Raw genomic sequence first — 55,059 nt, forward strand, 5'->3', positions numbered from 1 at the left:
TGAGGCGCCCGCCTCGTTCTCGGACCACTTCACCCAGCCGCGGCTGTTCTGGCTGAGCATGACCCCGCCCGAGCGCGAGCACATCATCGCCGCCTACACCTTCGAACTGAACAAGTGCTACGAGCAGGCCATCAAGGAACGCACCCTCCAGGTCCTTGCGAACATCGACGCGGAGCTGTGCGAACAGGTCGCCACGGGCCTCGGCCTACCGGCCCCCGCGGCCACCGAGCCGCTCGCCGAGCCCGACCCCAGCCCCGCCCTCTCCCAGATGGGAGGGACCTGGCCGACCGACGGCCGTGTCATCGGCATCATCGCCGACGCCGCCTCCGACCTGGACGGCGTACGGACCGCCCGCCAGGCCGTCCTGGACGCCGGCATGGTGCCCCTCGTCATCGCCCCGACCGGCGGCACCCTCGACTCCAAGGGTGGCCCGATCGCCGTTCAGCGGACCTTCGCCACCGCCCGCTCCGTCGAATTCGACGCCGTCCTGCTGGCCGGAGTACCCCAGGCCGGCGCGGACGCATACGGTGCGCGCGACGCCAAGGCCGGCACAGCCCAGCCCCCCGAAGCTCCCGACCCGCGCGTACTGCTGCTCCTCACCGAGGCATACCGTCACGGCAAGGGCATCGGCGGGTGGAACGGCGCCGAGCAGCTCCTCGAAACGTGCGGCATCGCAGCCAACGAGCCGGGCATCACCACCGGCGAAACCAGCACGGCGATCGTGGAGGAGCTGACGCAGGCGCTGGGCGAACATCGTGCATGGGACCGGTTCCCCGCCAACCTCTGAAGCCATCCGCCCCTCTCCCGCCCACCCGCGAGCCACGGGTGGGCGGGAGAGGTTGTCAGGCTGTCGAGAGGCTCGCGGCCCTGTTCCGGGTGGAGATCAGGCGAGGCCGCTCGTGTCACCGGCTCGTTCCCCAGGCTTTTCCGGGAGCTTGAAGAGGGCGAGGTGCTGGGCCAGCAGTCAGTGTTTGGCACTCGGGACGGCGAGGGGCTCGCCCGGGGCCTTCTTCTTCGCCGCCTCCATCTGCTCGCCCAGTTCAATGAGGCGGTTGCGCCCCATGGCCTTGCGGACGTCGGGGAACCACTCCTTCTCCTCCTCCTCGACGTGGTGCCGGACGTTCTCCATCAGCACGCTCATCTTGGCGTCGAACCGCTCATCGGCCGCGTCCAGGTCCTTCAGCTCGGACAGCATCCACAGCACGACGTGGTGCTCCTCGATGCTCTCCAGGACGTGGTCCTTGGTGTCGGGCGCCGCCTCACGCGCGGCCGGGTAGAAGATCTTCTCCTCGATCCAGGTATGCGTGGTCAGCTCGTCGATCACCTTGTCGGCGATCTTCCGCTTCTCCGCGTGAGCGTCGTCGCCTGCCTTCTCGAACTGCTTGAACAGCTTCTCGACCGTCTTGTGGTCTTCCTTGAGCAGCACGATCCCGTCCACCAACGCCTCCGAGGCCTTCGCAGTATCAGGCGGCGCGGCCGGCCACCCCACGCCCGTCTACCCGGCGCACACTCACGGTGCTCGTCCGAAACGAAGGATTGGCCCGGATGGGCGGCCCTCCTCCGTCCGATGGGGCCACTGAACCCACCTCGAATGCACATCAACCGATATAGACCCGTCCGACGTCTGGTATGCCCTTGGATCACGGGTAGGGGCCGCGCGTGACTGCAATCGAAACACTCGCGGCCGAAGGTCAGGCCTCGCTCTTCCTCATCTTCGCCGGAGTCGTCCTGGTCATCCTTCTGATCGGCGCCTTCTGGTACGGCAGCCGACGCAGGCGCCGGGAGGCGCCCCCCGCCGAGCTGAACCCTGTCGCACAGCGTCGCGAGTACTCCTGGCAGGCCCCGGAAGAGCATGCCCGTGACCAGAAAGACCAGGTCGCGACGAAAGGTCCAAGGCGGGGCCCTGTCGGCGAAGCCACTCTGGCCGGTCCCGCCACCGGCCGCGTCCACCCTGGCAGGACCTCTCCAGTGCCGCCTGTGGATGATCACGTACGGAACTCGTTGAGCCGTACCAGCCGCTCCGCCCGAGGCCAGGTGCGCTTCCGATACCGCGATCGAGGAGGGCGTACGTCTGGTGCAGCCCGCCCGGGGCGGGGCGGTGGGCTGAATGCTCCGCGCCACGTCACCTGCATTCTACTGGTCAGCCTTCGACTCCGGTGGCGGTGTGGGCGGCGCCCACCGGCTTCGATTCCGGTGACCCGCGCTGTCTGAGGTAGACGGAGAGGACGACCATGGCCGTCACGGCCAGCAGCTCCGACTGCCAGTTCTGCAGGGTGCGGTTCCAGAACTCGGCGGACATTACGTAAGTCGTCCAACTGACCGGTTCCTGCAGCTGCCGCAATTGTTCCTCGTTGAATGCGACGGCCCCGGTAGCCGACTGCGCCAGCCACGAAAGCAGGAAGATCAGGCTCATCACCAGGCCGAGCGACCGCGAGTACAGGGCCCGCCGCCAGCCACCGTATGTCGCCCATCGAGGAGAGTCGGCGCGCGCGTGCGCTCCGACCCTCTGCTCCTCATCCGTTTCCGTCCCTGCCTTATCCAACGGCTTGGACTCAGGCGATCCCCGCTGCACCAGCCACACCGTGCCGATGATGTAGAGCGAGAACTGGAGGAACTCCGACTGCCAGTTCTCGGTGACGTCGACCATGAAGTCCGAGGTGAAGAGGTAGTCGGCAAACGAGAGCGGGTGCAGGCTCTGCGCCTCCAGGATGCTGTTGAGCTCCGCGTGGCCGGCGATCGCCTGACCCAGCAGGCAGAGCAGGAAGCCGATGCCGAACGCCAGGGTCAGCCCGTTGTCACGGAAGAAGCGTCGGCTCGCGCTCATCGGTGCATCAGCCCCACCGCGAAGGCGTAGGCGAGGCCGCCGAACACCCCGACCAGGAACATCACGAACAGCACGCGCACCTGGGCCACTCAGTCCCCCTTCAACTCGCAGTGGTAGGGCCGCCCGGGCCGGGGGGTACATCCGGCGGCTGTGACACGCCACCCGTCGGGAAAGGAGGCCAGGAAGACGTTGTCCTGTGTGAAGACCACCAGGGCCTGGGAACCGTAGACGTCGACGCGCTCAGCCGGCCCGGCCGCGGCCGGCAGCTGCAACGCCGCCAGGGCTGGCCCGCACGGCGCCTCGGCCTCCAGCTCCTCCCGCGTGGCGGGCGCGAGAACGCCACACGCCCGCACGTCGTCGGCGGCCGTCAGCGCCCGCTCGAACCTCCGGGCTGCCGCCTCGGCCGCCTCTGCCCGTTGGCTGACCGTTGCGCATCCCGATGTGGCCAGGCACACCGCGCCTGCCAACAGCCAGCCAGTCATCGGACGCATGCACCAGAGGATGGCGCCCACGACGGCGCCGCTCCCCTGCCTTCCATCGCGACACGCGGTGTTTGGGCCGTTCGGAGAGCGCCGTGGCCGCACGGCACGCTCCTCGGACGAGGAGTAGCCGTTCAGCCGTGCGGCGAGAGAGCATCCCGCCTCGTCCTGCCTGTCGAACGTCAACAAGCGCCCAGCTCTCAGACCGCTTCGAGCGCCCTACGGGACGTGGCACGTGTGTCCAGGGCACTGAGACGGCCGGCCCCGGTAGACAGCGGTCTTCACCGGCCTCAGCCGGGATGGTTCCCGTAGGGAGGGAGATGAGCAGCGCCCATTCCGAGCCACCGTCACCGATGGGAGACGCGACACGGGACTCCGGGATGTCAGGCGTCGTACCCGTCTCACCGACGGCGGCGGTCGGACGCGCCAGCAGCATTCTGATGGCCCTTCTCCCCTGCAGTATGGCCCACCCGGCCAAGCCCGCGCTCCTGCCGGACCCCTACACCCTGCGCCATCACCTGGCCCGATTCCGCGACCTGCGTCGGCGTACTTTCGCGGTCCCCGATGATGCCGTCGTCCGCGCCCGCTACGAGGACGCCGGCTGCAGCTTGTGCGTCATGGTCGGACACCGGATGGTCCACCACGCCATGAGTGCGGCCGAGCAGCTGGTTGCCGTCCGCCGTCTGGACGGCGCTCCGGTCCGTTGACCGCAGGACTGAGACCGAGGCTCCCCCATCGGGGGCCTGTCGTTCGGGTGCAGTCGTTGCCGGGGCGGGATGGCAGCGTGACGGCGGGTAGGCGTCGGGTATGAACTCACACACCCTCGACACATCGCCCGCCGCCAGGCAGACAGCAGGGCTCGACACCGCCTCGACATGGTGGCTGACGACCCTGGACCGGCTCGAGCGGACCACGGGGGCCGATCCGGCCATCAGGGTGCTCCAGCGTGGCATCCGCTCGCTCCCCCTGGGCCGGATGCGCGATCTCTTGCGCGGCAGACCGCTGGGCCACCCCGTGCACCCCGTGCTCGTGCAGGTACCCATCGGGTGCTGGCTGTCAGCCTCGGTAGTCGACGTCGTACCCGGGGCAAAGCACGCGTCGACCACCCTGACCGCCGTCGGACTGGCAGGGGTCGCCCCCGCAGCGGTGGCCGGCTGGCTGGACTGGGCGGACCTGCCACCGGAGCAGGCCCGGGGCGGCCTGGCCCACGCGGTCTCCAACGTGGCTGCGGTGGCCTGCTACGCCGCGTCCCTGACGGCGCGGCTCCGCGGCCGCTCGACGAAGGGGCGACTGTGGTCCCTGGGCGGACTGGCTGCCGTGGCCGTCAGTGGTGCGCTGGGCGGACACGTGGCGTACCGGCAGGCCGTCGGAGCGCACGCCACAACATGAGGGACACCTCTGTGCCACCGCTGAGCCGGACCTTCGTATCAGGCGGTGGGGGGCGTTGCGGTGTGGTCCGGATGGTGGCGGGTGCGGCGAATCGTTTTGAGACGGGCCTCCAAGAGGTGAGCGCGCCCGCCGACCAACTCGTCGACGACGTCGCGTTCCATCCCGACGAAGGGCTCGTAGTAGGTGGAGTTGTAAGCCTCGATGATCTGGAACGTCCAATGCCCCGGGATCACGTTGCGGCCCACGAGGTCACGCTCGACCCGTGCGGCCTCCTCCTCGTGGCCCGCCTCCCGCAGGAGCCGGACCGCGTCGCCGAGCTCGAAGTCCGCGGTCCCGGTCAGCTGGTGGAACCCGTAGAGGTGCCCCCTGGCCCGTTCCGTGGTCTCCAGAGCCTTCGACAGCGCGCCCAGCGCGCGCACCGTCTTCTCCTCGACACCGTCCGGCACCTGGTGCGCCGGGTCCATCTCGCGATTGCTGTCCATGGAGGTTGTTCTGCCCGAAGAGAGCTTCACCGAGCGGCCGGTTGGGCCGGGCGGCCTAAAGCAGTCTCGTCAGACGGCCCGACCACCGGCACGTTTCCGTCGAAGCGCCCAGCCGGAGAACTGCGGAATGCAGGCGAGCTCTCCTGCCCGGCCACCAGGATAAGAAACAAGTAAAAATCGAATACATGCTTCGGGTGCGGTCGGGCAGACGACGCTTCGGAGGTTGATAACTATGGTTCCCCTGCTTCTTGTTCTTCTGCTGGTCCTGATTCTCTTCGGCGCTGGTTTCGCGGTGAAGATTCTCTGGTGGGTCGCGATCGCAGTCCTCATCCTGTGGCTGATTGGTTTCGTGGCCCGTCCGAAGGGCGGTAGCGGCCGCTGGTATCGCTGGTAGCCGTACGACGACAGTGCAGTCGTCGCCGAGCCCTCGTCAACCCGTAACTGCCAAAGGCGGATATCGGGGGCATTCGGAGAGCAGCCGAGACGGCCGCTGTGACGCAGCAAGGGCCCTGCTCACCTCCGAGGATCGACGGCCGCCCGGTTCCGCAGTCGATCAGGGTGTGTGAAGCCTGAAAGTAGGGGCAGGCGGAGTTAAGGCGGAACGCAGGACACCCGCCAGGCACGACGCACGGAACAAAAGCCGACGTCAGGCCACCTGGCCGGTACGGACCTGACCGGCTACAAGGTCGAGGCGACCGATGGAACCATCGGCAAGGTCGACAAGCACTCCGACGAGGTCGGTGACGCCTACCTGGTCGTGGACACCGGAGTCTGGATCTTCGGCAAGGAGGTCCTGCTGCCGGCGAGCACCGTCGTCAAGGTCGACCCGGAGGATCGGAAGATCTTCGTCGACCGCACCAAGGAACAGATCAAGGCCGCCCCCGAGTTCCACCGGGACAAGCACCTCGGCGACGCCGGCTACCGGGCGGAGCTGGGGACGTACTACGGCACCGGCGCGCCCTTCGGTGGTCGCCCCGCCTGATCGCCTTCCCGCCCACGACGCCGGTCCCGGCACCCAGGAGGGTGCCGGGACCGGCGTCGTGCCGGTCAGCCCTCGAATTCGAGGACCTCGGCCAAGGCGGCTTCCTGCTCCTCCACATCTCCAGCACTCCTGGCGATCACCGCGTACCGCCAGGAACGGCCGTCGGGCGGCGCGTCCGCGTATAGGACCACGCCCTCGCCGCGCTCGGGATCGAACGCGAGGCGGGAAGCGCGCAGCCGGGCGAGGGCTCCTTCGAAGTCCATGGGATCGCGTGTCCAGCCCTTCGACACCGACCATGCCGGGTGCGTGTTGTCTGATCCCGCTGTCAGCCGGGCGACCATGGCGTGCGGTGTGGTGGTGGCCGTACGACGGATGTTGCTCTCGCTCGCGTACGCCACGCCATCCACGTCCACCAGCGCATCGACTCCGAACGGGCCCGCGTAGCCGTGATCAGCCAGATGGCGGCCCAGGGCTGTCCCCCACTCCTCCAACTCGTCGGCCACGTGTGCACAGGACAGCGGCAACGGGGAGGCGTACCCCGTGAAGGACCCGTGAGCCGTACGCATCGCTCCGCTGAACAGCGCGTGCGTCGCGGAGGCGGTCACCTCCAGCTGGATACTGACCGACTCGGCCACGTCGATGCACTCCTCCACCACCCACATGCCGCCGGGCCCACCGACCGTGTCCAGCGGCAGTACCGTCCAGCCCCTCATATCGTCGCGGGACACGAAGCGCATCCCGTGCCCTCCCGCCGAGCGATCGGGCTTCACCACCACGCGCTCGTACTCCCGCAGGAGTTCGCGGGCCACGTCCTCGGTCTGCGGGCGCGGGCACACTCGTCCCGGCGGCAGCCGCATGCCCAGCTCTTCGGCCGTCTCGCGGAACCCGGTCTTCGTGTTCAACAGCATGGTCGTCTTCAGCGCGGCTTCGGCAGCCTCAATGGTGGGGTACGGGTGGACCGTGAGGCCGACGTCCCGGGCGAACGAGATCGCCGAAGCATCCAGCGCAGTCGGCAGCAGCGCGGCACCCCGGTCCCCGGCAAGAGCCCGGATGTGCTCGACGAGGTCGGCCTCGCGCACCGCGCGAGCCAGCGGGACCGCTCCGGCGGGGGGCACCTCGACGACCGCCACCGATTCCGGGGGCACCCTCGTCAGGCCGTACACGTACCGCAGGAACTCCCTGCTCAGCGGCACGGGAGTGACCAGCACGTCCCCCGGCCGGAGCAGCCATGCCTTCCGCGGCGCCTGCTGGGCCCACTGCGTCAGAATCTGGCCCTCGTTGAGATCCACCGCCAGGTCCGAGAGGAAGTTCGCGAACACAACAATCGGCGCCGACTCAGTCACCACTCTGCTCCTCTGCTCGACGCACAGCCGTCTTCCGTCAGCCCCGGATCGCCCCGCTCATCGTGCGACAAAACGGTCCTCCCCGGCGTCCCCCACGAGGCGACTGCACCTGGGACGTGGAGAGATGTCAGGGGAACGGATCCCAAGCCTCGGGGCCGGCTCCCCGCCAGTCCACGAAGTCGGGGTCGGTAAGGTCGACGTCCTCGGCGTTCTCCATGCCGGCTGCGGCGAGGAAGGTTCGGACATCGGCTGGGCGGTGCGCCACTCCGATGGCGACGCCGTCATAGCGGACACGGCGCCAGCCCTGCTGGTCAGGCGGGTAGATGATCAGCTTGGCGGACATGTCCACAGCCTCTGCCGCACCAAGCGCATCGGCACCCCTTCGCGTCCGAATGGGTGACCGCCACCGGCTTCCCATCGCCCCGGAGCAGGGCCGTTCGGGGTATCCACGCCCCGGCGTCCGCTCTCCGGCTGGAGCATGCCCACGGAACCACCAGCGTCCCGTCCCGCCTCGGCCCGCGTGAGGCCCGGTGGCGCCTGCTGACGGCTGAACCGATCAGCTGGAGGCGAGCACGGAGTCATCGAGGGTGCCCGTGCCGGGCAGGTGGTGGCGGGCAGCGATCAGGGCTGCATGCACGTCCGTCGTACCGGTGGCCACGCAGAGCGCTCGCGCCCGGCCTGCTTTGCACCGTGGGTCATGGATTGAACGTCGGGGCAAACGAGGCGTGCCGGCGGTCTCCCGTGTGCTGTCGGCGGACGAGCCGTTCAGGGCCCGCGGAGTCCGGCCGCCACCGGGGTGTGTGGCCGGGTCAGGGGAGGGTCGGGCCGGCGGTGCCGTCGAAGGCGGTGACGTTGCCGGTGAGGGCTCCGTTGTTGGCCAGTCCGGCGCCGCCGCCTGGGCGTCCGGGCTCGCCGTTGCCTCCCAGGAGGGTGCCGGCAGGAAGGGCGGGTCGGCAGCCCGGACAACCGAGCAGGTAGATCTCGCTGTTGCTGCCGCCACCGCCCGCCCCGCCGTCGGCGTCCCAGTTGGCGGGCGACATCGCGCTGCCGCCGGGGCCGCCGCCGGCGATGACGGTGCCCTGGGCGGTGATGTTGCCGATGCCGCCGGTGCCGCAGTCTCCCCTCTTGATCCCTCCCTCGCCTCCGCTGCCGCCGATGACGGTGATGTGGTCGATGCCGCCTCCGCCGAGGATGGTCCGGTTGTTGCCGTCCTCGCCGTTCCCGCCTCGATCGGTCACGTATCCGTTGTCTCCGTCGCCGCCCCTGACGAAGACGGTGTCGTTGCCGGGGCCGCCGTCGACGGTGCCGTCGTTGCCGATCTGGCCGTTGCCGCTCGGGGTGCCCGACGAGGTCTCGCCCAGGACGATGATCATGTCGCTCCCGGCCCCGGCTTCGACGGACGTACCGCGGACGACTCCTTCCCCGCAGCGGATCGTGTGGTCACCGCTGGTGCCGTGGATCGTCGTCCCCGACACCTCGACGAAGTTGACGGTGCAGGTGATCGGCGGGGCCGCCGACGCATGGCCGGGTAAGGCGATGACCAGGCCGCATGCGGAAGCCAGGGCGGCGGTGGCGGAGAGCGCGGCCCTCCGCGACGCGGAGTAGACGAGCGGGCGGTGGACAGACGTCGGATCCTCCCCAACACGGCAGCTCTGCGGGCAGGATCATCAGGAGGACCGCCCGCGCGACCGAGATCACCCCCATCGCGCGATCATCACTCCCCCTGTATGCGTCCGCCTACTCCAACGACGGGCGCACTGGCCGAAGAAGATCGACTCACTGATCCCGTGGACAGGCACGGGACCAGGTCGAGCGCGGCGCTGACCGCCGAGCTGGACCGCGGCGCGATGCGGCTCCGGCCAGGGAATACAGAGCTCGGGCACATCACTCACAGGTTCCTCGATTGGTCCTGAGCGCACCCCCTCTGGCTGGCCGGCACCCAGCAGCCGCAGCACACCGTAGGCGCCGTCGGGGCCGACGCACCTCGGCGTTGGTCCCGACGGCAAATCCACAAAGACGGACAGCTACTTCGCAGCCTCTGCCCGAAGGGCGCCGGCGCCGATGGCGCCCCGGAGGACGTGGGCGATCTCCTCGGGCTTGAGGTCGATGCCGTCGAGCCCCTCCACGGTCAGCGGGATCTCCTCCAGCGCGTACTCGCCCCGGCCCTCGGCGCTGAACTCGGGCCCGGAGCGGTCGTCGAAGGACCAGGTGGCGATGTGGGCGAGGTAGAAGAGGTGACGCTCCTCGTCGGTCTCCATCGTGTGGAGGAGGCGGATGATGTCGGCCTTCCCCGCGATCTCCTCGTGGATCTCCCGGTGGAGGGCGGCCTCCCGGGACTCGTCACGGGGTTCGACACCACCCCCGGGCAGGACCCAGTACACCGGGATGCCGGGCTTGGTGCGACGGATGACCAGCATCGTGTCGTCAGCGGTGACGAGGACGGCGCGGACTCGTTCGATCATTTCGGTCTGTCTCCTTGCTTGTTGACGGTCTCAGTGCAGCAGCCATCCGCCGTCGACGTGGACGGATTGGCCAGTGAGGAACGAGGCGGAGGGTCCCACGAGGAACGCCACCAGGGCTGTGACGTCTTCAGGCCGACCACGCCGAGGGACGCACTGACGCTAGATCTGGTCCTCCGGGCGCGCGGTGCTGGGTGGGGATGGTGTTCTCGGCCGAGACCTGGATAGCGCCGGGCAGGACCGTGTTGACGCAGACCCCGTACCGGCCCAGTTCGCGGGCGAGGGAGCGGGTGAGGCCCAGGAGGCCTGCCTTCGCGGTGCTGTACGCGACGAGGGCGTAGCTCCAGGCGGCCTCGCCTGTGTCCTGCCAGAGGACGCGGGGGTAGGAGCCGGCGAGGAGACCAGGGTCCGGTCACGCAGCGGGCCTCGCATCGTGACGAAGGCGTCTCGTACGGCGAAGGGATCGGCCTCCCGATCGGCCCACGTCCGAGAGCGGCGCGCACGGAGATCCTGGCGGCAGGCGGCCCGTTCCCGGCCTTCGCCCCTGTCCGACCGGCAGGCGCGGGACGTGCGGGAACGGGCACGGCTTCCGCTTGCGCGAGGGCGCCTCGTAGCGGCACCCTCGCGCGCTTCACCTCCACGCCGCCTTCCGCAGGTCATGGCCTACGCCGGCGTTGCGAGAACGCCGGCGTGGTCGCCGATGCCGTACTGCTGCGTCTCTAAGCCGAGGGGCAGGGGCGCGTCTTGCCGGGGCGGCCCCAGGTGGCGGGGTTGTTCAGGCCCGGTGGCTGGTCGGCCAGCAGGCCGCACGCCATCAGTGTCGTCACGCTCTTGTCCATGTGCGACTCCAGGACGTAGACGGCCTTGTTCGGCGGGTACTTGTGGCGGCTGTCGAGCGACAGGAGGCCCGAGGCGCCCGAGAAGTTCTGGACGCCCGGGTTCGACAGCCGCGCGTACACGTCCGCCGGCTGGAACGGCGCACTGCTGTTCTGCGGCGTCTTGTACTGCGCGTAGACGGAGTTGATGACTTCGGAGGCCACCCGGAGCGCGTCGTAGGCCCCTGCCGCGTTCCCTTCCGGCACCGAGCCGTCCTTGAACACGCTGCGGAAGCGCACGGTGAATTCGGAGTACGGGCTGTCGGGGCTCTCCGTGCCGGTGGAGTTGTTGAGCATCACGTAGAAGGGCTTCAGCACGGAGTGCGTCTTGAGCATGTCCTGCGGATCCTGCATGTATTTCGCGGCCGTGCTCTCCGAGAACACGGCGACGGGCTTCCCGTCCGCCTTCCGGCAGTCCGCGCTTGCCTGAAGGGCGTCGAAGAGTTCGGGCATCTCGCCCGAGCGGCCCGCGTACAGGATGTATCCGCCGGAGGTTCGGATCTCGGCGCAGATGTCCCGCGCCACTTCCGAGACGATCTGTCCGTTGCGGTTCTCGTAGTAGGGGACGGTGACCACCTTGCCGCCCTTGTAGTGCTCGGTGAACTTGCGCTGGAGGTCGGAGCTGAAGAACTCGTCGTCGGGGTCGTAGACCAGCACGGCCGTCCTGCCGCCGTCCTTGCCCGTCGTCAGCTCACCGATCTGCTCGGAGTTCGCGGCGAACTCGGCCATCACCTCGGCGATGCGGTCGTTCGAGGGGGACACCTGGAAGTAGTAGGAGGGGGCCCGCTCGTCCACCATCCTGCTGCCCGTGACGGAATTGCCGATCACGGGAATGCCCGCGGTCGAGATCTCCCCGACCGCGGCGAACGAGGACGGGCGGCTCTGGGTGATGCCCACCACGGCAGCGATCTTGTCCCGGTCCTTCCGGTCGATGATCTCCCTGGCGACGTCGGGGCCCTGGCCGTTCTGGGATCCGTAGGCGAAGTACTTTCCCGCGTTGGCGATCAGCAGGCGTATCTGGACGATGTCGCCCTCGCGGCCGTTGACCTGGTTCTGGGCCGCGAGCGCGCCGCGCAGGCTCTGGATGCTGACCGGGGTGGAGTCTCCGGGCTCGGCGGTGAGCGGGGCGAAGAACACCACCGTCCGGTACGGACGTCCGCTGGTCATGGCGTCGTGGTTCTGCCGTGCCGCGACCGCTTCCAGGGCCAACAGCTCGTCGTCCCGGCCGGCGACGCCCAGATGGCATTCGCGTCCGTCGGTGACCCCGACGATCTCTCCGGTGCTCACCTTGTGGCACGACGGCGACGGTTCGGTGTCGCGCTCGACGAAGTACAGGCCTCCGGCGACGAGGGCGAACACCACGATCGGGGCCGCCACGACCCGGGCGTAGTCCCCCCAGCCGTTCGCCCGTACGGTGACCTTCGGATTGGTCTCCACCCACCGATCGGCCGGTCCGTCGTCGTCGCTCGTGGAGAGCGGGAGGACGTACACGGCCGATGAGGAGCCACGGGTGTACAGGCTGTGGACACGGTCGGCGAGACCGGTCACGCTGCGGAGGTCGGCCGGCACGGTCTGCGCGTACGAGGGCGGCTCACCCTTCAGCGCCCCGAGGACCATCAGGGGCGCGGGCTGCTCGGTGCGGACGATGTCCGCGTAGGTGTCCAGCAGCTGGCGGACGGGCGTGCCCTCCTCGCCGACCTCGGGAAGGAGCAGTACGAAGGGCCAGCGCCGGCGGACCCGGTAGATCCACAGCCGGGACGGGGCGGCCGCCCTGGACAGATCGTTCAGCAGGGCCATGAGCAGCATCCGCTGGATCAGAGCGTGGTTGCCGCGGGCGGTACCGGACGGGGTGATGGTCAGGGCCATGCGGAGGAAGTTCGCGCCCTGGGGGCGCCGTGAGCCGACCCAGCGCAGGCTGCGGCGTCTGCTGAGCCACAGGCCGTAGACACGGCGGGGCAGTCCGACGACCAGGAGCTGGAAGAGGGAGAGCCAGATGTTGACCAGGAAGTTGCCCCCGGTGGCACCGGCCAGTCGCGCCAGGGTGCCCAGGAGGGGGCGCCGGAGCAGGAGCTGGAGGTAGAGCTCGTCGCGCAGTCGGCGTCGCTTGGTTGCCGTGGACCCGGCGCCGACCTGCACGTCCAGGACTGCGCGGCAGGTGTGGAACCGCGGCAGCCGCAACTCGCCGGCGCCGGGGGGCATCGTGCCTTCCAGCTGCTCGACGATGGCGTCCAGCAGGGCGACGTGCCGATCATCCGCGGCGCCGGGCACCTCGCCGGGCCGGGCGTCCCGCGGGGCTGCGTCGCCGTCCTCGATCAGGGCGTGCGGGACGAGGTCGACCGCACGGCCGGGATCCTCCTCGTACAAGCGCTCGCGGTAGCCCAGGACGACCGTGCGACCGGTGGATGCCTGGACGGTCCCCGGCGGGGCGGGATCCCGTTTCAGCAGCATCACGGGTAACCGGCGGCTCGCCCCCCGGTTGGCCGCGAACGTGTCGAACTGCTCGATCAGGTACTCGATCCCCTGGGGAAGCGGCCGTTGCACGCTGCTCCTCTGCGCATCAGGACGCCAGGCCGCGAAGCCAGCCGTCTTCCGGATACACCGCCGCACGACAGAGCTCGGCCAGATGCCATCACACCCCCGGGCGGTCGCAACCGACCACCCGCCCCCCAGCGGCAGTGAGTTCCGCCACATTAGCGGGGTGCCCTGCCGTGCCGCTGGGGAATACGCGGGTTGCCCGTACGGACCCGGACCGGGCCGCGTCGCGGTCCCGCCGAGCGGCGGCCAACGCCTCTTCGTGCCGTGTGATGCTGGCGTCATGACTGATCAAGGCGAGGTCGCCATCGTCCGCTGGCCGGACCACAGCCCTTCCGCTGAGGACGGGCTGGCAGGTTTGCTGACGGCCTACCACCTGGGGACGGAGGCGGAGAAGGGCGGGGCCGTTGCCGACGTGCACGGGCTGCCCGAGCGCTACCAGGCGGAGGTCCTGGACCCACGGACCGCGTTTGTCGACGATGCCGTCCTGTTGGCCCTGAGCGGGGACACGGTCGCGGGATGCCTGGTGGTCACGGCCCCCACCGGCGGCCGGTCCGAGATCAAGAGGCTCTGGACCGACCCCGCGTTCCGGGGCAGGGGCATTGCATCCGGCCTGCTCGGCGCCGCGCTTGCGCACGCCGCGGAAAACGGCGTGAGCGGTGTGCGGTTGTCGGTGTGGAAATGGCGGACCGGTGCCATCGCCCTGTACGAACGGCTCGGCTTCGTCATCACCGAGTCGTGGGACGAGCGGGACCAGCTGATCTGCATGGAGCGCGCGGTGTGAAGCACGCGTCCTGTCCTTTGGTCTGGGCAAGAGAGGAGCGGCCGGCAGATGACGGAGCGGCACACGCCCTCCTGTCGATCGCAAACCGCACAGTCGGCAAAGCATTGACCCCTATGGAGTGAATCGCGCCAGAACCCCGTGACCCTTGGCCGGAACCCTCCATACGGTTGCCCCTCTTCACTCATCACCACAACTGGGGGGCCGGTGCGCAACCACCGACTCGTAATGACCGCTGCCTTCGTGGCAGCCGGTCTCGGCATCATCCCGGGCATCGCGCAGGCGGCGGATCCCGTACCTGTCGCGGCCGGCGTGGCCGAGGCGATCGCCAAGGCGTCCACGTCCGAGGGCTTCCACAGCACCGCGGACCGCACGATCCGTACCGCCCTGCCCACGGCCGGCGAGGGGAAGGCCGAGGCGAACTCCAAAACCGCCGCACCGCAGAAGGCACAGGCGGCGCCCGCCGAGCAGGCCGCGCCCACGCAGAACGCGGAGGCCGCAGCGACCGAGCAGGCCGCACTGGACGCGGGGGCCAACCCGGCCCTCGCGGTGGATGTCAGCGGCACCAGCTACACCGCACACGGGATCGAGCTCACCGCCCTGATCACGAGCGCCGACTTCGCGCTCGACGTCGTCATCGACTGGGGCGACGGGAAGACCGACGCGGTCACCGCCCAGGGCAACTACGAACTGCACCACTCGCACACGTACGACAAGTCCGGCGAGTACCAGGTGCAGGTCAAGGTGACCGACACGGCCAATGCCGTCCAGGCCACGAACGGCGGGGCGTTCCTCACCCCCGGCGCCGACTTCACCCCGCACACCCCGACCCGCCTCCTCGACACCCGCAACGGCACCGGAGCCGCGGTCGGCAAGGTCCCCGGGCAGGGCTCCGCCCGCGTCAAGGTGGCCGGCAACGCCTCCGTCCCGGCGGGGGTCACCGCCGTCGCCCTCAACGTCACCGTCACGGAGACCGTCGACAGCGGCCACGTGACCGTGTGGCCCGGAGCCGGGTACGAGCGCCCGAACACCTCGAGCCTCAACTACACGGCCGGCCGGTCCGTCCCGAACATGGTGATCGTGCCCGTCGGCGAGGACGGGTACGTGGAGCTCTTCAACGGCGGCTGGCAGCCGGTCGACCTGATCGCCGACGTCACCGGCTACTTCACCCGGGCCTCGGCGAGCGGCTACACCTCGATGACGCCCGCCCGGTTCGTCGACACCCGGGAGGGCGTCGGCACGGCCCGCGGAAAGCTCGCCGCCCGCAGCGCCTTCACCACCCGGATCGGCGGACTGCAGGGGGTACCCCAGAACATCAAGGCCGTGGCGCTGAACGTCACGGTGACCGAGCCCGAGGGGCCCGGCCACATGACCGCCTACTCCGGCACCGGGCCGGTACCGACGGCGTCGAACCTGAACTTCGTACCCGGCCAGACCGTGGCCAACGCCGTGATCGTGCCCGTGGCCGAGGACGGCACGATCAAGATCTTCAACGGGGCCTGGTCCCCGACCCACGTGGTCGTCGACGTCGTCGGCTACTACAGCCCGGACAGCAAGGCCGCCTTCCTGCCCTTCACCCCCTTCCGTACGCTCGACACCCGCGAGGAGGCGTACGGCTGGCCCGGCGGCAGGTTCCGGGCCCGGGAGTACATCACGCAGGGGTTCACTCCCGAGGCGGCGACGGGTGTCGAGGCCTACGTGCTGAACGCCACCGTCACCGAGACCCGCGGCACCGGATTCCTCTCGGTCGCCCCGAGCCCGTACGCGCTGCCGGCGGCGGGCGAGCCCGCCGCACCGGCCGGACCGCGCCCCGTCTCCTCCACCCTCAACTGGACGACCGGCGACACGGTCCCCAACATGGTCCAGGCGAGCGACGGCGACCACGGCGTCATCACCTTCTGGAACCAGGGCCACGAGGACGCCGACCTGGTGCTCGACGTCTTCGGTGTCTACCAGACGAAGTGACCCCCGGGGTGGCGCGCGCCCGGGCGCGCCACCCTCGCCCCGGCACGGGTGTGTCAGTGGGCTCCCCTAGCGTTGCGGCATGATCTGGACCGCCGCTCAGGACACCCTCCCGCCCGTGCCTCCCGCGCGCCGGCTCGACCCCGCGCCCGAGGGGATCGCCGAGGCCGTCGAGCTCACGGCGGCCCACCTCGACTCCCGCGCACACACCGTGGCGGACTTCGAGCGCTCCCTCGACGGGCTGGTACGGCATGCCCACCGCGACCGCCACCCGCTTGCGCGGGCGCTCGCCGACGCGCTGGGGCACCGCTACACCGAGGAGATCGAGGCACAACGACTCGGCGGTCTCAACGTCGTGGCGGCTTCGCTGCTGTGGCGGGTGCCGGGGTACAGCCTCAAGCCCGAGTACGTACGCCGCGGCCGGGGGCACGAGGAGTGTGCGCAGGGCGGTCTGGAGCTGGTGCTCGCCGCGCGGCTGCGCGAGATCGCGTACAGGCTCATGTCCAAGGAGCCGCTGCCGTTCCTCCTGTCCACGCCGACCTGGGACACCGGCGCGCTGGAGGCAGCCGAGCTGGTGGAGCGGCTCACCGAGTACCGCCGGCTGGGCGTACGGCCCGGTCCGGCCGACTTCGGGCAGGCACTGCTGCGCGTACGGCGTGACGGTGCCGCGGGAGGGGCGGCCGCCGAGGTGGCCTCCCGCCTCGGTACCGCCGAGGGCTCCCGGCTGGCCGCCTGGCTCGGCCCGGACGGCGAACCGGGCCCCGCGCTGCGCCGCGTCGCCGAACCCGACCCATCGACCCGGACCCACAAGGCATGGCGGCGGACCGGCACCGCGGTCGCGCAGGTCACGTACCTCAGCGGAGAACGTGCGGCTCTGCAAAGGGAGTTCCCGGAACCGTTCCACTGGCTGGGCCCTCCGCACCGGGGATTCACCCAGTGCTACCACTGGCACGAAGGACATCCCGTACGCGCGTCCGTGCTGCCCGAGGACCGCGAGACCCAGGCGGCGTGGCTCCTGCCGCAGGTGACGCTCGCGGCGACGGCCGGCGATCACGGCAGCTCCTGGATGCTGCCCCACCTCGCCCGGCTGGGCGGCCCCGCGGGCCCCGCGCTGCACGCCGCCGTGGCCGCCGGGCTGGGCGGCCGGTACGTGGAGAGCCGCCGCCCGGCGGTGGAGGCGCTGCTGGTCCTGGCGGCCCGCGGCGATCTCGACGCCCCGCTGCTGGGCCGCGAGCTCGCCGCCATGACGGCCTTGGGCACGGTGAAGCCCAACCGACTCGCGGACGCGGCCCGTTGCGCCGCGGCAGCGGGCGCGTACGCGACCCTCTGGACCGTACTCGCGGAGGTACTTCCGGCCCTCCTGCCTTCGGTACGGGGCGCGGGCGAGGTCCTGGCCGTGGCCGCCTCCTGCGCCGAGCACTGCGGAGCCACCGGCCCGATCCCCGACGCGGTGACGGCAGCCGCAGCCCGCCGCGGCTCCTCCGCCGTAACCACCGAAGCCCGCCGCCTGAGCACGGCACTCACCGGCAGCTCGCACGATCATTGGAGGGCGCGTTCCGCCTGAGCCCGTCACCGGGCCGGTGATCCGTGGTTCATGGGGCCTCCACGCTGGTGGCATCACCTTCCGCTTCGCCTGCGTGCCCACATCCCGCCGGGATGTGGGCACGCCTGCGTTGCAGGACTACCGGACTACCGCCCTACCAGGACGACTTGGTGACTCCGGGAAGGAATCCGGCGTGCGCCTGTTCGCGCATGCGTACCCGGGACAGCCCGAACTTCCTGAGGTGTCCGCGGGGCCGGCCGTCCACGCTGTCCCGGTTCCGCACACGGGTCGCGCTGGCGTTGCGGGGCTGCTTGCGCAGTTCTGCCAAGGCGGCCGCGCGTTCGGTCTCCGTCGAGGACGGGCGCCGGATGACCTCCTTCAGCTCGGCACGCCGGGCGGCGTACCGCGCGACGACCGCCTTGCGCCTCTCGTTCCGGGCGATCTTGCTCTGCTTGGCCATCAGACCTTCACCCCCCGGGCCCGGATCCGGGCTACGGCGGCCTCGACACCCATGGCGTCCACGGTCTTGATCGCCTTGGCGGAGAGCTTCAGCCGCACGTACCGGCCCTCGCCGGGCAGCCAGTACCGCTTGCTCTGGATGTTGGGGTCGAAGCGGCGCGAAGTGCGCCGGTGCGAGTGGGAGATGTTGTTGCCGAAGCCCGGCTGGGCGCCGGTCAGTTGACAGTGGGCGGACAAGGGGATACCTGCCTCTCTTCGATCACGGCTTGTTGATAATGGGAACCATTGTCATATACTAGCGCCATGACCCGCTCCGAAGTACGCCCGATCATCAAGCTCCGCTCCACGGCCGGCACCGGATACACGTACGTCACCCGCAAGAACCGGCGGAACGATCCCGACCGCCTCGTACTGCGCAAGTTCGACCCGGTGGTGCGCCGGCACGTCGACTTCCGCGAAGAGCGCTGACCCTGCCCCCGTCCGCCCCCGCCTGAAGGACACCCGCATGAAGCCCGGAATCCACCCCGCCTACGGCCCCGTCGTCTTCCGCGACAAGGCCGCCGACTTCGCCTTCCTCACCCGCTCCACCGCCACCAGCGACAAGACGGTCGAGTGGGAGGACGGCAACACCTACCCCGTCATCGACGTCGAGATCTCCTCGCAGAGCCACCCCTTCTACACCGGCACCGCCCGCGTCCTGGACACCGCCGGCCGCGTGGAGCGCTTCCAGCGCCGGTACGGGAGCAAGGCGTGACCCTGCCCGTCGCCATCGTCGGCGGCCTCCACTCCGACGCCCGCAAGGAGGTCGTGGACCGACTGCTGCACTCCGTGCCAGGCAGTGTCGCCCTCCACCACGACCTGGCCACGGGTCCCGCGGGCACGGTGCTGCGCGTGGTGCGCGACGCCTCCGGTGAGCTGTCCCGCGGCGAGGCCCCGCTCGTCAACGGCTGCGCATGCTGCGCACTGCGCGAGGACCTGGTCCCCGAGCTGGAACGGCTGGCCGTCAACGGGATGACCCGGCTGGCCGTCGTCGAGCTCTGGGACTCAGTCGAGCCCAAGGCGATGGCCGAGGTCGTCGTGGAACACGGTGGAGACGTACTCGATCTCACGAGCGTCATGACCGCGGTCGACCCCGCGCTCGTACTGCCGTACCTCGCCAACGGCGACGACCTGGCCGACGTGGGGCTCGCTGCGGCGGCCTCCGACCAGCGCACCGTCGGGGACACCTGGGCGCGGCAGTTGGAGTACGCCCCCGTACTCGCCGTCGTCGACAGCGAAGACGCCGACGAGGAGGATCGCGCCCTCCTCGCCCAGCTCCACCCCACCGCCCGCCGGGTGTCGGCCGGATCCGGGGAGCTCGCCCAACTGGCCTTCGCCGGCTTCGACGTGGAAGCGGCGGCCGCCGCCCAGCACCCGGCCTGTGCCCTGCTGCCGCAGGAGGCGGAGGAGGCGGGAGTCACCACACTCGTTTGGCGACGCCACCGCCCCTTCCACCCCGAACGGCTCTACGAGGCCCTCGAGGACCTCTGCTGCGTCGCCGCCCGCAGCCGCGGGCGATTCTGGCTCGCCGACCGACCCGACACCCTGCTGGCCTGGGATGCCGCCGGCGGCGCCCTGTGCGTGGAGAGTGCCGGCCCCTGGCTGGTCTCCCTGCCCGACGCCGCCTGGGAGATGGTCCCTCCGATGCGCCGGGCGGCCGCGTCGCTCGACTGGCACCCCGAGCACGGCGACTGCTGCCAGCACCTCGTCTTCACGTCGCCCGGACTCGACCGGCACGGCCTTGAACAACTCCTCGAGTCCTGCCTGCTGACCGACGCCGAGTACGCGGCGGGACGCGAGGCCTGGAAGACCCTCCCCGCCGCCTTCGACTCCCTCCTCGACCCGGTCTCCTGACCCTCCGGGATGGAGCACCTCCATCGTCCACGACCCCACACGACCCAAAAGGAACCCTGATGGCCCGTCGCCAGATCGCTCACAAGCCCGTGAAGTCCCGCCCCAACCCGCTGGACACGGCGAAGGTCACGTACATCGACTACAAGGACACCGACCTGCTGCGGAAGTTCATCTCCGACCGCGGGAAGATCCGCAGCCGCCGGGTCACCCGGGTCACGGCGCAGCAGCAGCGACGGCTTGCCGTGGCGATCAAGAACGCCCGGGAGATGGCACTGCTTCCCTACGTCAGCAGCCGATAGGGATTCGAGAGCGCCTCCCGGTCGATCTCCGCTCGCGGCGCACCGCCCCTGCGGGCGGGGACCACAGCGCCGACCACCTGCAGGTCGACATCCGCTTCGAGGCCTTGGGCCGTGTGGGTGGCGGGGCTCGCACCCTTGCCGTGGTGGCGGTCGTTGATCATCCGGGGGCCCGTCAACGAGGCGCCCCCGCACCCGAGCAGAGGCGAACCGCAATGAACCGCACACTCTTCCGCCGCTCCCGTCTCGGCCGCCGGGCGCTGGTGGCCGGCGCAGTCCTGATGGCCGCCCTCGTACCGATGACCACCGCCGAAGCGGCCGCGCCGTCGAACTCCGACCTGGAGGTGGTCCGGATCGACCCGGATGACACCGCACCCGGCGGCACCACGACGGTGCACGGCTTCACCACCAACCTCGGCCCGGAGCAGACAGCCTCGCCGTTCACCGTGGTGGTCACCCTGCCGGAGGGGGTTACGGCGGTGGAACCGTTCTACCCGGAGAACTGCACCCGGTCCGAGAACGGCCACCAGGTGCGCTGCACGTTCCCGGCCGGGCTCGTCGTGTTCCGCAGCGCAACCGCACAGATCCCGGTCGAGGTCGCCCCTACCGTGCCCATCGGCACCCTGGAAGGCGGATCCGTCACAGTGACCAGCCCCGACGACCGGAACGGCGCCAACAACCGCGAGCCCTACACGATCAAGGTCGTGGAGGGCTGACCGGCGAGGAGGCCCCGGATGGCAGTCCTGTGCCACCATCCGGGGCGTTCTCCCACCACTAAACCTCCCACACGGCGCTGCCGCGAGGCTCTTTCACCCCTACACGTCACCTCACGTTGAGTAGCAATAGGCTACTCTCGGCGACGAAATGGGTATGGCGAGACGAATGAGGCAGGTGGACCGGGATGCGCGAGACACGACGCGTGACGCGGGTACTGGGGGCGTGCGCGGCGGCACTGGCACTGGCGCTGGCAGCGCCCGGTACGGCACAGGCAGCGGACGGCGTGCTCTTCATCGACAGGGCAGCGATTCACGACCCGTCCGGCTGCTACCCGTTGGGCGACTTCGTGCCCTCGGAGGTCGCCAATTTCACGAACGAGACCGCCTACGTGTGGTCCGGTCCCCACTGTGACGGGCGCGTGACGGGCTCCGTCCTGCCCGGGCAACTCATCCGCCCCGCCCCCGGCATGAGCCTGTTCATCCAGTAGCACCCCATCCGGCAGCAGCGCGGCGCCGGCCCCCCTCGCCTTTCGACAGAAGAGGAACCGGCGTCACGCGGGCCAGGGTGTCCGGCGGGTGCGAGGTCTGCAGCTGCTGTGCCGCCATCGCGGTCGTCCCCGCGAAGGCGTGCACCACCACCTCCACCCGCGACGTCTACGCGTAGCAGGTCCGCCGAGGGCGGTTGCCGGCCGGCGGCGGTGGTGGTGCGCGTCAGGCTGCGGCTACTTCGAGTGGTCGATGACGTTGCCGTTGGAGCAGTTGTTGGTGTGGTCGCCCACCCAGTCCCCCAGGACGGGTACGACGGCGACTTCCTGGAGACATACCGCGGCGGCGGTGAAGTTCCAGTTGTTGGCGGCGTTGACGCCGCCGCCGAAGTTCGAGTCGTTGTCGGCGTGCGCCGGAGCGGCGAGCCCGACCGCGGCGAGGGTGAGGACGGCAGCAGTGATGATCTTCTTCATGCCCTGTGCAACGACAGCCGCCGGGCGCGGACACGCCCCGTAGCCCATGCGGCGCGAGCCCGAACGGGACGTCCCGCCGTACGCTGAACCACGTCCGGACGGAACCGAAACGGGCCGTCGACCGGTATGCGGTCGCGATCGCCGCCGAGGTGCACGTCGTGGCACGGCATCAGGCGGCCGGATCTCCACCGGCGCCTGACCTGCTGAACCAGAGACCCGCTTGGGGCGGGACAGCGGCGGGTCCGTGTCAGGCGACCAGCTCGTAGATGCTCCGGGCCGTCAGCCACAGGCCGGCGAGCAGGGAGAGCGAGACGATCAGCTGCTCCTGGTGCTGCTCCAGCCAGCTCCGCAGGGAGTTCAGCCGGGCGTCCGCGGCCGCGGGTGCCCGGAGTGCGTACATCTCCATGACGATGAGGCTGAGCGTGGCCAGCAGGCAGTAGCCCGTCAGTGCGAGCCAGTCGGTGGGGGTGGAGAGGTCCGCGTCGATGGCGGTCGCGGCGCCGGCGCCGACCAGGGCCCAGGGTTGCAGCACCCATGCCAGGCCCGCCGCGGTGGCCGGGGAGGCGTTGTCGATCCGGGCGGCCCAGCGGGGTGGGCCGTGCGGGCGGGGCGGTCGGCGGTGCCGGTGGACGCCGTACAGCACGAGAGCCACGCCGATGGCGAGTTTCGCGGCGATCGCGGCGGTCGAGGGCGCGCTGTGACGTTCCGGGGGCTGTCCGCCGGTCAGCAGCATCACGCAGGCGATGACCGCGATCAGGTTGGCCAGCCACGACAACAGGAACGCCATGCCCAGGCGGGGGCCCCGCCGTGAGGAGAGGAGCAGGATGAAGGCGCTGTTGTGCAAAGGCCCCAAGGTGACGGCCGTACCGATCACCACCAGGTCGAGGAGCATGGGATCTGCCGCTCCTGGGGGTCAGGACCGTCTGCCGTGTGTGGACGGGTGGGACCGGTCAACAGAGTCGGGCGGCGCTGCGGTGCTGCATCCCGACTCTGCAGGTGGCGGCCCGGCTCGTCAAGCAAGCCGCGCGCGACACGGTCGGCGACCGGTTGACCGGCCGAACGCTCAGGCCCGGGTTCCCGGTCCGCTCGGCCTCCCGGTGGCGGCGGAGGCGGAGTCCTCGGTGTAGTAGCGCAGCAGGAGCTCCCGCTCGGCGTCCCGGTGCGGGAACATGCAGAAGATCAGCAGCGCGCCCAGGGCGATCGCGGCGAGGCCGACGGTGTACGCCCAGTCGTCGCCGTGGAGGAAGGACTCGCGTGCTGCCGCGACGATCTGGTCCGCGTACTGGGGGTGCTGCTCGGCGACCTGCCCGGCGGAGGCGAAGGACTTCGTCAGCTCGCTCTGGACCTGGTCCGACACGTCCTTGCTCTCGGGGGAAGCGGCGATCGCCGCATTGAAGGCCGAGGCATAGCCGGCGGTGAGGAGCAGGCCCATGACGGACTGCATGATGGCCCCGCCGAGGTCCCGTTGCAGGTCGGCGGTGCCTGAGGCCATGCCGGCCCGTCGCACGGGCACCGATCCGGTCAGCGAGTGGGATGCGGGGGTCCCGGCGAGGCCGGCCCCGATGCCGATGAGAACGTAGGCGAAGCCGATCTGCCAGTAGCTGCTGTCCTCGCCCCAGAACAGCAGCATCCAGGCGAAGGCGAGGAAGAGGAACGCGTAACCGGCCAACAGGGTGGTGCGGGCGCCGCGTGTCTCGACCAGCCTCGCGGACCGTGGTGCCACGAGCACCATCATCACGACGAGGGGGAGGATGGCGGCGCCGGCCTCGACGGGGTTGTACTCGAGCACGTTCTGCAGGTACTGCTGGCTGACGAACGCCGACCCCATCATGGCGCCGTACACGATGATTCCCGCGCATGCGGCGACCCAGAACGTGCGCCGGCCGGCGATGTGGAGGTCGTACAACGGGTTGGGAGCCCGGCGCTGACGCCAGAAGAACCCGGCTCCACCGGCCACAGCGATCACGGCGAGACCTACGACCAGTGCCCCCTCGCCGGGGACGGCGGCGAAATTGATCGCCAGCACCAGTCCCGCGATCAGGAGGACGGACAGGATGCCGCCGAGGTTGTCCACCGGTTCGGTCGACTCGTTGGCGTGCGCGGGGACGAACAGCAGGGCCATGACCAGCGCGACCACGGCGAGGGGCAGGGTGACCATGAACACCGACCCCCAGTAGAAGCGTTCGAGCAGCGCGCCCGCGATCACCGGCCCGAGCATGGAGATGCCGCCGCCCAGGGCCGACCACAGCGCGATCGACTTCGTGCGCCCCGGCCCCGACCACAGGGCGGTGATCAGTGCCAGGGTGGTCGGGTAGGCCATGCCGGCCGAGAGCCCGCCGAGGATCCGGGCCACCACGAGGACCGTGTCGCTCGGAGCGTACGCGGCGAGCAGGCAGGCGGGGATGGACAGGGCGATGCCGAGGAGCAGCAGCAGCTTGCGCCCGTGGCGGTCACCGACGGCGCCCAGATAGAGCACCGACGCGGCCAGGCCGAGGGAGTACCCCACGGCGATCAGGTTCAGCGCGGTCTGGGAGGAGTCGAAGGCCTTCCCGATCGCGGGCAGCGCCACGTTGGCCACCGACAGGTTCAGGTTCGCCACCGCGGCGACGGTGATCAGGGACGCCAGAACGAGCGACGCCCGCGCTGGGGCCTCGCGCGGGACATCGATGCGAGGCGCGCCGCTTTTCGACATGGAACCTCCGGGGCGAAGTGGGGCTTGGCGAGAGTCTTGCCTGATCCGCCGTGCCGCACATCGCCCCATTGGGATGACACGCCCACCGTCGGCCCGGGCGGGCCGTTCAGTTTCCGTTCAGGTGCTGGCGGACGCACTGCGCGTACTGGTGGAGGCTGTCGGGCTGGTAGCACTCCTGCGTCTTGTTCGCGTACCAGACCATGAACACGGCGACCAGCCCGGACACCACGATCGCGAGGGACGACGTCACCACGGCGGTGATGGCCTTGCCCCGCCCCACACCCGTCCGCTTGGCCGCCATCAGCGCGGCGATGCCCAGGATCAGGCCCGCTACGGCGAGCGGGCCGCCAATGAAGACGACCGAGGTGCACAGGCCGATGATGCCCAGCGTCATGGCGGCCGTGGCCCCGCCGTTCTTCGGCTCCGTCGGGCCCGGCGTCATTCCGTTCGGTGCCGCCTTCCGACTCCGTACGGCCTGGTCCTGTGCGCACGCCCTGTGATTCGGCGGTGTCTCGGTCCCCTGAGCGTTCATCAGCCCGTCCTTTCGTCCCGTCAACTGGTGAGATCCCGATTCTGGTTGCGGGCACCCACGGACACATCGCGGGAAGGCGGGAGGCTTCACTCCCCCGATCGGGGGAGGTCGCGGGTGGGCCGTGCGGTCATACTTACCTGGCCATGTTCAGAGGAATCCGGCCGCTGCTGCGCGGCTCCACGTATTCGGGTGCGCTCTTCGCCTATTGCGGCGCGTTGGCGAGCCTTCCGTTGCTGCCCTTCGCGGCACTGCCGGCGGTGGCGTGGCCATCCGCTGCGGTGGCTGTGCAGTTCGTTCTGACCGGGCTGGTCTGGGCCGTACTGATCGGGGTGATCGGGCTGGCCCGTACCACGCAGCGGGTGCTGATCGCTTGCGCCCGGCGGATGCTGGCGGTGCCGTTGCCGGATCCCGTGGGCGGCGGGCGGCGGCGTGCGGGGTCGCCCGGTGAGGGGGCGGCCTCGTCCGCGGCATCGGGCGCCGACCGCCTGCGGACCCCGCTCTGGCTGCTGTCGCAGGTGGTGCTGGGGTGGACGGGGGCGCAGCTGAGCATCCTGCTGTTCATCGCGGGCCTGCTCCTTCCCGGTGGTTGGGCGGGCGCCGAGGCCGAGGTGAGTGTGAACGGCTGGTCTCTGCGGGCGGAGAGCGGCTGGCAGAGTTGGGCGGCCGCGTTCTGCTGCCTTCTGCTGGCGGCGGCTCTGTGCCTGGCGGTGACGTACGCCCTGCGGTGGCTGGCGCCCAGGCTGCTGGGGCCGTCTTCGGCCGAGCGGCTCGCGCTGGCGGCCGAGCGGGAGCGGGTGCTGGCCGAACGCAATCGGCTGGCCCACGAGTTGCACGACTCGATCGGACACACGCTGACGGCCGCGACGATCCAGGCGGCAGTGGCGGGCGAAGTGCTCGGTTCCGACCCTGTGGCGGCGCGGGCCGCCCTGCGGAGCATCGAGGAGTCGACCCGGGCGGCCCTTGAGGACCTGGACTACGTGCTGGGCATGCTGCGCGAGGAGAAGGCGGGCACGGCGCCCGCCCGCACGCTGGCCGACCTGCCCGAGCTGCTCGACCGGCTGCGGCACGCGGGCGCGGTGGTGGAGGCGGAGCTGTCGGGCGACCATGCGCAGGTGCAGGGGACCCTCTCCCGGGCGGCGTACCGGATCCTCCAGGAAGGGCTGACGAACGCGCTGCGGCACGGAGCGGGAGGTCCGATCCGGGTCGAGGTGGCGGCCGCGTCGGACTCATTGGAGCTCGACGTGGTCAACCGGACCGGAGGCCGGAGCGGAATGAGCCAGGGCGCCTTCCCGACGTCCGGGCACGGCCTGCCCGGCCTCTTCGAGCGCGTGCGGCTGCTGCACGGCGAGATCGAGGCCGGTCCGGACGGACCGGAGCACTGGCGGCTCGCGGTCCGGCTGCCGGTACGGTTGCCCGCATGATCGGCTCACAAGCGGGCGCGGCGGTCGCGACCGGCCCCGGCGCGAGCGCGCCCGTCACCACCGACACCGCGGCCGTCACGACCGACACCGCCGCCGCCCCCGGCAGCACCACCCTCCTGATCGTGGACGACGACGAGGTGACCCGCAGCGGTCTGCGCACACTGCTCGCCATGCAGCCCGGGATCGCCGTCGTCGGGGAGGCCGTCGACGGCATCGAAGCGGTCGAGCGGGCGCGGCAGTTGCGGCCGGAGGTGGTCCTCATGGACGTACGGATGCCGCGCTGCAACGGCATTGACGCCACCCGGCAGCTCCTTGCCGAGTCGGCCGACCCGCCGAAAGTCGTGGTGATCACCACCTTCGAGAACGACGATTACGTCACCGCCGCACTCAGCGCCGGGGCCAGCGGCTTCGTGCTCAAGCGGCTCCCTGTCCCCAAGATCGCGGAGGCGGTGCGGGTGGTAGCGGCGGGCGAGGCGGTTCTCTTCCCGGCGGCCCTGCGCCAGATGGTCACCGCCCGCCCACGGAAATCCGCCGAGGCACTGCCGCAGGCCGCGCTGACGGTCCGGGAGGAGGAAGTGCTGCGCCTGATGGCCACCGGGCTGTCCAATCCGGACATCGCGGAGTCGTGCAGGGTGAGCCTGGAGACGGTGAAGACGCATGTCGGGAACGTGCTGACCAAGCTCGGCGCGCAGAACCGCACCCACGCGGTGGTGATCGCGTACGAAACCGGCCTGGTCGTGCCCGGGGTCACAAGCTGACGCAACACCAGGTGGTCTGATCACCCGGGCCGTCAGGCGCGTGCCAGGCGGGGGAAGAGGAGCTCGGCGTTGCCCCGGTTGATCAAGTGGAGCTGCCCATCCTCCCAGTGCGGGTAACCGTCCAGCCCGTCGTCGAAACCGCTGCACCACTCCTCGGGCACCATGGGGAAGTCGCTGCCGTACAAGACGTGTCCGGGCTCGGCGAAGGCAAGGAGCGAGGGCAGCGAGGCGGGGCCCGCGCAGAACGCGGTGTCGAAGTAGAAGCGCCGCAGCTCGGCCAGGAGGTCCGCGGGAGTGGTGCCCGGGCGCAGCCGGGCGGCGGCCGCGAAGCGGTGGGCGGCGTACGGCAGGAAGCCGCCCGCGTGGGGAAGGATCATCTTCAGGCTCGGGTACCTGCCCAGGACTCCGGCGACGGCCAGGTGCAGGGCGGTGCGAGCGGTGTCGTACGGGAAGTCCACCAGCGGGCTGGGCAGGCCCGGGACCATCGCGCCGGGCGGCGCGGTGGGGTGGACGAGGACCACTGCCGCGCGCGCGTCCAGCTCGGCCCAGAGGGGCTCGAACTCCGGGTCTCCGAGGTAGCGTCCATGGGCGTTGGACAACACCATCACGCCGTCGGCACCCAGCTCGTCCAGGGCGTGGGCGGCTTCGGCGAGCGCTCCGTCCACGTCCGGCAGGGGGAGGACGGCGAAGTTGCCGAACCGGTCGGGCCGGTCCTTCACCAGCTCCGCGGTGAACTCGTTCACGTCCCGGGCCGTGGCCCGAGCCCCCTCGACGTCATCGGGAGCCCCGAGCGGAGCGGCGTACGAGAGGATGCCGGTGGCGATCGAACGGCGGTCCATCATCGCGATGGCGCCCTGCCAGTCCCACGCGGGCACCGGCCAGCCGAGGGCAGCGGCGCGGTCGGCGATCGCGCGGCCGCGGTCGGGCGGGATCACGTGGTGATGGACGTCGATACGTGCGTGTTCGCTCATTCCGGTCCTCGTTTCCCTCCTGCCGGTCTCCGGGGCGGCCGGTGCACCGTGGGCGGGAACGCGGGGCCGACCGCAGTCCATGAGACTCCATCGACGCCGACGCCCGACAGCGCACGCTCACACTGCCAGAGCCGGTCCACCCGTCCGGCCCACGCACCCCACCTCGGGGGGCGGCACCGTCCGCGCCTCGGCCTCGTCCAGGTGCTGCTCCGGGCCTCCTCGGGGGTCTTCGGTGACCGGCTCGTGGATGCCGGCTGCGTCCATGACCTCCCCGCGATCGCCGGGGTACGGGCTCCCGGTAGCGTCACCGGGACACTCGTATCGAAGGAGAGCACCCACTCGTGGACCTCGGCATCGTCGGGCAGGCCGTCGGGCTGTTCGCCGTCACGAACATCGACGACATCCTGATCCTGGCGCTGTTCTTCGGCCGGGGCGCCGGCCACCCCGGGGCCACCCGCCGGATCGTGCTGGGCCAGTACCTGGGCTTCGCCGCGATCCTCGCCGTGGCTGTGGCCGCCGCCTTCGGCGCCACCTTCCTGCCCGAGTCCGCCATCCCCTATCTCGGCCTGCTGCCACTCGCCCTGGGCCTCAAGGCCGCGTGGCAGGCGTGGAAAGACCGCCGGGACGGCACCGGGGAGGGTGAGGAGCAGGAGGAGGCCGAGGACGGCGGGCCGAGCCCGTTGGAGGTCGCCGCGGTCACCTTCGCCAACGGCGGCGACAACATCGGCGTCTACGTGCCCGTCTTCGCCACCGCCGGCATCGGCGGCATGAGCGTGTACGCCGCGGTGTTCCTCGTGCTCGTGGCCGTGTGGTGCTTCGCGGGCAAGTTCTTCGCCACCCGGCCCGTCATCGCCAAGGCCCTCGCCCGCTGGGGCCACATCCTGCTGCCCCTGGTCCTGATCGCCATCGGCCTGCTCATCCTCGTCCAAGGCGGCGCCTTCGGCCTGTGAACCTGGGTCCTTCCTCCGCAGCCGGCCCGCTCAGCGGCCGTCGGCGAACGCGGTGAGCTGGCCAAGAGTTGGGGCGCCAAGCCGATGGTAGGGACAGGACGAGTCAGTGTGAGACCCCAACACTGCTGACCCAGACGGCGAAGGGCGTGTTCTCCCGATCGATGTCGGTGCCCTCCGCGCGGCTCTGCACATCGTCCGGGTCCGCCCAGGTGACGAACCCCGGTTCGCTGTCGTTCAAGAACCCCTCGACGATCGGGCCGAGATCGTTGCACGCCACGTGGTTCCCGCCCAAAGGCAATGCGTCCGGGGCCACAGAACCAGTCGAACACCGGAGCTGCCCGGCTTGCTCGTCGTGCCACACATAGAACGTCGCCTCCCCTGGAAAGCCCAGCTCGCGAACGCGTGCCCGGATGGCGGTGGCAGTCCGCTCGAAGGCGGCCACCACCTCGGAAGCGGACAGTGATCCCCTGTCTCCTTCCGCCGCGCTCAGCCACCAGGTATTGGTATCCAGCTCCGTCTGCCGGTCAGTCGGCTCAAGCACCAAAGGCTCGTCCGCCACCTCGGCGATCCATGTCAACAGCACCCCGGCAGTATCACTGCACAGCACCGGCCGCACGAGCCGTCATGAGAAGCGACGTCCTGAGGGCAGGCGCCTCCCTACGATGTCGCCATGATGATCTCTGGCCAGGGACAGCCGCTCATACGTGTCCTGTACGACGAGTCCCGACGTGACCTGCGGGATCCGACGCGCCCGCGCCCTGTTCGTCTGTACCTCTGGGAGCCGAGCCGCCCGCTGGCCGCACGCGCTCCGCTTGTCCTCGTCTCGCACGGAACCGGCGGCTCCGGCAGCAACATGGAGTGGCTGGTCCGGCCATTGCGCGAGGCGGGTTTCCGGGTCGTTGCTCTCGATCACCACGGCAACAACTACGTCGACGGCTACGAGCCGGAGGGCTTTCTCCACATCTGGGAACGGCCCCGTGACATCTCCTTCGCCCTCGAGGAACTCGCCCGGGAACAGCCGCTTGGTCCGGTCGGTGTGGCGGGCTTCTCCCTCGGCGGCTACACAGCCGCCGCCCTTGTCGGGGCCCGTGTCGATCCGCACATCCTGTGGGCCGTACTGGCGGGAACGATCCCCCTGCCGGAAATCCCCGAGTTCCCCGGCGTGCTGGACGCACTGCGGAAGAAGCACCCGTTGGACGAGTCGTCACGGCGTGCGCTGGATGCCGCCGCAGCAGACCTCTCGGATCCCCGGGTGCGAGCGGTCTTCCTGGTAGCGCCCGGAGCGGGCGGTCTCGTGACCCCGGAAAGCCTGGCAAGGGTGCGGGTCCCCGTGGGCATCCGCTGGGGTGGAGCGGACACGGTCAACCCGTACGACGTCGACACCAGGCCCTACCTGGAGCAAGTCCCCACGGCGCGTGGCGGCTCGGCCGGCCCTGATGTCCGCCACGACGACTTCTTCGCCCCGGAGCCTGCCGACCCGACTGTCCGTCTTCGGGTCGGCGGGGAGGCGGCCGCCTTCTTCCGGCAACACCTGGGCTGACCCCTCGGCCCGGCGCCCACCTGCGGTCGACGATCTGTTCCGGCTGCGGATCGACCCGGGCGAGACCGGTACGGATCGTGGGCGGGCGCAGACACCGTCCGGGCCGGTTCGGGCCTGTGTTCAGGGTGTTCAGGCCAGCGATAGTCCGCGGCCGGCGAAGAAGTCGCCGAACTCGGCGAGCGGCAGGTTCGCCGTACGGGCCTGCTCTGTGTGGCCGGACGGATTGCGGAAGTGCACGGTGTCGCCCTGGCGGCCGGTGACGAGTACGAGGTGGCCGCCCCTGCCCGGGGCCGGGTTCTCGGGACGGCGGATTTCCTTGTGTACGGAGGCCATCACCAGCCGACCGGAGTCCAGCAGGGCCAGAAGGTCCGGCTCCGTGAGCGTGGGATGGACCTCGGCGTGCATGCCGTGGATGTCGTGTACGTACTGGGCGAACGGGGCGTAGATGAGGCCGTGGATCGCTCCGCTGTCCGCGTCCTCGGTGTAGGCCCCGTACTTTCGGGCACCGTCGAGGAGTTCGAACAGACTGGGTGCGTCGCCGGTACGGGCGAGGAGGGCCATGCGCAGGCAGGCGATGCCGCACATGTGGCCGCACCAGGTGCGGTAGGTGTCGAGGTCGGGGGCGCCGCTCTCGGCCCAGCGCGGATCGGCTCCCCCGTCGTGGCCGTCGTAGACGATGGCGGCGATCAGGTCCGGGCTGGCGTACTGCGTGACGGTGGGGAAAGGGAGGTCAAGGTCGGGCATGTGTCGGGTCCTTCCGTTGGGCGGGCCGGCCGGCTGGCTGGCTGATGAGCCGGTGGACGGCGGGCAGGTCCACGCCGCCGCCGGAGATCACCACCCCGATCGTCCCCGATTCGTGGGGCACATGGCCGCTGACGACTGCGGCCGGGGGCGCAGGCGCGGCTGGGGCGGGGGCTCGGCCGGCATCACGACGGTGGCCGGCTTCGTGGACGGATCGGGCTGGCAGGGGGTCTACGACCACCTGACCGCCGACGGCTACCGCGTCGCCGTCGTCCAAAACCCCACCCACTCAGGCGAGTCCGTCAGCGCCCTGATCGCCGACCCGCCGCCCGGCGCACCGGTCCCCCCGATCCTGCCGCCCCAGGACGGCTTCCTGTTCCTCGACCGCGAGCGCTTCGCAGCCTCCTTCGCCGCCGACGTACCGGAAAACCTGGCGGCGTTCATGGCCGACTCCCAGGTCCCCTGGGGCGTCGAGGCTCTCGAAGGCGCAATCTCCGAACCGGCCTGGCAGACCAAGCCGTCGTGGTACCTGGTCGCCACCGACGACCGCATGATCCCGCCGGCCGCCCAGCGCACCATGTCCGAACGGGCCGGAGCAACCGTCACCGAGACCCCCGGCAGCCACGCCGTCTACGTCTCCCGCCCCGCCGTCGTGGCCGCCGTCATCACCCAGGCCGCCCAGGGGGTCAACGGTCAGGCCTGACAACACAAAGGCCCGCCACGCCAACGCACCACCCCGCACCATCTCGCCCGGCCCACCGCCGGGCGAGACCTGTTCGCGCAACCGCCCATCGAGAAGGAGTCACCACGCCATGGGTCCCGACCCCACCCGCCGCCACGTGCTCGCCACCACCGCCGCCGTCGCAGGAACGGCCGCGCTGCTGGGCCCGTTCGGCTCCACCGCCTACGCGGCGGACAGCACGACATCCGGAGCCGCGGACAGAACCAAGCCGACGGTGGTGCTGGTGCACGGCGGCTTCGCCGACGGCTCCGGCTGGAACGAGGTCATCCAGCGCCTCCAGCGCGCCGGATACCCGACCATCGCCCCGGCCAACCCGCTGCGCGGCCTGACCACCGACGTCCCCTACACCGCGAGTGTCCTCCGCTCGATCGAAGGTCCCATCGTCCTGGTCGGCCACTCCTACGGCGGCGCGGTCATCACCAACGCCGCTGCCGGGATCCCCAACGTCAAGGCCCTGGTGTACATCGCCGCGTTCGTCCCGGACCAAGGCGCTCGGCGTACTGATCAGCAAGTACCCCGGCAGCATCATCCAGGCGGCCACCCGGGCGGTGCCCTTCGCCAACCCGGACGGCACCACCGGCACCGACCTGTACCTCCAGGCCGACAAGTTCCGCGCGGCTTTCGCCGCCGACGTGCCCGTCGCCACCACCCGCCTCATGCAGGCCACCCAGCGGCCCTTCAGCGCCTCCGCCTTCACCGACGTCACCACCGCCGCAGCCTGGCGCACGATCCCCTCCTGGGGCCTGGTGGCCGGCGAGGACAAGGTGATCCCACCCGCTTTGGAACGCTTCTTCTACCAGCGTGCAGGGGCCCGCGAGGTCATCGAAGTCCCGGGCGCCTCCCACGTCCCCATGATCAGCCACCCCGGCATCGCCACCCGCCTCATCCAGCACGCCGCCGAAGCCACCGGCTGACCCGACCTGCCCCTGCCTATCCCTGCTCCGGTCCGCGAGAGGGCGGACCGGAGCACGGTAACCACGCTCCCACAGCCATGTCGGCGGGCTTTTGATGACGAGCCTGGATCGCAGGCCATTCAGCACCCGCTGCGGGTCAGGGCTCGCCGTTCAGGTCGGCGTCGTCCTTGAAGGACCACCACAGTTCACCGTCACGGGTCAGGTAGGGCTTGCAGCCGTCGACCATGCCGCCGTGGTCCAGTACATCGGCCACTTCCGCCAGGTAGGCGGCGAGCGACGGCCAGCCGTCGCCGAAGTGGCCGCTGCCGTCGTGGCACGCGGTGCCCAGCCGCCCCTGCTCGGGACCATCACGCATATCGATCACCTGCGCGTCCCCGTCACCGTGGGCCCAGGGGATCCACCGGACGTGCCACCAGGGCTCCTCCGATGGCGCCGAGGCCTCGCGGAGGTCTTTGTCGTCACCCGCGACCTCCTCGCACATACGCCAGTGGTCCACGATCGACGCAACCGGCTGGGGCGGTGCACATGGAAGGAGGTTGGCCCACTCCACCAGGCCGTCGTGGCGGAGCAGAGAGTCGATCAGGTCAGCCGGAAAACGCAGACCCATCTCCTCCTGCGCCGCCTCGATCCGGTCGGGATCCGCAGACGGTGCGAGGAGCTCGTACGAGGCCGGGGCGTACGCGCGCAGCCAGGCATCGATGCGGTCCCACGACGAACGGACCGACGGCACAAGGGAACTCATGGCCCTGAGCATGCCCCACACCACCGACAACGCCCCTGCCAGGGCACCGGCCCCGGCAACGGGCACCGAACAGGGTCTCCATGGGCGGTGTCGCTGGGGCTCCCGGGCGGCCCCGGACCGGACCGGGTCGGGCGGAGGGCTGGTGGGCGGCGAGGGCTACGGGGTGGGGAGGAGGGCGGCGACGAGGGTGGCGAATTCCTCGGGGTCGAGGATGCGGATGCCCAGTTCTTCGGCCTTGGTGCGCTTGGAGCCGGCCTTCTCGCCCGCCACCAGGAGGGTGGTGCGCTTGGACACCGACGACGACGCCTTTCCGCCGGCCCGCTCGATCAGTTCGTTCATCTCGTTCCGGGACAGCGCCGCGAGGGGGCCGGTCATGGAGCCCGTTACGACGACGGCCTGACCGGCCAGCGGGCCGCCCGCCGCGTCCTCGGCGTCGTCCGCCCCGGTCGCGTCGGTCGCGTCGGTCGCGGGCTTCTGCGGCTCGGTGACCTGCGTGCCGACCTGCTGGGCCTGGAGCTTGTCGAGGAGCGGGGCCAGTTCGAGGAGTTCGGCCGCGATGACGCGGGCCTTCTCGGCGCCGATGCCGTCGACCTCGGCCAGCTTGTCCGCGTCGGCGGCCCGGATCGCGGCCATCGAGCCGAAGTGCGCGGCGATCCGGCGGGACATCGTGCGCCCGGTGCCGCGGACGCCGAGGGCGCAGAACACGCGGCTCAATGCGGCCCCGCGGGCGGTCTCGATCGCGGCCAGGAGGTTGGCGGCGCTGGTCTCACCCATCCGCTCCAGACCGAGGAGCTGCTCGCCGGTCAGTGTGAACAGGTCGGCGACGTCCTTGACCAGACCGGCCTCCACCAGCTGGATCGCGCGCGTGCCGCCGAGACCTTCGATGTCGAGCTGGTCCCGGCCGGCCGCGTAGATCACCGAGGCCACGGCCTGACAGCTCCGGCCGCGCACGCACCGCCACCGCTGCTCGGAGGTGTCGATCGCGTCGCCACAGCGGGGGCACGCCTCGGGGAATGCGATCGGGCTCTCGGCGCCGGTGCGCTGGTCGACCAGGGGTGCCTCGACCCGGGGGATCACGTCGCCGGCCCGGTACACGAACACCTGGTCGCCGATCATGAGCCCGCGACGGGTGATGTCGGACGGATTGTGAAGCGTGGCGTAGGTGACCGTCACTCCGTCGATGACCACGGGCTCCAGGACGGCGCGCGGGGCGATGATTCCGGTCCGGCCCACGTTCCACTCCACCGCCAGCAGGCGCGTCACCTTGTGTTCGGCCGCCAGTTTCCGGGCCACCGCCCACCGCGGGGCGCGCGAGCCGTTGCCGGCCTGCCGCTGGTCCTCGGCCGTGTCGGCCTTGACGACGACACCGTCGATCCCGAACGGCAGGTCTGCGCGCAGGCCGGCGATCACGTCGATGCGTTCCTGCACCTGCTCCACGGTCTCGCAGCGCATCGGGGCGGCGGCCGTGCTGGCCGCCGTGTTCGCGCCGAGCGCGGCCAGGTACTCCAGCAGGGCGACGTGGCCCAGGTCGTCGTCCAGGCCGATCGCGCTGTAGGCGAAGAAGGTCAACTCGATCCGGTAGGGGCGGTCCTTGGCCCGCAGGGTGCCGGCCGCTCCGCTGCGCGGGTGCGCGAAGGGCGTTGCCTCGTGGGCGAGCCGGATCCGGTTGGCCTCCTCGAACTGCGCGGTCGTCAGCAGCACCTCGCCGCGCAACTCGACGTCGATCGGCTGGGTGAGTACGGGGGGCAGACCCAGGATGGCGTCGGCGGCGTGGGTGATGTCCTCGCCGGCCAAACCGTCACCGCGGGTGAGGATCCGAGCGAGCCGACCACCCCGGTACCGGGCGGCCACGGCGAGGCCGTCGAGCTTCGGCTCCACGCACCACCCGGCCACGGGGTGCCCGAGGCGCCGTTCCAGCCCTGCGGCCCACTCGGCGAGCTCGTCGGCGTCGAAGACGTTGTCGAGGGAGAGCATCGGCACCGAGTGCGGCACATCAGCCTGCACCGCCCCGCCCGCCACCTTGCCGGTCGGCGACTCGGCCAGCACCTCGTCCGGGTGGGCCTCCTCGTAGGCCGCGATGGCGCGCAGCAGCCCGTCGTACTCGTCGTCGCCGAGCGGGGTGGTTCCGTCGCCGTAGTACGCGGCCGACGCCGCCACGGCGGTGGTCACGGCCTCCACGTAGGCGGCAGGAGAGAGCAGGGCACTGTTTTCGGTCATGGAGGTCATCCTCCTACCCGGCACTGACAACGCCGCCTCCCGACCCGGCCGAGCCCGCCTCGCCGCGGCGCGCAACCGAGCCCCCTGCGGGAGGGGGCGGGGCGGGAACGGCAACGGCTGCTGATCGGCACCGCCCTTCCGGCCGATCGCCCGGACCGGGGCCGGCTGCCGGCGTGTCGCCCGGTCGCACACCGTGACCTGGGAAGATGCCGCCGTTCCACCATGTGGCACGATCCCTGCCGGCCGGTCATGAGGGAGGTAGTGTCGTCCGGTCACGGACGGCGATCGGACCGTCTGTTCAACCCAGGGGAACCACCATGACTGATCTGAACTCGCTGCGGGCAAGCCTTGCATCAGGTGAGCACGAGTTCGCCGACACCTTGGCCTTCGTCGCCGCGCACTACGAGTACGAGCCACAGGCGTTCCGCAACGGGGACCTGGAAAATGCCGCGGGTGAGAACGAGGGTTCCTGCAAGACGCTGGGGCTGGCCCTGCTGGAAGGGCTGAGCGACCAAGAGGCGCTGCTGGCGTTCGGTGAGCACTATCGCAGTGTGCTGGCGACGCCGGACGACACTGATCACGGCAACATTCGCAACCTTATGGCCCATGGCCTGGCAGGAGTGAGTTTCGCCGGGCAGCCGCTGGCCCGCAAGGGCTGAGCAGCGAGGTCCGGACCGGCGCAAGGGGCGCGGAGCGGAACACCGCCTTTGCGACCACTCCCCCAGCCCTCCTTTCAGGAGTGGGGCGAGGCGGTGGCTCCGCCCGAGCGCGCCGGGGCTTGGGGAATCGCACGACCACGGCCCCTGCGGAATCGCGCAGGAAAGGCACCTCAGGCCCAGCCGAGAATGCCCCGCGCGCGCCTCCGGCGGGTCCTTCGCGCAGCTCCGCTCCCCGCGGCGGCCCCCGGGAACGGTGGCCCCGGCACAGCCGTGGACGCGACCATCTGGGACCTCGCCACATAGGGCCTGACCTGCACTTTTACCCTCCGGTACCTAGGATGGGCATGCACCGGCGACGGCGCGGAAGCCGCTTCGGCTGCTTCGGCGACATCCGCACGCACACATGCTCAGGACGGCCCAGGGAGGGTGCTTCATGACCGAGTCCGGCGATTCCAGACACTCCTCGAACGTGCACCAGTACGACGCCAGCCACATCCAAGTACTCGAAGGTCTGGAGGCAGTGCGCAAGCGCCCGGGCATGTACGTCGGCTCGACCGGCGAACGCGGCCTGCACTACTTGGTGTACGAGGTCGTCGCCTACGCCGTCGACGAGCACCTGGCCGGCCACGCCGACGCCGTCGAGGTCACGATCACGGCGGAAGGCGGCATCCGTGTCGCGGACAACGGACGGGGCCTGTCCGTCGAGGTGGAAGAGCTCACCGGCAAGTCGGCTCTCGAACGCGAACTGACCGAGTTGTCCTTCGACTCGAGACCCCGCAGCGGTTACAGGGTCTGCGGCGGCCTCAGCGACGTGGGACTGTGCGTGGTCAACGCGCTGTCGAGCGGTCTCACGGTCGAGGTCCGCCGAGACGGCCACCGTTGGACCCAGCGGTACGAGAAGGGCTCCCCTGTCACTGCCTTGACGAGGCACGAGGAGACGGGCGCATACGGCACCACGATTGAATTCCTGCCCGACGCCGACATCTTCGAGACCACCCGCTACTCGTTCGCCGCGCTGTCGGAGCGCCTCCAGGAACTGGCCTTCCTCAACGGGGGTCTGGCCATCTCGCTCACCGACGAGCGTCCGGAGCGGCCGGTCCGCCACCACCACACGGATGACCTTCGGGACTATGTCGCCCGCCTCACCCCCTACCCCTCGAGTCTCGTCCACTCCCCCGCCATCGCCTTCGAGTCGGAGAACCAGAGCGAGACGATCTTGGTTCAGGTCGCGATGCAGTGGAACACCCGGTCCCCGGGAGAGTTCCGCTCCTTCGTGAACAGCACCCGCACCCGCGATGGCGGCGCACACGAAGAGGGGTTCCGTACCGCGCTCACGGACGTCGTCAACGACTACGCACGCCGGAGGGGGCAGCTGTCCCCGGACGACGCGGACCTCTCGGCCGAGGCCGTCCACGAAGGCCTGACCGCCGTCATCTCGGTGAGACTCGCCCATCCCGTCTTCGAAGGCGCCACCAGGACCAGGCTCGGCAATCCGGAAGCGAACGCCTACGTTCACGAGGTCGTCGGCAAACACCTCACTGACTGGCTGGACCACCATCCGAACGAGGCCGCGTCCATCATCCGCCACGTCCTCAATGCCTCTACCAGGCGCGAGACGTCCATGACGAAGGAATGAGCCCGCGGGGGGGCTCTTCACTCCTCGGCGTCGGTCACCTGCCAGGTGGCCGACGCCGGGTTCCAGCGCAGGGTCGCTCCGCGTATCTGCTCTGTGGTGACGTCGAGTTCGATGACAGCGAGGCGGGCTTCCTCGGTGAATTCCTCCGGCAGGACCAGCACCGTGGGGGTGGCGGTTTCCGGATCTTCGATTTCCAGGTTTCTGGAGCTTCCATTACGCCTGCGTGTCACCCTGATGCGCCCGAGCGCTTCGCTGGCTGACTCTCCGAACCGCTCCCCGAGTTTGGTTGCAAACGTTTCAAGGAACGGGCCCAGCATTTTGACGGCCAGGAACCCGGCGGCAACTTCAATGAGGAGTGACGCGGGTGCCGCATGCGCATCGTCCCGCCACGAAGGGCCCCCTTCGTCCACCTCCTCCACTGCCGTCGAGTCCTGCGCAGGGGAAGGGGACGCCGGGCCCGCCTGCTGCCGGCTCTCGTCTTCATGCCAGTCCTGGTCCCGGATCCGACTCGTCACGTAGGCCGACAACGACGATGGGTCCACAGACCCGAGAACAGCCCTGATTCGTTTGGGGCAGGTTGCCCGATCCCGGTAGGCCGCATCGCTGGAATTCCGCCGCTCACCGATCTCCCAAAAGATCGCCCCGGCTTGGCGGAAGGCCCAACTGGCAGCAGAGAGCGCCCATTCGCGCTGCCTGATGATGGCGGCGTTCCGTTGATCTTTGCCATGCCAGTTGCCCCAGGCGGTTTCCGGGTCGCCCCCGGTCTCTGCCAGCTCGGTGCCGCGTTTCATCAGAACCTCGGCCTGGAGCAGCCGGACATCTCTGCCGGGAGCCGCGCCGGCGGCTTGGTCATGGAAATAGCGGGCTTCCTCGGAGCGGTCAGCCTCGTGCAAGGCCTGGCCGAGCACCGTCAGCGCCAATGCTTCACCGGAGGCGTCGCCTCTCTCCCGGGCCTTGGTGACGGCTTCCCACGCGGCACGGACATCGAACGCGACATCCGTGTGACTCGGCATGGAGCGGTGAGCTCCGGCGCCTCGCCGAGTCGGCTCCGACTCCAGGAAACCATCCCCATCTGCTGCCACCAGTAGCCTCCTTCGGCCGTCGACGCGGTCTCCAGCGAAGCAGATGGCCTCCATTCGTACAGCCGTTTCCGCAGTCGAGTCCGAAGGGCCCGGACACCTCGGGCCCGGGCCGGTGGGCTACGACCCTACGGCCGGGCCAGGATGTCGGTCACGCGGTGTGCGTAGATCACCCGACCGCAGGGGGAGCCGAGGTCCGTGCAGGTCGGGTCCGTGGGGTCCATGCGGTGTTCGGTCAGCGACCACAGGTATTGCGTACCGCCGCCCTGCACGCCCTGCCCGTGTTCGAAGGACAGGTCCTCGGGGCCGACCGCGTTGGTGATGTTGGCGCCGTAGTCCACCAGACGGCCGCCGGAGACGGTCGCCCGGCGCAGGCTGCCGCTGTGCGTGGTCCAGCTGCGGTTGAAGTAGTACATGCCGTCGTAGCGTGCCGCGCCCTGGGTGAGATCGCGGGGCAGGTAGTACGCGCCCGTCGCGGCGACCACGCCGTTGGTCGCCTTCAGGAGGCCGGTGGCGTCGTCGATCGGCAGTGCGCCGACCCGGCCCTTCTCGGGGTGCGTGTCGTCGGAGTCGCAGTACTCGCCCATGATCAGGGCCGGAGCGGCGAGGTTGCTGCGGTCGACGGAGATGTAGGACGCCTTCGGCGCTCCGGTGGCCACGCAGGTCGCCGCAGAGGAATTGCCCTGGGCGCTGGCGAACTTGTACGAGGCCACCTGCGGCATCACGTACCGGTACGTGTGGCTGTAGTAGACGTTGTTCTGCCGGCCGATCTGTGTCTCGTCGCGGACGTTGCTCTTCAGGCCGTCCAGCGTGGTGTCGTCCACCGATGCGTTCTGGTCCGGGTTCAGGTCCAGGATGGAACGCATGTCGAAGACCCGCAGGCCGCCCAGGGTGTCCGCGACGTAGAGCTGGTTCTTGTACCAGGCGATGCCGCCCGCGTGGATGTCGACCGCCTTGTAGGAGACGTGGTCGTAGCTGTTGTAGTACGGCTCCACCAGCAGGACGTGGCGGTACCGCCGGCCGTCGGGGTCGCCCGGTATCGCCGTCTGCGGGTCGAGGAAGGACAGCCGCACGCCCTTGCCGCCGGCCTTGTCGTACCAGGCGGTGACCAGCGGCTTGCGCGAGCCCCACAGCTCGTCGCTCTGGGCGTCCGAGACGCCGGTCATGCCCTGAGGGATCCATTCCTCGGTGGCGGAGTCGCCGGGATCCCAGCAGAGCTTCCTGGCAGGAGGGAGCACCTTGCCGTCGTCGCCCGAGCCGAACGGGTCCGTGGTGCAGGACGCGCCCGTCTTCGCGACCCGGTTGCCCTGGTCGAGCAGGTACTGGACGCCCTGCGTGGGCAAGGCCGCTTTCAGATCGGCCACCTGGCCGCTCAGGTCGGGTCCGGACTTGAGGTTGAAGGAGGACGCGGTCGCCGGGTCTCCGGGCGCCGCCTGAGCGGGGGAACCGATCGCCGGGACCAAAAGGGCCGCCGCGACGGCAGTGGTGACCCAACCGGCATACCTGCCGCGGGATTTACGGGGTGGCATCGCTGATTCCTCGACCTTCACCGGGGGCAAAGCGAAGATCATACGCAAGGCGTCGCCGGGCTGCTCTCCCACCGGCAGACCGCCACCCCCGAGCCCGTACGGCCGAACCGACCACCAGGGGCTCGGCCTTCAGAGGAAGTATCCGCTCACGTGGATGGCGAACCAGACCAGAGCGAGACACGACGTCACCAGCACGCCCACGGCGACCAGTCCCACCCTGCGCCGCGCCGGATCCACGCAGAGCACGACAAGGGCCGGGGACACCGCCATGGCCCCCACAACCCGATCCCCGCAAGCGGGTGGAAGGAGAGACACAGCGACACGCTGTCCGCGCAACTGCGCTCGTCCTCCGCGAAGCACGGCAGAAGACCCACCGCCGCGGTCAGGAAACGGAAAGGCCCTGCCGCGGCGGTGAAGCCGCGGCAGGGCCGTGTGGCCGCGTCGGTCAGGACGAGGAGGAGGCCCCCTCGTCGAGAGCGACGACCAGCGGATCCGATTCCTCCGCCAGATAGTCGTGCCCCGGGTACTCCAGGTGGAGGTGCCCGGTCGGGTCACCGTCCTGCGCGAAGCCCTCGATGTTCGCGGCCAGGTGGGCCAGGGCCTCCGGCCCGCCCCGCACCTCCAGGGTCTCCCCGTCCTCGAGGACGGAGATCACCGCTTCGGCCTCGTCGGCCTGCCGGAAGACGGCGCGCGTCAGCGACCGGCTGTAGGGAGCCGGGTCGGCGACGTGGGAGAGACCCGTCTCGCCGAGGCCCCCGCGCACCTGTCGCCCGAAGGCGTACAGCTCGGCGCGGGACCCCGAGAGCGCGAGCTCTCCGGTCGCGTCACTCACCAGGACGTTCAGCATGGTTTCCCCTATGTTCCCTTCGGCCACCAGTCACCCGGCCGGATCGTAGCGGGATCGATCGGTGTGTGCGGATCCGCCATCGGCCCCTTGTCGATCGTCTTCTTGCCGATCTGGACTTCCAGGTTGAGATGCGGCTTGAGCTGCTGGACGTGCGTGCTGTCCGGGTTCACGTCGAACCGGGCGATCTTCTTGAGTACCCGGCCGCTCTCGTCCGTGTGCTCCGCCATGAACTGGACACCACCGCTGCCGGAGCGCACGATGCGCACCGGACCGCCGCCGCTGACGTGCGCGATGGCCCGGTCGATGGCCTCTTCCATCGAGATGCCGCAGTTGTGGACGAAGACCGGGGTCTGCCCCGCCACCACGTAGTACGTGTGGTGGCTGGCCACGGTGAGGTTGTGGACCCGCTTCTGCTGGGTCCAGGACTTCACCTGGGTGACCTGGACCCAGCTGCCCGAGGAGGTCTGGAGCCAGGAGCCGGCCTTCAGCTCGGCGGCCGTCAGCCAGTCCTTCAGGGTCGGGACCCAGAACGGGTGGCCGTCGGTCGCCGTGATGGTCTCCGAAGCGTCGCCCCGGTCGCCATCGGTGTCGATGGTGACTTCCACCAGGTTCTTCCGGCCCTCGCCGACGATCTTGGCGACGACCGGCTCCGCCGTGGTGCCACCGGTCTTGGCGTCCGTGGAGAGGACCTCGTCGCCGATCTGGACATCCTCGATCGCCTTGGTCGAGCCGTCGGCGAGCAGCACCTGGGTGCCGGGCACGAAGCTGTTGCAGGTCTCGCCCTGCTCCGTCTTCTTGGCGGCGCCGCCGTGACCGCCGCCGTCGCCCTTCCCCTTCTCCTTGTTGTCGGCCTTCTTGGGCTCCTCGGCCTTCTTCGCCTTGCCGCCCTTGTCGGCCTTCTTGGCCTTGGCCGCGGCCTCCTTGGCCTGCCGCGCCGCGGTCGCGGCGGCCTCGTCCGCCTTCTTGGCCGCTGCGGCCGCGGCCTCTTGCGCGGCTCTTCTCGCCGCGGCCGCTTCCTCCTCGAGTTTCCGGGCCCGTTCGGCCGCTTCCTCGATCTGTCTCTTCCACTCGGCCAGGTCCTCGGCGTACTTCGCCATGGCCTGCTCGTAGCGCTGGGCCCGGGAGATGATGTCCCGTGCGAGCTTCAGCTTGCCCATCCAGCTGTTGAACGCGTCCCAGGCCCGGTCCAGCGCCTTGAGGATCCGTTTGGCCTTGCCCGCGAAGGGCAGCGCCGCCTCGAAGGCGAGGCCCGCGCAGGCACCCCAGTCGCCGCCCAGGCAGGCCCGGATGTCGTTGTATCCGGACACGTCCTTCAGGATGCTCACCGCGACGTCGAGGGCGACGTCGAGGGCGCTGCGGCCGTTGGCCCAGTTCGCCCAGGCCAGTTCGGCGTCCGAGAAGTCCTTGATGGGCATGACCGGCGGGGCGATGGACTTGCCGGTCGGGTCGGTGAAGGTCACCGGCGAGTTGTTCGCGTAGGCGTAGGGCGCCATCTGCTTGGGCTCGTTGAAGTCGACCACGGGGTCGACCGACAGGAATCGCCCGGTCGCCGGGTCGTATTCGCGCGCACCCAGGTGGACCAGGCCCGTGGACTCGTCCAGTTCCCCGCCGATGAAGCCCTTCTTGCCGGGCCAGACCGAGGGGACCTCGCCGCGTGCCTCGCCGAAGGGGGTGAACTTGCGGCGGGTGACCGCCTGCGTGGCGGCGTCCACGGCCGTGGTCGCCGTGCCGTTGTTGTCGCCGAGCAGGTACGAGGTCGACGTCACCCCGTCCTTGACGGTCTTGACCATCGTCGGGCCGGCGGGGTGGGCGTAGTACCGGTTGCTCTCGAACTTGCCGGCCTTGGTCAGCTTCACCTCGGTGCCGGGCAGGTAGAGCGTGGTGCCCGACGGATCCCGCTTGATGAGCCTGCTGCCCGCGGTGTCGTAGACGAACTCGGTCGTCTGCGAGCCCTCGGTGACCTTCGCGAGGTGCCCCTCGATGTCCCATTCCAGGTTCTGGGTGTTGCCCTGGACGGTCCGCGAGCGGGTGTTGCCGATCTCGTCGTAGGTGTAGGACTCGGTCCGCGAGCCGCCGGGGCCGGCGGTGTCGACCTTCGCGAGGCGGTTGGCGCCGTATGTGCCGGGCGTGCCGTGACCGTAGGTGCGGATGACGTCCTTGGTCAGGTCACCGGTGGGAGAGTGCTTGGTCTCCTTGGTCCGGTTGCCGGCCGCGTCGAAGCTGTACGACGACCAGTACGGGTTGGGTCCGCCCACCTTGGGGGTGGAGCCCGGGCCCGCCGCGCCCGGCTGGGCGGCGCAGTCGTCGGTCGCCGTCCAGGCGTCTGACATGCGGCGCATGTAGTCGTAGGCGAAGCACTGCGTGTCGGTGGTCGCGGAGGCCTCCGGGCCCTCCTTGTCGGAGATCTTCAGGATGTTGCCGACCGTGTCGTACTCGTACGACGTGTCGTTGATCCGGCCCGGCGCCTTCTCCCGGTCGTTGACCGAGCGGGTCAGCCGCCGGGTCTGCTCGTCGAAGAAGTTGCTGGTGTACAGCTGCGAGCCGGCCGGGCCCGCCTGCGTGCGCAGGACGTCGCCCATGGGCGAGTAGTCGATCTTGGAGACGAAGGACTTGCCCGCGACGCCCATGGTGGTGGGCAGTTCGTAGCGGTTGTACGTCATCGTGACGCGCTCGGCGGGCAGTCCGCCGGCCGCGGGCAGCTGCGACCACGCCGTCAGACCGGTGTTGGGCCGGTAGCCGACCGAGGATTCGTACGTGCCCGCAAGGCCGCCCTCGGACTGCGGGATCGTCACCGACGTACCGGTGGGCCGGTACTCGGTGTCGTAGCCGGTGACGGAGGTGGTGTACGCGTTGCCGTTGACGTACCGGGTCGATGACACGGCGAGTCCGAGGGCACCGGGGAGGGTGTCGTAGACCATCTCCGTGAGCTTGGGACCGCTGAGCGAACCCTCGTGCGTCGCCGTGGTGCGGCCCAGGGCGTCGTAGGCGAAGGCGATCGTCTTGCCCCGGGCGTCGGTGATCGACTCCAAGCGGTCGCCCTTGCCGTACGCCTTGGTCGCGACGCCCTTCTCGGGGTCGGAGACGCGGGTCTCGCGGCCGCGGATGTCGTACTCGAAGGACCAGGTGTCCCCGGCCTCGTTGACGACGCTCTGGAGCTGGCCCCGGCGGTCGTAGGCGTACCGGGTCGTGTCGTACGGGCCGGTCGGCGAGTCCGAACGGAAGAAGCGCAGCTCGGTCTTGCGGCCCTGGCCGTCGAGGAAGGCCTGGGTCGGGGTCTCGCCCTTCGGCGGGTCGACCGTGATCGAGTCGCCGCCGTAGCGGCTGGTCGTGCGGGAGGTCTCCTCGCCGAACTTCCGGGAGATCTGTGCGACCGAACGGCCCGACCCGTCGTACTGGGTCAGGGTCGAGGCCGGCACCTGGTTGTCCTTGGGCTCCCACTGGACGCCGGACGGAGCGCCGGCGGTGTAGTAGGCGCCGTTGGACTTCCAGACCTGGCCGAGGCTGTTGTAGAAGGTGTCGGAGATGATCCGACCGCCTCCGAGGGCCTCCATCTGGGTCTGGCGGATGCGCAGGCTGCTGTCGAAGATCTCGTGGCTGGTGCGGTACGTACCGTCGTCGAGCAGGCTCTTGGTCGAGATGACCACCGGCCCGTCGGTGCGCACGTCGTAGCCGAACTCCGCGTCCGGGGACTTGGTGTCGGGGTTGCGGTCCGGGGACCAGGCCTTGCTCACGCGGCCGAGGCCGTCGTACTGCATCACGGTGCGGCGGCCGTTGGTGTCCGTCTTGGCCAGGATGGAGCCGCGTCCGCGGTCGGTCTCCATGGTCTGGGTGTGGCCCAGCGGGTTGGTGCTGACCGTCTTGGTGACGATCTGGTCGGCGGCCGGCGTGTAGTCGACCTTCGTGACCTTGCCGAACGCGTCGGTGGTCGTCTTCGGACGGCCGTAGGCGTCGAAGGTGACCGATCCGTCCGTCACGTAGACCGGCTGGCCGCCCGAGTACCCGGACAGGGACTCGGTGCGGGTGACGTTGCCGACGGCGTCGTAGTAGACGCGCGCGTCGGACATGACGTCCTCGGGACGCTTCACGTCGGTGGCGTCACAGGCCTTGCCGAGGGACTCGATGCGCTTCTGGCGGCCGATGATCCACAGGGATTCGTCCGACTCGTACTCGAAGCGGGTGCAGCTGTCGTCCTTCGGGTCGGCGACGTCGCCGAGGTCCGAGACGGTCTTCGGCAGACCGCGGTCGTCGAAGACCGTGTCCTGCGCGGTGCGGCGCCAGCCGCGGTTGTCCGACAGGAGGATGCGGGAGGCCACCTTGGCCGTGCCCCGGACGTAGGCCTCCATCGGCTCGATGCCCTCGCGGGCCCGGGAGGCGGTGGGTCCGTGCATCCACGGCATGTACGTGGTCGCCGCTTCCAGCTTGCCGCCCTCGCCGTCGTACGCGAGCACCTCGCGGGTCTGGCCCGCGAAGAGGCGGTGGTCGGCGACCTCGTTGCCCTCGGAGTCCTTGACCTTGACCGACTTCTTGCCGCCCGAGGGGGCGGCGCGGTCGCCGTCGAGGCCGCGGAAGAACACGCTCTCCGTCATGGCCCGCTTGTCGGGGGCCGCGCCGATCAGGGTGCGCACGCGCTCGTAGCCGCGCCACTGCGACCACGTGCGGGTGTTCGGCCGCATCGCCTCGGTCTCGTCGTCGTACGCCCACGCGGGCGCGCCCAGGTACTGGTACTGGGTGACGCGCGTCGGCGAGTTGCCGTTGCGGTCCTCTTCCGAGACCGAGTCGACGACGTGCTTGTGGAACCAGTCGGTGGTGTAGAGCTTCTTCTCGCGCTTGGGGTCGTTCGGGTCCGGTATCTCGTTGATCACCGGGTAGCAGCGCAAGGTGTTCGACTCGTGGGAGGCGGGCAGGACCTTGGGGTCCGAGGCCCGGCACTCCGGGTCGCGGTAGGTCACGTTGACGGTCGAACCGGTCTCGGTGTCGATCGCCATGACGCGGTAGCGCAGGTACGGCGGCTTGCCGTCGCCCATGCCGTCCACGCGGTTCGGGAGCTGCTTGCCGCGGAAGGTGACGGGCGGGAGGGTGATCTCCTGGCCGTTGCGGCCCGTGTGCTGGATGGCGGAGAGCCACAGCGGGTAGTCGGTGCCGTCACCGGTCTGCGGGAAGTCCTGGGTCAGCTTCCAGGTGTCCACCGGCTGGTGGGCGGTGCCGTTCCAGACCTTGGTGGTGATCTCGGTGAGGCGCTTGCGGGAGAAGAAGGTCGGCGTGAAGCGGGCCTTGCACTCCTCGCCCGCCCCGCAGAGCTGGTCGCCGGGGGTGTCCGGCCACATCTTGGCGATGTTCCAGTCGACTTCGGGCTTGAGCTTGCCCTCGGCGCAGTCGAAGTCCTTCGTCTTCAGGCAGCGCTCGGCGACGGTGAAGTCGACCTGGGCGGGCGCCGGGGCGAAGAGGTTGTCCTTGCGCAGGCCGTAGGAGACGTGGTCGAGCCAGCCGGCGCGGTCGTAGGCGCGGTTGGTGGAACCACCGGCGATCTTGTAGTTCGACCCGTAGTGGTTGACCTCCTTGTTGTACCAGTAGGTCATCGCGTTGCCGCGGGGGTCGACGACGTAGTCCAGGTTCCAGCGGTAGGCCTGGTCGCAGACGGAGCCCGCGAAGTCACCGGCCTTGAAGCAGTCCTCGCCGGGGTGGTTGCCGTAGACGGGGACGAGCAGGGCCGAGTTGGTGACCGGCTTGCCCGAGGTCCAGCCCGGGACCTTGTTCAGGCCGAAGTGGAACTGGATGCCCTGGGCGGTGGTGACGCGCCAGTGCTCGCCCTTCTTGTCGCCGTTGTCGGCGCCGGTCAGGAGCTCGACGCGCGAGCCGTCGTCCTGGGCCGGACGCCAGACGCCCGTCTTGTCGTCCCGTACGAGCTGCGTGGAGCCGCCGTTGAGGGACATCGTGACGGCCGAGACGGCGTGGCAGAGGTCGCCGGTGTCGTCCTTCGGGTTGTTGAAGCCGGAGCCCTCCTTCTTGTCCTGGCTGCACGGCAGGAACGAGCGCTCGATGAAGTTCGAGCCCAGGTCCCAGCCGTCGCCGACCCAGGAGGTCTGCTGCGAGGAGGCGGAGGTGCGGCCGTCGATCTGCGCACTGGAGTAGCCGAGCGCCAGCGACGGGCTGGGGCCGCCGAGGGAGGCGGGGATCTCCAGCGGGTACGACCAGGAGAAGTCACCGGCGGAGCCGCCGGCCTGCCAGGTGCCGGTGGCGCTGAGCGAGGTGGCCTTGAAGGTGCCGTTCGCACCGTCGGCGCTCGGCGCGGCGGCGAGCACCATCGGTGCGGCGCCGGCGGCCGAGGCCAGCATCATCGGCTGGGCGGCCGACGGGGACTGGGACCGCGGCTTGGCGAAGGACCCGACGGCCGGGGCCGAGGCCCCGCGGGCCGGGGCCTCGACGGTCGCCGTGAGCGTGCCCGTCTGCGCGTCGTTCCGCGTGGTGACGGGCGTGCCGTTGCGGCACTCCGGCCGCTCCGGGGTGGTCAGCGCGCAGGCGGGCAGGGCCGTGAAGCGCAGGCGCGAGCCCCAGCTTCCGCCGTAGGCGTTCTTGAAGGCGTTGTAGTCGAGCTCCACCGACACCGGGGCGGCGTCCCCGGTGCGGGCATCGGTCCGCTGCACGGTGAGGAGCAGGCCGTTCGGTACGCCGGCCCGGTCGGCCTGGGCGCGGTCGTGCAGGTCGACCCGGACCTTGACGTCGTCCCGGGCCGGGGCACCGGGCTCGGGGGCGGCGAAGGCCTGCGGGCCCTTGGGTGCGCTACGGGTCTGCGGCTGCGCCGTCGCCGCGGCGGCGATCCGTACCGGCAGCGCCCCGGCCCGCGCCTTGGATGTGGCCGGAGCTTCGGGGCCGCCCGCCGCGGGCGCGGCGAGCATCCCGGCGCGGGGGGCGTTGGGGGTGGAGGCCGCGGGGACCTGGACCTCGGCGGAGCCTGCTGCGGGCCAGGCGACCTTGGGGGCGCCGGTCCACTTGTTCCGCTGGGATTCCGCGGGGCCGGGGGCTGGTTTGCCGGTGACCGGCTTGCCTCCGACCTTGGTCAGTTTCTGCAGCTCCGGCTTGGCCGCGGCGGCGGCTGTCGCGGGCGGTGCACTGAGTCCTGTGACGAGCAGGCTGACGGCAAGGGCTGGTATCGACCAGCCGAGCGAGCGTCTGCGCCGCCTGCCCTTACCGTATGAATTACGATTTGGCAAAGTGGATTCCGTGAAAGGTCACGCGTGGAAGCAATCTACACGCTGTTTCGGCAACGACCCAAAAAGTAACAGCGAGGAGTGCGTCACATTTTTGAGATGCTGTTACCGCAGGTTTCACGGAGCCCTTTGAGTACATCAAGAACGGGCAAAGTCGGACAGGGATACCACGGAATGGGAATTTCCCCTTCCGCTTTATTTTCGGTGCATCCACCGTGAGAAGCTCACCCGGTCCGATTCGAGCCATCCGCGCGCGGGAACCGGTTCCCGGGACGCGCGGGAGACGACTTCAAGGAACACCCGTGAGACCACCCCTGGCGCGGCTTCGCGCCATCGGCCAGCCACGCCTGCGGGCATCGGCGCTGGTCACCACCGTGGCCCTGACCGCCGGCCTGCTGGCGACGGCACCCGCGGCCCTGGCGGCCGGTGCCCGCGACGCAGCCGCCGGAAACGAGGCTCCCGCTGCCCGGACCGACGCCGAAAGGGCAGCCGCGGAGGCAAAGCGGACCGGCAAGCCGGTCGAGATCGTGAGCGGACGCACCGAGACCGACGAGGTGTGGGCCAATCCCGACGGGACCAAGACGGCAAATCGCGCTCTGGTGCCCGTCCGGATCCGCAAGGGCGGAAAGCTGATTCCGGTCGATACCACGCTGGAGCGCGGCCGCGACGGACGCATCGCGCCTAAAGCAACGGCAATGGGCCTGACCTTCTCCGGCGGCGGCGAGACTCCGCTGGCGGTGATGTCGGAGAACGGCCGCGATGTGTCCCTGTCCTGGCCCAAGCCGCTTCCCGAGCCGAAGCTGGAGGGCGACAGCGCCGTCTACCCCGAGGTCCTCCCCGGAGTCGACCTGCGCGTCAGCGCGACCGTCGACAGCTTCTCCCACGCCCTGATCGTCAAGACCCGCGAGGCGGCCTCCAATCCGGCCCTCGCGCAGCTCGACTTCGGCCTCAAGGCCAAGGGGCTGACCGTACGCGCCGAGGCCGACGGCCAGCTGCGCGCGCTGGACCCGAACGGCCAGACCGTGTTCGGCTCGGCGAAGCCGCAGATGTGGGACGCGGGCGGGCAGAAGACCGCCGAGCCCCAGGCCCAGAACCAGGCCGAGACCCAGACCCAGACCCAGCCCCAGACCCCCGAGGCCGCCGCCCCGGCGACCCCTTCCGCCAAGGCGGCGCGCCCGGCCTCCGCCGCACCCGCGGCCGCCCCGCAGGCCGCCCTCGCGGCGCCCGCGGCCGCGGCGCCCGCGGCACCCGCCGCCCCGGTCGAGGGCGTCACCACCGGCGCCAAGCAGGCCGACCTCGGCATCCGGCTCTCCGGGTCCACGCTGACGCTGACCCCGGACCAGAGCCTGCTGCGGGCCGCGGACACCACGTACCCGGTCGTCATCGACCCGACCTGGGACGCCTGGAAGCAGGCCTGGACGATCGCGTACAAGCACAACGCGTTCCCGTCCTCGCCCAACACCAACTACTGGAACGGCGGCACGCTCAGCAAGGACGCCCGCGTCGGCTGCGCCAAGGACGCCGCCAACGGCAACGCGGTGATCTGCGCCAAGACCTTCTTCCAGGTCGGCATGACCGACTACTGGGACAAGCAGATCATCGAGTCGACCCTGCGGATCAAGCAGAAGTCGGCCGGTTCCTGGAGCTGCAAGTCCGGTGACATCCAGGTCTGGGACACCGGCACCATCTCCAAGTCCACCACCTGGAACAACCAGCCCAACTGGGTCCGGATGGTCGACGCGACCGGCCAGTCCTACGGCGGGCGCAACTGCCCCGGTGACGGCGACCTGATCGAGTTGAACGTGAAGTCGGCCGTGGCCACGGCCGCCCAGAAGCACTGGGGCAACTGGACGTTCGGTCTGAAGGCGGCCAAGGACACCGTCGACGTCTCCTGGCGCAAGCTCGACCCGAACAGCGCCCGGATCTCGGTCACCTTCAACACCACCCCGGACAAGGTGACCGAGCGGTCCACCGACCCCTCCGTCCCCTGCACCGGCGGCATCATCGGGACCACCGACCAGGTCGTCCTGCGGGCCCGCGTGAAGGACAAGGACAAGACGGACGTCAACCTCTGGGCCGAGTTCCACTACTGGAAGGAAGGCGCCTCGACCCCCACCAAGGTCGAGCGGAAGATCACCAACGGCAATGTGGCCCAGCTGCCCATCCCCGCGACCGGACTCGACGGCACCTACCGCTGGGACGTCCGGGCGCTGGACAAGGTCGGTGCCCCCGGCCCCTGGGCGGGCCAGTGCACCTTCACGATCGACCGCACCCGGCCGGACAAGACCCCGTCCGTGAAGTCCGTCCAGTTCCCCGAGAACGAGGACGACCCCGAGAAGACGGGCTTCGCCCGCACCGAGGGCGTCTTCACCCTGGGCGCCAACGGCGTGAAGGACGTCACCGCCTTCGAGTGGTGGACCGACTCCAACCCCAAGGTCAACAAGGTCGCGCCGACCACTCAGGGCGGCTCGGTCGACGTCAAGTACACGCCGACCACCGCCGGTCCGCAGCGGCTCTTCGTCCGCAGCCTGGACGCCTCCGGCAACCGGTCGAACCTGAAGGAATACCTCTTCTACGCCAAGCGCCTGGCCACCCGTGACAAGCACGGCGACCTCAACGGCGACGGCACGGTCGACATCTGGAGCGTCGACCCGGGCGCCGGCACCCTGTGGCTGCACCCGGGCAAGGGCGACGGCACCTTCGACCTGTCCCGTCAGCTCGACCAGGGCTCCTTCGCCGACGCCACCTCGCTGGCGCACCGCGGCAGCTGGAACGAGGACTACTACGAGGACCTCGTCGTCCTGCGGCCCGGACCCGACGGTTCGCGCAAGAACCTGTACGTCTACCCGAACAAGGGCGACGGCGATCTGGAGACCGCGGACGCCAACCGCCAGGAACTCCAGGTCGGCAACCCCGACGCGGACGACCACTGGGCCAATGCCGACCAGGTCGTCTCCATCGGCAGCGTCAACGACGACAACGGCGACGGCCGCACCGACGACAGCGACCAGCCCGACCTGCTCGTCAAGTCCGGCGACCAGCTGTGGCTGTACCTCGGTTCCACTGTCGGCTTCCTGGACGCGTTCGGCGAGCCCGTCGGGCTCGGCAACGCCGACTGGAAGAACATGACGATCATGGCGCCCGGCGACCTCAACGGCGACCAGCTGCCCGAGGTCTGGGCCCGCGACACCGTCACCGGCAAGATCCACCAGTACACCAGCCGCCGCACCACGGAGCCCGGCGCGACCACCACCGCCGACCTCGCGGTCTTCGGTGAGCCCGCCGCCCGCGAGAGCGCGATCGCCACCGGCTTCACCGGCGCCGCGTACCCGCACCTGTCCAGCAACGGCGACTTCGAGACCGACGGCTTCGCGGACCTGTGGTCCCGCGGCGGCGACGGCCGGATCACCGAGTTCCCGGGCCGGGCCGCATCCGCAGGCTCCGCCTTCGCCGCGGGCCGTCCGCTGGTCCTCGGCGGCACCTCGTGGTCCGAGTGCCAGGCCTTCACCTCGACGGCCACCGGCACGCACACGCTGTGCGGTCCCATCCTGTCCAAATTCCTGGCCAAGGGCGGCACGGCCCTCGGCTACCCGACGACCGACGTCCTCGTCCCCGCCGACGGCGTGGGCCGGTACGTGAACCTCCGCGGTGCGGGCGCGACCAGCGACAACGGTTCCATCTACTGGCACCCCAGCAGCGGTGCCTGGGTCGTGTGGGGCGCCATCCGGGCCAAGTGGCTCAGCATGGGCGCCGAGAAGTCCATCATGGGCTACCCCATCTCCGACGAGGCCAAGAACTTCGACGGCGCGGGCTACAACTCCACCTTCTCCTCCACCGCCGGCGGCAAGGGCGGCATCTACTGGTCCACCGAGACCGGCGCCTGGTCCGTCCACGGATCGATCTTCAACAAGTACGCCTCGCTCGGCGGCCCGGCCAGTTACCTCGGCTACCCGACCACGGACGAGACGAACGTGGGCGACGGCGGCGCGGCCCGTTTCAACCACTTCCGCAAGCGCTCCGACTCCGCCGACACCGGCTCCGTCTACTGGACCAAGGCCAACGGCGCCTGGTCGGTGTTCGGTTCGATCCGCAAGAAGTGGATCGCGCTGGGCGGCGAGAAGAGCACCCTCGGCTACCCCACCTCCGACGAGTACGAGGTCGCGGGCGGCCCCCGGGAGGACTTCGAGAAGGGCTACATCCGACACAACCGCACCACCGGCAGCACGGTCGAGCACCTGCCCGCCGACCGGACCGCGCACCTGCGGACCGACTTGTCGGGCGATTTCAACGGCGACGGCCGCAGTGACCTGGCCACCGTGTACGACTACGGCGACAACACCACCGCGCTGTGGGTCTTCGACGCCCTGCCCAGCGGCGGCTTCTCGGAGCCCACGGTCCGCTGGACCAGCGCCAAGGGCGGCTTCGACGCCGGCCAGGCCAAGTGGATCGCGGGCGACTTCAACGGTGACGGCCGGGCCGACATCGGGGCCTGGTACGGGTACGACGACGGCAGCACCGCGCTGTGGAACTTCGTCTCCAACGCCACGGGCACCTTCACCCCGGTGAAGAGCATCACCGTCGCCAAGGGCGTGTACACCTGGGCCAAGTCCCAGCCCCTGGCCGGTGACTTCAACGGCGACAAGCGGGCCGACCTCGCCCTGATCCAGGACTACGGCAACGGCGACATGGGCGCCCACACGTGGACGTCCAAGGGCGACAACACCTTCAACGCCTCCGTCGCGAGCTGGCGCACGGGCGCCGGCAAGTGGTGGATCGACTACGCCACCTTCCGCGTCGGCGACATGAACGGCGACGGCCGGGACGACTTCCTGGCCATGTACGGCTATGCCTCGTACGGCACGGCCCTGTTCACCGGACTCGCCCAGCCGAACGGCGGCTTCGCCGCCCCGGTGAAGCACTGGGCGAAGCCCGCCGGGGCGTGGGAGTACGCGAAGACGAAGATCACCGTTGGCGACTACAACGGCGACAAGCGCGCCGACGTCGCCCTGATGTACGACCACGGTGACGGCCACTCCTCGCTGGACACCCTGCTCGGCAAGGCAGACGGCACGGTCGGCGAGAACGTCCGCAGCTGGGACACGCCGGAGGGGTACTGGTACGGCACCAGCGCCGCCCTGCCGGTCTCGGGCGACACCGACGGTGACGGCCGGGAGGACATCGGCATCGTGTACAACTACGCGAGCGGAGCCTCCAGCACCTTCACGTTCAAGAGCCGCCCGGACGGCGGTTTCGAGAACAGCCTGCAGAGCTGGCAGGCCCTGCCCGGCACCTGGTGACCCTGCCGGCTCCGCGCCGGTAGGCCCCCCATGGCCCCGCACCTTCGGCGAAGGTGCGGGGCCTCGCCGCGCACGGGACACGCGACGGCGCTCAGTCCTGTCGGCGGAGGTCCGGTGTGGTCGATGCTGTCCGGGACGCGGTACGCGAGCCGCACACCAAGCCAGACGACGGCTCGTCGCCTACGGCCGGTGAGGGCGTCGGACCCGTTCATCCGGAGCGGTCCGCAAGGCTGCACTCCTTCTCGCCGAGAGCTGTCATGGCCTGCAGGAACGCCTGTCGGCTGGCGGTCTCCCCGGCGTCCGAGACTACGTAGTAGCCGTCGATCGGTATCGGGTCCGGCAGCTCCGTCTCCGCACGCTTGAACAGCCGGTCCACGTCCGCGAGCCAGGCATCGCCCGCAGCCCTCGCCGTCGCCTGGCGTTCCTTGAACGCCGCGGGCGTCGCCTGCCGCCACAGCGTGTCGAGCGCGCCCTGGTATTCGGCCTGCACGGTGTGCAAGGTCGCGATGACCTTCCTCTTGTTGTAGGCCAGCCGGCCGCTCTCCCGGTCCGCGGGCGGGTCCCACTGCGAGGCGGCGCGCAGCTGACCGCAGGCCGCCACCACCTGCTGCTT

General features: G+C 70.2%; 55 protein-coding genes and 1 pseudogene (2 of these 56 cut by a window edge). 26 read left to right on the forward strand and 30 right to left on the reverse strand.

Annotated features, from left to right (window positions below):
- Nucleotides 1-787, forward strand: partial view of a catalase gene (locus ACFYZS_RS04895; RefSeq protein WP_389006911.1) — the 3' end only. The gene continues 1,448 nt to the left of window position 1, outside the view; only the last 787 of its 2,235 coding nucleotides appear in the window; its start codon lies beyond the left edge, outside the window; its stop codon occupies nt 785-787.
- A 177-nt stretch (nt 788-964) separates the two neighbouring features.
- On the opposite strand, the gene ACFYZS_RS04900 is transcribed toward ACFYZS_RS04895, so the two are convergent.
- Nucleotides 965-1,438, reverse strand: coding sequence for a hemerythrin domain-containing protein (locus tag ACFYZS_RS04900; RefSeq protein WP_385991805.1), 474 nt, complete (start codon nt 1,436-1,438; stop codon nt 965-967).
- Nucleotides 1,439-1,659: 221 nt separating this feature from the next.
- Between ACFYZS_RS04900 and ACFYZS_RS04905 the strand changes: the two genes are divergently transcribed.
- Nucleotides 1,660-2,211, forward strand: a complete 552-nt coding sequence (locus ACFYZS_RS04905) for a DUF6479 family protein (RefSeq protein WP_389006912.1) — start codon at nt 1,660-1,662, stop codon at nt 2,209-2,211.
- Here the strand turns inward: ACFYZS_RS04905 and ACFYZS_RS04910 are convergent.
- Together ACFYZS_RS04910 and ACFYZS_RS04915 are read right to left on the reverse strand one after the other, a co-directional pair.
- Nucleotides 2,141-2,824, reverse strand: a complete 684-nt coding sequence (locus ACFYZS_RS04910) for a DUF6766 family protein (protein ID WP_389006914.1) — start codon at nt 2,822-2,824, stop codon at nt 2,141-2,143. The genes ACFYZS_RS04905 and ACFYZS_RS04910 overlap by 71 nt on opposite strands.
- 89 nt (nt 2,825-2,913) lie before the next feature.
- Nucleotides 2,914-3,336 carry a hypothetical protein gene (locus tag ACFYZS_RS04915; RefSeq protein ID WP_389006915.1) on the reverse strand — a complete coding sequence of 141 codons (423 nt, stop codon included), beginning with the start codon at nt 3,334-3,336 and terminating at the stop codon, nt 2,914-2,916.
- A gap of 407 nt (nt 3,337-3,743) precedes the next feature.
- Between ACFYZS_RS04915 and ACFYZS_RS04920 the strand changes: the two genes are divergently transcribed.
- Entirely contained in the window at nt 3,744-4,010 is a 267-nt protein-coding gene (locus ACFYZS_RS04920) for a DUF5133 domain-containing protein (protein WP_389006917.1), read from the forward strand.
- 100 nt (nt 4,011-4,110) lie between these two features.
- A complete protein-coding gene (locus ACFYZS_RS04925) occupies nt 4,111-4,692 on the forward strand; it encodes a DUF2231 domain-containing protein (protein ID WP_389006919.1) in 582 nt (193 codons plus the stop codon).
- 38 nt (nt 4,693-4,730) lie between these two features.
- Here the strand turns inward: ACFYZS_RS04925 and ACFYZS_RS04930 are convergent, their stop codons facing one another.
- On the reverse strand, nt 4,731-5,174 hold the full coding sequence (locus tag ACFYZS_RS04930; RefSeq protein ID WP_389006921.1) for a hypothetical protein: 444 nt from the start codon (nt 5,172-5,174) through the stop codon (nt 4,731-4,733).
- A 232-nt stretch (nt 5,175-5,406) separates the two neighbouring features.
- Here ACFYZS_RS04930 and ACFYZS_RS04935 point away from each other — a divergent pair, with 232 nt between their 5' ends.
- Entirely contained in the window at nt 5,407-5,568 is a 162-nt protein-coding gene (locus ACFYZS_RS04935) for a hypothetical protein (RefSeq protein WP_030302035.1), read from the forward strand.
- 261 nt (nt 5,569-5,829) lie between these two features.
- A complete protein-coding gene (locus ACFYZS_RS04940; RefSeq protein ID WP_389007537.1) occupies nt 5,830-6,156 on the forward strand; it encodes a PRC-barrel domain-containing protein in 327 nt (108 codons plus the stop codon).
- A gap of 65 nt (nt 6,157-6,221) precedes the next feature.
- Here the strand turns inward: ACFYZS_RS04940 and ACFYZS_RS04945 are convergent, their stop codons facing one another.
- The 4 genes from ACFYZS_RS04945 to ACFYZS_RS04960 form a co-directional block, all read right to left on the reverse strand.
- Complete coding sequence (locus ACFYZS_RS04945) at nt 6,222-7,499, reverse strand: peptide ligase PGM1-related protein (RefSeq protein WP_389006923.1); 1,278 nt, start codon at nt 7,497-7,499, stop codon at nt 6,222-6,224.
- Between the two features lie 127 nt (nt 7,500-7,626).
- Nucleotides 7,627-7,842 carry a hypothetical protein gene (locus tag ACFYZS_RS04950; RefSeq protein WP_389006925.1) on the reverse strand — a complete coding sequence of 72 codons (216 nt, stop codon included), beginning with the start codon at nt 7,840-7,842 and terminating at the stop codon, nt 7,627-7,629.
- A gap of 213 nt (nt 7,843-8,055) precedes the next feature.
- The gene (locus tag ACFYZS_RS04955; protein WP_389006927.1) at nt 8,056-8,217 is read right to left on the reverse strand and encodes a DUF5133 domain-containing protein; all 162 of its coding nucleotides are present in this window, start codon (nt 8,215-8,217) and stop codon (nt 8,056-8,058) included.
- Nucleotides 8,218-8,308: 91 nt separating this feature from the next.
- Nucleotides 8,309-8,872, reverse strand: coding sequence for a hypothetical protein (locus ACFYZS_RS04960; RefSeq protein WP_389006929.1), 564 nt, complete (start codon nt 8,870-8,872; stop codon nt 8,309-8,311).
- Between ACFYZS_RS04960 and ACFYZS_RS04965 the strand changes: the two genes are divergently transcribed.
- Nucleotides 8,871-9,104, forward strand: coding sequence for a hypothetical protein (locus ACFYZS_RS04965; protein WP_389006931.1), 234 nt, complete (start codon nt 8,871-8,873; stop codon nt 9,102-9,104). The genes ACFYZS_RS04960 and ACFYZS_RS04965 overlap by 2 nt on opposite strands.
- Nucleotides 9,105-9,523: 419 nt before the next feature.
- Here ACFYZS_RS04965 and ACFYZS_RS04970 read toward each other — a convergent pair whose 3' ends face one another.
- The 4 genes from ACFYZS_RS04970 to ACFYZS_RS04985 form a co-directional block, all read right to left on the reverse strand.
- The gene (locus ACFYZS_RS04970; RefSeq protein ID WP_389006933.1) at nt 9,524-9,961 is read right to left on the reverse strand and encodes an NUDIX domain-containing protein; all 438 of its coding nucleotides are present in this window, start codon (nt 9,959-9,961) and stop codon (nt 9,524-9,526) included.
- Between the two features lie 30 nt (nt 9,962-9,991).
- Entirely contained in the window at nt 9,992-10,072 is an 81-nt protein-coding gene (locus ACFYZS_RS04975) for a hypothetical protein (protein ID WP_360360106.1), read from the reverse strand.
- Between the two features lie 16 nt (nt 10,073-10,088).
- On the reverse strand, nt 10,089-10,259 hold the full coding sequence (locus ACFYZS_RS04980) for an SDR family oxidoreductase (RefSeq protein ID WP_389007539.1): 171 nt from the start codon (nt 10,257-10,259) through the stop codon (nt 10,089-10,091).
- 418 nt (nt 10,260-10,677) lie between these two features.
- Complete coding sequence (locus tag ACFYZS_RS04985) at nt 10,678-13,374, reverse strand: hypothetical protein (RefSeq protein ID WP_389006934.1); 2,697 nt, start codon at nt 13,372-13,374, stop codon at nt 10,678-10,680.
- A gap of 274 nt (nt 13,375-13,648) precedes the next feature.
- On the opposite strand from ACFYZS_RS04985, the gene ACFYZS_RS04990 reads away from it, so the two are divergent.
- From ACFYZS_RS04990 to ACFYZS_RS05000, 3 genes are all read left to right on the forward strand, one after another.
- Nucleotides 13,649-14,149, forward strand: coding sequence for a GNAT family N-acetyltransferase (locus ACFYZS_RS04990; protein ID WP_389006935.1), 501 nt, complete (start codon nt 13,649-13,651; stop codon nt 14,147-14,149).
- A gap of 225 nt (nt 14,150-14,374) precedes the next feature.
- Complete coding sequence (locus tag ACFYZS_RS04995; protein ID WP_389006937.1) at nt 14,375-16,111, forward strand: PKD domain-containing protein; 1,737 nt, start codon at nt 14,375-14,377, stop codon at nt 16,109-16,111.
- A gap of 79 nt (nt 16,112-16,190) precedes the next feature.
- Nucleotides 16,191-17,672, forward strand: coding sequence for a DUF6493 family protein (locus ACFYZS_RS05000; RefSeq protein ID WP_389006939.1), 1,482 nt, complete (start codon nt 16,191-16,193; stop codon nt 17,670-17,672).
- 133 nt (nt 17,673-17,805) lie between these two features.
- Here the strand turns inward: ACFYZS_RS05000 and rpsN are convergent, their stop codons facing one another.
- Entirely contained in the window at nt 17,806-18,111 is a 306-nt protein-coding gene (rpsN, locus tag ACFYZS_RS05005; RefSeq protein ID WP_389006940.1) for a 30S ribosomal protein S14, read from the reverse strand.
- Nucleotides 18,111-18,347 carry a 50S ribosomal protein L28 gene (rpmB, locus tag ACFYZS_RS05010; protein WP_389006941.1) on the reverse strand — a complete coding sequence of 79 codons (237 nt, stop codon included), beginning with the start codon at nt 18,345-18,347 and terminating at the stop codon, nt 18,111-18,113. The genes rpsN and rpmB overlap by 1 nt, the downstream gene beginning before the upstream one ends.
- Nucleotides 18,348-18,413: 66 nt before the next feature.
- On the opposite strand from rpmB, the gene rpmG reads away from it, so the two are divergent.
- Genes rpmG through rpsR form a run of 4 tightly spaced genes read left to right on the forward strand, consistent with a single transcriptional unit; the run spans nt 18,414 to nt 20,302 of the window.
- Entirely contained in the window at nt 18,414-18,578 is a 165-nt protein-coding gene (gene rpmG, locus ACFYZS_RS05015; protein ID WP_389006942.1) for a 50S ribosomal protein L33, read from the forward strand.
- Nucleotides 18,579-18,615: 37 nt separating this feature from the next.
- Nucleotides 18,616-18,864, forward strand: a complete 249-nt coding sequence (locus ACFYZS_RS05020; RefSeq protein WP_329124852.1) for a type B 50S ribosomal protein L31 — start codon at nt 18,616-18,618, stop codon at nt 18,862-18,864.
- A complete protein-coding gene (locus tag ACFYZS_RS05025) occupies nt 18,861-20,003 on the forward strand; it encodes a CobW family GTP-binding protein (protein ID WP_389006944.1) in 1,143 nt (380 codons plus the stop codon). Before ACFYZS_RS05020 ends, ACFYZS_RS05025 begins: the two co-directional genes overlap by 4 nt.
- A gap of 59 nt (nt 20,004-20,062) precedes the next feature.
- The gene (rpsR, locus tag ACFYZS_RS05030; RefSeq protein ID WP_389006946.1) at nt 20,063-20,302 is read left to right on the forward strand and encodes a 30S ribosomal protein S18; all 240 of its coding nucleotides are present in this window, start codon (nt 20,063-20,065) and stop codon (nt 20,300-20,302) included.
- On the opposite strand, the gene ACFYZS_RS05035 is transcribed toward rpsR, so the two are convergent.
- Nucleotides 20,284-20,463 carry a hypothetical protein gene (locus ACFYZS_RS05035; RefSeq protein ID WP_389006947.1) on the reverse strand — a complete coding sequence of 60 codons (180 nt, stop codon included), beginning with the start codon at nt 20,461-20,463 and terminating at the stop codon, nt 20,284-20,286. The genes rpsR and ACFYZS_RS05035 overlap by 19 nt on opposite strands.
- Before the next feature lie 51 nt (nt 20,464-20,514).
- On the opposite strand from ACFYZS_RS05035, the gene ACFYZS_RS05040 reads away from it, so the two are divergent.
- Together ACFYZS_RS05040 and ACFYZS_RS05045 are read left to right on the forward strand one after the other, a co-directional pair.
- Nucleotides 20,515-21,015 (forward strand): hypothetical protein, encoded by a 501-nt coding sequence (locus ACFYZS_RS05040; RefSeq protein ID WP_389006949.1) that lies wholly within the window; start codon nt 20,515-20,517, stop codon nt 21,013-21,015.
- A gap of 185 nt (nt 21,016-21,200) precedes the next feature.
- Nucleotides 21,201-21,503, forward strand: coding sequence for a hypothetical protein (locus ACFYZS_RS05045; protein ID WP_389006951.1), 303 nt, complete (start codon nt 21,201-21,203; stop codon nt 21,501-21,503).
- 234 nt (nt 21,504-21,737) lie between these two features.
- Here the strand turns inward: ACFYZS_RS05045 and ACFYZS_RS05050 are convergent, their stop codons facing one another.
- From ACFYZS_RS05050 to ACFYZS_RS05065, 4 genes are all read right to left on the reverse strand, one after another.
- Nucleotides 21,738-21,974, reverse strand: coding sequence for a hypothetical protein (locus ACFYZS_RS05050; protein ID WP_389006952.1), 237 nt, complete (start codon nt 21,972-21,974; stop codon nt 21,738-21,740).
- 247 nt (nt 21,975-22,221) lie between these two features.
- Nucleotides 22,222-22,866 (reverse strand): GAP family protein, encoded by a 645-nt coding sequence (locus ACFYZS_RS05055; protein ID WP_389006953.1) that lies wholly within the window; start codon nt 22,864-22,866, stop codon nt 22,222-22,224.
- Nucleotides 22,867-23,037: 171 nt separating this feature from the next.
- A complete protein-coding gene (locus tag ACFYZS_RS05060) occupies nt 23,038-24,573 on the reverse strand; it encodes an MFS transporter (RefSeq protein WP_389006954.1) in 1,536 nt (511 codons plus the stop codon).
- Between the two features lie 199 nt (nt 24,574-24,772).
- The gene (locus tag ACFYZS_RS05065; RefSeq protein ID WP_389006957.1) at nt 24,773-25,108 is read right to left on the reverse strand and encodes a DUF4190 domain-containing protein; all 336 of its coding nucleotides are present in this window, start codon (nt 25,106-25,108) and stop codon (nt 24,773-24,775) included.
- Between the two features lie 233 nt (nt 25,109-25,341).
- Here ACFYZS_RS05065 and ACFYZS_RS05070 point away from each other — a divergent pair, with 233 nt between their 5' ends.
- The gene (locus tag ACFYZS_RS05070) at nt 25,342-26,619 is read left to right on the forward strand and encodes a sensor histidine kinase (protein WP_389006959.1); all 1,278 of its coding nucleotides are present in this window, start codon (nt 25,342-25,344) and stop codon (nt 26,617-26,619) included.
- Nucleotides 26,616-27,377: a response regulator gene (locus ACFYZS_RS05075; protein ID WP_389006961.1), complete on the forward strand. Its 762-nt coding sequence runs from the start codon at nt 26,616-26,618 to the stop codon at nt 27,375-27,377. Before ACFYZS_RS05070 ends, ACFYZS_RS05075 begins: the two co-directional genes overlap by 4 nt.
- Nucleotides 27,378-27,409: 32 nt before the next feature.
- On the opposite strand, the gene ACFYZS_RS05080 is transcribed toward ACFYZS_RS05075, so the two are convergent.
- Nucleotides 27,410-28,348, reverse strand: coding sequence for an amidohydrolase family protein (locus ACFYZS_RS05080; protein ID WP_389006963.1), 939 nt, complete (start codon nt 28,346-28,348; stop codon nt 27,410-27,412).
- Nucleotides 28,349-28,689: 341 nt separating this feature from the next.
- Here ACFYZS_RS05080 and ACFYZS_RS05085 point away from each other — a divergent pair, with 341 nt between their 5' ends.
- Nucleotides 28,690-29,298, forward strand: coding sequence for a cadmium resistance transporter (locus tag ACFYZS_RS05085; RefSeq protein ID WP_389006965.1), 609 nt, complete (start codon nt 28,690-28,692; stop codon nt 29,296-29,298).
- A gap of 103 nt (nt 29,299-29,401) precedes the next feature.
- Here ACFYZS_RS05085 and ACFYZS_RS05090 read toward each other — a convergent pair whose 3' ends face one another.
- Nucleotides 29,402-29,881 (reverse strand): hypothetical protein, encoded by a 480-nt coding sequence (locus ACFYZS_RS05090; RefSeq protein ID WP_389006967.1) that lies wholly within the window; start codon nt 29,879-29,881, stop codon nt 29,402-29,404.
- A gap of 210 nt (nt 29,882-30,091) precedes the next feature.
- Here ACFYZS_RS05090 and ACFYZS_RS05095 point away from each other — a divergent pair, with 210 nt between their 5' ends.
- Nucleotides 30,092-30,838: an alpha/beta hydrolase family protein gene (locus ACFYZS_RS05095; RefSeq protein ID WP_389007541.1), complete on the forward strand. Its 747-nt coding sequence runs from the start codon at nt 30,092-30,094 to the stop codon at nt 30,836-30,838.
- A gap of 129 nt (nt 30,839-30,967) precedes the next feature.
- On the opposite strand, the gene ACFYZS_RS05100 is transcribed toward ACFYZS_RS05095, so the two are convergent.
- Entirely contained in the window at nt 30,968-31,582 is a 615-nt protein-coding gene (locus tag ACFYZS_RS05100) for a C39 family peptidase (protein ID WP_389006968.1), read from the reverse strand.
- Nucleotides 31,583-31,703: 121 nt separating this feature from the next.
- On the opposite strand from ACFYZS_RS05100, the gene ACFYZS_RS05105 reads away from it, so the two are divergent.
- The 3 genes and pseudogenes from ACFYZS_RS05105 to ACFYZS_RS05115 all read left to right on the forward strand — a co-directional run bounded on the left by ACFYZS_RS05105 (nt 31,704) and on the right by ACFYZS_RS05115 (nt 33,235).
- A complete protein-coding gene (locus ACFYZS_RS05105; protein ID WP_389006970.1) occupies nt 31,704-32,282 on the forward strand; it encodes an alpha/beta fold hydrolase in 579 nt (192 codons plus the stop codon).
- 262 nt (nt 32,283-32,544) lie between these two features.
- Nucleotides 32,545-32,775 (forward strand): annotated as a pseudogene (locus ACFYZS_RS05110) (alpha/beta fold hydrolase); the annotation flags it as partial.
- Nucleotides 32,776-32,869: 94 nt separating this feature from the next.
- Nucleotides 32,870-33,235 (forward strand): alpha/beta fold hydrolase, encoded by a 366-nt coding sequence (locus tag ACFYZS_RS05115; protein ID WP_389006972.1) that lies wholly within the window; start codon nt 32,870-32,872, stop codon nt 33,233-33,235.
- A 136-nt stretch (nt 33,236-33,371) separates the two neighbouring features.
- Here the strand turns inward: ACFYZS_RS05115 and ACFYZS_RS05120 are convergent, their stop codons facing one another.
- Nucleotides 33,372-33,977: an SMI1/KNR4 family protein gene (locus tag ACFYZS_RS05120; protein WP_389006974.1), complete on the reverse strand. Its 606-nt coding sequence runs from the start codon at nt 33,975-33,977 to the stop codon at nt 33,372-33,374.
- 156 nt (nt 33,978-34,133) lie between these two features.
- Nucleotides 34,134-36,203, reverse strand: coding sequence for an NAD-dependent DNA ligase LigA (ligA, locus tag ACFYZS_RS05125; protein ID WP_389006976.1), 2,070 nt, complete (start codon nt 36,201-36,203; stop codon nt 34,134-34,136).
- Nucleotides 36,204-36,511: 308 nt separating this feature from the next.
- Here ligA and ACFYZS_RS05130 point away from each other — a divergent pair, with 308 nt between their 5' ends.
- Entirely contained in the window at nt 36,512-36,853 is a 342-nt protein-coding gene (locus tag ACFYZS_RS05130; RefSeq protein WP_389006978.1) for a HopJ type III effector protein, read from the forward strand.
- A gap of 433 nt (nt 36,854-37,286) precedes the next feature.
- On the forward strand, nt 37,287-38,489 hold the full coding sequence (locus ACFYZS_RS05135) for an ATP-binding protein (RefSeq protein ID WP_389006980.1): 1,203 nt from the start codon (nt 37,287-37,289) through the stop codon (nt 38,487-38,489).
- Nucleotides 38,490-38,506: 17 nt separating this feature from the next.
- On the opposite strand, the gene ACFYZS_RS05140 is transcribed toward ACFYZS_RS05135, so the two are convergent.
- The 5 genes from ACFYZS_RS05140 to ACFYZS_RS05160 all read right to left on the reverse strand — a co-directional run bounded on the left by ACFYZS_RS05140 (nt 38,507) and on the right by ACFYZS_RS05160 (nt 49,152).
- Nucleotides 38,507-39,502 (reverse strand): hypothetical protein, encoded by a 996-nt coding sequence (locus tag ACFYZS_RS05140; protein ID WP_389006982.1) that lies wholly within the window; start codon nt 39,500-39,502, stop codon nt 38,507-38,509.
- 194 nt (nt 39,503-39,696) lie between these two features.
- The gene (locus ACFYZS_RS05145; RefSeq protein WP_389006983.1) at nt 39,697-41,097 is read right to left on the reverse strand and encodes a hypothetical protein; all 1,401 of its coding nucleotides are present in this window, start codon (nt 41,095-41,097) and stop codon (nt 39,697-39,699) included.
- Between the two features lie 129 nt (nt 41,098-41,226).
- Nucleotides 41,227-41,367, reverse strand: coding sequence for a hypothetical protein (locus tag ACFYZS_RS05150; RefSeq protein ID WP_389006985.1), 141 nt, complete (start codon nt 41,365-41,367; stop codon nt 41,227-41,229).
- Nucleotides 41,368-41,542: 175 nt separating this feature from the next.
- A complete protein-coding gene (locus tag ACFYZS_RS05155; RefSeq protein ID WP_389006987.1) occupies nt 41,543-41,944 on the reverse strand; it encodes a hypothetical protein in 402 nt (133 codons plus the stop codon).
- 8 nt (nt 41,945-41,952) lie between these two features.
- Entirely contained in the window at nt 41,953-49,152 is a 7,200-nt protein-coding gene (locus tag ACFYZS_RS05160; RefSeq protein WP_389006989.1) for a polymorphic toxin-type HINT domain-containing protein, read from the reverse strand.
- 299 nt (nt 49,153-49,451) lie between these two features.
- Between ACFYZS_RS05160 and ACFYZS_RS05165 the strand changes: the two genes are divergently transcribed.
- Entirely contained in the window at nt 49,452-54,446 is a 4,995-nt protein-coding gene (locus ACFYZS_RS05165) for an FG-GAP-like repeat-containing protein (protein WP_389006991.1), read from the forward strand.
- Nucleotides 54,447-54,654: 208 nt separating this feature from the next.
- On the opposite strand, the gene ACFYZS_RS05170 is transcribed toward ACFYZS_RS05165, so the two are convergent.
- A protein-coding gene (locus ACFYZS_RS05170; RefSeq protein ID WP_389006993.1) for a hypothetical protein crosses the window boundary here: on the reverse strand, nt 54,655-55,059 show its 3' portion. It continues 171 nt past the right edge of the window; the window shows 405 of its 576 coding nt (coding positions 172-576); its start codon lies off the right edge, out of view; it ends in the stop codon at nt 54,655-54,657.

The organism is Streptomyces sp. NPDC001903 (assembly GCF_042891345.1).
In the GTDB taxonomy this organism is placed as follows: Bacteria; Actinomycetota; Actinomycetes; order Streptomycetales; family Streptomycetaceae; genus Streptomyces.

Bases quoted from the DNA above. Each gene is read 5' to 3' on its own strand.
- ACFYZS_RS04910 (WP_389006914.1), bottom strand. From the start codon at position 2,824: ATGAGCGCGAGCCGACGCTTCTTCCGTGACAACGGGCTGACCCTGGCG.
- ACFYZS_RS04920 (WP_389006917.1), top strand. From the start codon at position 3,744: ATGGCCCTTCTCCCCTGCAGTATGGCCCACCCGGCCAAGCCCGCGCTC.
- ACFYZS_RS04925 (WP_389006919.1), top strand. From the start codon at position 4,111: ATGAACTCACACACCCTCGACACATCGCCCGCCGCCAGGCAGACAGCA.
- ACFYZS_RS04930 (WP_389006921.1), bottom strand. From the start codon at position 5,174: ATGGACAGCAATCGCGAGATGGACCCGGCGCACCAGGTGCCGGACGGT.
- ACFYZS_RS04935 (WP_030302035.1), top strand. From the start codon at position 5,407: ATGGTTCCCCTGCTTCTTGTTCTTCTGCTGGTCCTGATTCTCTTCGGC.
- ACFYZS_RS04950 (WP_389006925.1), bottom strand. From the start codon at position 7,842: ATGTCCGCCAAGCTGATCATCTACCCGCCTGACCAGCAGGGCTGGCGC.
- ACFYZS_RS04965 (WP_389006931.1), top strand. From the start codon at position 8,871: ATGTCGCTCCCGGCCCCGGCTTCGACGGACGTACCGCGGACGACTCCT.
- ACFYZS_RS04960 (WP_389006929.1), bottom strand. From the start codon at position 8,872: ATGATCATCGTCCTGGGCGAGACCTCGTCGGGCACCCCGAGCGGCAAC.
- ACFYZS_RS04970 (WP_389006933.1), bottom strand. From the start codon at position 9,961: ATGATCGAACGAGTCCGCGCCGTCCTCGTCACCGCTGACGACACGATG.
- ACFYZS_RS04990 (WP_389006935.1), top strand. From the start codon at position 13,649: ATGACTGATCAAGGCGAGGTCGCCATCGTCCGCTGGCCGGACCACAGC.
- ACFYZS_RS04995 (WP_389006937.1), top strand. From the start codon at position 14,375: ATGACCGCTGCCTTCGTGGCAGCCGGTCTCGGCATCATCCCGGGCATC.
- ACFYZS_RS05000 (WP_389006939.1), top strand. From the start codon at position 16,191: ATGATCTGGACCGCCGCTCAGGACACCCTCCCGCCCGTGCCTCCCGCG.
- rpsN (WP_389006940.1), bottom strand. From the start codon at position 18,111: ATGGCCAAGCAGAGCAAGATCGCCCGGAACGAGAGGCGCAAGGCGGTC.
- rpmG (WP_389006942.1), top strand. From the start codon at position 18,414: ATGACCCGCTCCGAAGTACGCCCGATCATCAAGCTCCGCTCCACGGCC.
- ACFYZS_RS05020 (WP_329124852.1), top strand. From the start codon at position 18,616: ATGAAGCCCGGAATCCACCCCGCCTACGGCCCCGTCGTCTTCCGCGAC.
- rpsR (WP_389006946.1), top strand. From the start codon at position 20,063: ATGGCCCGTCGCCAGATCGCTCACAAGCCCGTGAAGTCCCGCCCCAAC.
- ACFYZS_RS05035 (WP_389006947.1), bottom strand. From the start codon at position 20,463: ATGATCAACGACCGCCACCACGGCAAGGGTGCGAGCCCCGCCACCCAC.
- ACFYZS_RS05040 (WP_389006949.1), top strand. From the start codon at position 20,515: ATGAACCGCACACTCTTCCGCCGCTCCCGTCTCGGCCGCCGGGCGCTG.
- ACFYZS_RS05045 (WP_389006951.1), top strand. From the start codon at position 21,201: ATGCGCGAGACACGACGCGTGACGCGGGTACTGGGGGCGTGCGCGGCG.
- ACFYZS_RS05050 (WP_389006952.1), bottom strand. From the start codon at position 21,974: ATGAAGAAGATCATCACTGCTGCCGTCCTCACCCTCGCCGCGGTCGGG.
- ACFYZS_RS05055 (WP_389006953.1), bottom strand. From the start codon at position 22,866: ATGCTCCTCGACCTGGTGGTGATCGGTACGGCCGTCACCTTGGGGCCT.
- ACFYZS_RS05065 (WP_389006957.1), bottom strand. From the start codon at position 25,108: ATGACGCCGGGCCCGACGGAGCCGAAGAACGGCGGGGCCACGGCCGCC.
- ACFYZS_RS05070 (WP_389006959.1), top strand. From the start codon at position 25,342: ATGTTCAGAGGAATCCGGCCGCTGCTGCGCGGCTCCACGTATTCGGGT.
- ACFYZS_RS05075 (WP_389006961.1), top strand. From the start codon at position 26,616: ATGATCGGCTCACAAGCGGGCGCGGCGGTCGCGACCGGCCCCGGCGCG.
- ACFYZS_RS05080 (WP_389006963.1), bottom strand. From the start codon at position 28,348: ATGAGCGAACACGCACGTATCGACGTCCATCACCACGTGATCCCGCCC.
- ACFYZS_RS05100 (WP_389006968.1), bottom strand. From the start codon at position 31,582: ATGCCCGACCTTGACCTCCCTTTCCCCACCGTCACGCAGTACGCCAGC.
- ACFYZS_RS05105 (WP_389006970.1), top strand. From the start codon at position 31,704: ATGGCCGCTGACGACTGCGGCCGGGGGCGCAGGCGCGGCTGGGGCGGG.
- ACFYZS_RS05120 (WP_389006974.1), bottom strand. From the start codon at position 33,977: ATGAGTTCCCTTGTGCCGTCGGTCCGTTCGTCGTGGGACCGCATCGAT.
- ligA (WP_389006976.1), bottom strand. From the start codon at position 36,203: ATGACCTCCATGACCGAAAACAGTGCCCTGCTCTCTCCTGCCGCCTAC.
- ACFYZS_RS05130 (WP_389006978.1), top strand. From the start codon at position 36,512: ATGACTGATCTGAACTCGCTGCGGGCAAGCCTTGCATCAGGTGAGCAC.
- ACFYZS_RS05135 (WP_389006980.1), top strand. From the start codon at position 37,287: ATGACCGAGTCCGGCGATTCCAGACACTCCTCGAACGTGCACCAGTAC.
- ACFYZS_RS05140 (WP_389006982.1), bottom strand. From the start codon at position 39,502: ATGCCGAGTCACACGGATGTCGCGTTCGATGTCCGTGCCGCGTGGGAA.
- ACFYZS_RS05145 (WP_389006983.1), bottom strand. From the start codon at position 41,097: ATGCCACCCCGTAAATCCCGCGGCAGGTATGCCGGTTGGGTCACCACT.
- ACFYZS_RS05150 (WP_389006985.1), bottom strand. From the start codon at position 41,367: ATGGCGGTGTCCCCGGCCCTTGTCGTGCTCTGCGTGGATCCGGCGCGG.
- ACFYZS_RS05155 (WP_389006987.1), bottom strand. From the start codon at position 41,944: ATGCTGAACGTCCTGGTGAGTGACGCGACCGGAGAGCTCGCGCTCTCG.